Annotated in this window: 50 protein-coding genes, 7 tRNA genes and 1 pseudogene (1 of these 58 running past the window's edge); 26 read left to right on the top strand and 32 right to left on the bottom strand. The window is 38.7% G+C overall.

The genetic code is table 11. The annotated features are described in order from the left end of the window. Window positions 1–5: 5 nt before the first annotated feature. A complete protein-coding gene (locus C3V42_RS03825) occupies window positions 6–770 on the top strand; it encodes a glycosyltransferase family 2 protein (protein WP_106013719.1) in 765 nt (254 codons plus the stop codon). Here the strand turns inward: C3V42_RS03825 and C3V42_RS03830 are convergent. The 5 genes from C3V42_RS03830 to C3V42_RS03850 all read right to left on the bottom strand — a co-directional run bounded on the left by C3V42_RS03830 (window position 767) and on the right by C3V42_RS03850 (window position 4,527). Beyond that, entirely contained in the window at window positions 767–1,324 is a 558-nt protein-coding gene (locus C3V42_RS03830) for a DNA-3-methyladenine glycosylase I (protein WP_106013721.1), read from the bottom strand. The two genes, C3V42_RS03825 and C3V42_RS03830, sit on opposite strands and share 4 nt — an antisense overlap. Beyond that, the gene (gene aroE, locus C3V42_RS03835; protein ID WP_106013723.1) at window positions 1,321–2,139 is read right to left on the bottom strand and encodes a shikimate dehydrogenase; all 819 of its coding nucleotides are present in this window, start codon (window positions 2,137–2,139) and stop codon (window positions 1,321–1,323) included. Before aroE ends, C3V42_RS03830 begins: the two co-directional genes overlap by 4 nt. A gap of 3 nt (window positions 2,140–2,142) precedes the next feature. Further along, window positions 2,143–2,694 carry a Sua5/YciO/YrdC/YwlC family protein gene (locus C3V42_RS03840; RefSeq protein ID WP_106013725.1) on the bottom strand — a complete coding sequence of 184 codons (552 nt, stop codon included), beginning with the start codon at window positions 2,692–2,694 and terminating at the stop codon, window positions 2,143–2,145. Window positions 2,695–2,709: 15 nt separating this feature from the next. Continuing rightward, on the bottom strand, window positions 2,710–3,258 hold the full coding sequence (locus C3V42_RS03845) for a type I DNA topoisomerase (protein WP_106013727.1): 549 nt from the start codon (window positions 3,256–3,258) through the stop codon (window positions 2,710–2,712). Window positions 3,259–3,381: 123 nt separating this feature from the next. Further along, the gene (locus C3V42_RS03850; RefSeq protein ID WP_106014308.1) at window positions 3,382–4,527 is read right to left on the bottom strand and encodes a porin; all 1,146 of its coding nucleotides are present in this window, start codon (window positions 4,525–4,527) and stop codon (window positions 3,382–3,384) included. A 282-nt stretch (window positions 4,528–4,809) separates the two neighbouring features. Between C3V42_RS03850 and tig the strand changes: the two genes are divergently transcribed. From tig to nusG, 5 genes are all read left to right on the top strand, one after another. Further along, the gene (gene tig, locus C3V42_RS03855) at window positions 4,810–6,108 is read left to right on the top strand and encodes a trigger factor (RefSeq protein ID WP_106013729.1); all 1,299 of its coding nucleotides are present in this window, start codon (window positions 4,810–4,812) and stop codon (window positions 6,106–6,108) included. Between the two features lie 126 nt (window positions 6,109–6,234). After that, window positions 6,235–6,816: an ATP-dependent Clp endopeptidase proteolytic subunit ClpP gene (clpP, locus tag C3V42_RS03860; RefSeq protein WP_005639290.1), complete on the top strand. Its 582-nt coding sequence runs from the start codon at window positions 6,235–6,237 to the stop codon at window positions 6,814–6,816. 8 nt (window positions 6,817–6,824) lie between these two features. After that, on the top strand, window positions 6,825–8,066 hold the full coding sequence (clpX, locus tag C3V42_RS03865) for an ATP-dependent protease ATP-binding subunit ClpX (protein WP_106013731.1): 1,242 nt from the start codon (window positions 6,825–6,827) through the stop codon (window positions 8,064–8,066). Between the two features lie 139 nt (window positions 8,067–8,205). After that, window positions 8,206–8,622, top strand: coding sequence for a preprotein translocase subunit SecE (secE, locus tag C3V42_RS03870; RefSeq protein WP_106013733.1), 417 nt, complete (start codon window positions 8,206–8,208; stop codon window positions 8,620–8,622). A 1-nt stretch (window position 8,623) separates the two neighbouring features. After that, window positions 8,624–9,181 (top strand): transcription termination/antitermination protein NusG, encoded by a 558-nt coding sequence (gene nusG, locus C3V42_RS03875; protein WP_048953309.1) that lies wholly within the window; start codon window positions 8,624–8,626, stop codon window positions 9,179–9,181. A gap of 57 nt (window positions 9,182–9,238) precedes the next feature. Here the strand turns inward: nusG and C3V42_RS03880 are convergent, their stop codons facing one another. From C3V42_RS03880 to C3V42_RS03905, 6 genes are all read right to left on the bottom strand, one after another. Next, entirely contained in the window at window positions 9,239–9,991 is a 753-nt protein-coding gene (locus tag C3V42_RS03880; protein WP_106013735.1) for a DeoR/GlpR family transcriptional regulator, read from the bottom strand. 29 nt (window positions 9,992–10,020) lie between these two features. Then, complete coding sequence (locus tag C3V42_RS03885) at window positions 10,021–10,599, bottom strand: rhomboid family intramembrane serine protease (RefSeq protein WP_106013737.1); 579 nt, start codon at window positions 10,597–10,599, stop codon at window positions 10,021–10,023. Between the two features lie 26 nt (window positions 10,600–10,625). Continuing rightward, complete coding sequence (gene rluA / locus C3V42_RS03890; RefSeq protein WP_106013739.1) at window positions 10,626–11,285, bottom strand: bifunctional tRNA pseudouridine(32) synthase/23S rRNA pseudouridine(746) synthase RluA; 660 nt, start codon at window positions 11,283–11,285, stop codon at window positions 10,626–10,628. Window positions 11,286–11,287: 2 nt separating this feature from the next. After that, window positions 11,288–14,059, bottom strand: coding sequence for an RNA polymerase-associated protein RapA (gene rapA / locus C3V42_RS03895; protein ID WP_106013741.1), 2,772 nt, complete (start codon window positions 14,057–14,059; stop codon window positions 11,288–11,290). A gap of 111 nt (window positions 14,060–14,170) precedes the next feature. Continuing rightward, window positions 14,171–14,247: transfer RNA gene (locus C3V42_RS03900), tRNA-Arg, on the bottom strand. 48 nt (window positions 14,248–14,295) lie between these two features. Then, window positions 14,296–14,372 (bottom strand) — tRNA-Pro (locus tag C3V42_RS03905). Window positions 14,373–14,549: 177 nt separating this feature from the next. Between C3V42_RS03905 and folD the strand changes: the two genes are divergently transcribed. From folD to purT, 5 genes are all read left to right on the top strand, one after another. Then, on the top strand, window positions 14,550–15,404 hold the full coding sequence (folD, locus tag C3V42_RS03910) for a bifunctional methylenetetrahydrofolate dehydrogenase/methenyltetrahydrofolate cyclohydrolase FolD (protein ID WP_106013743.1): 855 nt from the start codon (window positions 14,550–14,552) through the stop codon (window positions 15,402–15,404). Window positions 15,405–15,702: 298 nt separating this feature from the next. Further along, a complete protein-coding gene (locus C3V42_RS03915; RefSeq protein WP_106013745.1) occupies window positions 15,703–16,305 on the top strand; it encodes a beta-phosphoglucomutase family hydrolase in 603 nt (200 codons plus the stop codon). Further along, window positions 16,305–16,778, top strand: coding sequence for a YqaA family protein (locus C3V42_RS03920; protein ID WP_106013747.1), 474 nt, complete (start codon window positions 16,305–16,307; stop codon window positions 16,776–16,778). The genes C3V42_RS03915 and C3V42_RS03920 overlap by 1 nt, the downstream gene beginning before the upstream one ends. 340 nt (window positions 16,779–17,118) lie before the next feature. Next, window positions 17,119–17,622, top strand: a complete 504-nt coding sequence (gene luxS, locus C3V42_RS03925) for an S-ribosylhomocysteine lyase (RefSeq protein WP_106013749.1) — start codon at window positions 17,119–17,121, stop codon at window positions 17,620–17,622. A gap of 8 nt (window positions 17,623–17,630) precedes the next feature. Beyond that, entirely contained in the window at window positions 17,631–18,812 is a 1,182-nt protein-coding gene (purT, locus tag C3V42_RS03930) for a formate-dependent phosphoribosylglycinamide formyltransferase (protein WP_106013751.1), read from the top strand. Between the two features lie 57 nt (window positions 18,813–18,869). On the opposite strand, the gene dtd is transcribed toward purT, so the two are convergent. From dtd to zapB, 3 genes are all read right to left on the bottom strand, one after another. Further along, window positions 18,870–19,304: a D-aminoacyl-tRNA deacylase gene (gene dtd / locus C3V42_RS03935; RefSeq protein ID WP_106013753.1), complete on the bottom strand. Its 435-nt coding sequence runs from the start codon at window positions 19,302–19,304 to the stop codon at window positions 18,870–18,872. Next, window positions 19,301–19,741, bottom strand: coding sequence for an FMN-binding protein MioC (mioC, locus tag C3V42_RS03940; protein WP_106013755.1), 441 nt, complete (start codon window positions 19,739–19,741; stop codon window positions 19,301–19,303). The genes dtd and mioC overlap by 4 nt, the downstream gene beginning before the upstream one ends. A gap of 109 nt (window positions 19,742–19,850) precedes the next feature. Then, the gene (gene zapB, locus C3V42_RS03945; RefSeq protein ID WP_106013757.1) at window positions 19,851–20,069 is read right to left on the bottom strand and encodes a cell division protein ZapB; all 219 of its coding nucleotides are present in this window, start codon (window positions 20,067–20,069) and stop codon (window positions 19,851–19,853) included. A gap of 150 nt (window positions 20,070–20,219) precedes the next feature. Between zapB and glpX the strand changes: the two genes are divergently transcribed. Continuing rightward, the gene (gene glpX, locus C3V42_RS03950) at window positions 20,220–21,233 is read left to right on the top strand and encodes a class II fructose-bisphosphatase (protein WP_106013758.1); all 1,014 of its coding nucleotides are present in this window, start codon (window positions 20,220–20,222) and stop codon (window positions 21,231–21,233) included. Window positions 21,234–21,284: 51 nt separating this feature from the next. On the opposite strand, the gene C3V42_RS03955 is transcribed toward glpX, so the two are convergent. From C3V42_RS03955 to ilvC, 3 genes are all read right to left on the bottom strand, one after another. Then, window positions 21,285–23,966 (bottom strand): YadA-like family protein, encoded by a 2,682-nt coding sequence (locus tag C3V42_RS03955; RefSeq protein ID WP_106013759.1) that lies wholly within the window; start codon window positions 23,964–23,966, stop codon window positions 21,285–21,287. Between the two features lie 318 nt (window positions 23,967–24,284). Then, window positions 24,285–26,906, bottom strand: a complete 2,622-nt coding sequence (locus C3V42_RS03960) for an autotransporter outer membrane beta-barrel domain-containing protein (RefSeq protein WP_106013760.1) — start codon at window positions 26,904–26,906, stop codon at window positions 24,285–24,287. 71 nt (window positions 26,907–26,977) lie between these two features. Continuing rightward, on the bottom strand, window positions 26,978–28,456 hold the full coding sequence (gene ilvC / locus C3V42_RS03965) for a ketol-acid reductoisomerase (RefSeq protein WP_065249283.1): 1,479 nt from the start codon (window positions 28,454–28,456) through the stop codon (window positions 26,978–26,980). A 557-nt stretch (window positions 28,457–29,013) separates the two neighbouring features. On the opposite strand from ilvC, the gene ilvY reads away from it, so the two are divergent. The 6 genes and pseudogenes from ilvY to ppx all read left to right on the top strand — a co-directional run bounded on the left by ilvY (window position 29,014) and on the right by ppx (window position 38,421). Next, on the top strand, window positions 29,014–29,892 hold the full coding sequence (ilvY, locus tag C3V42_RS03970; RefSeq protein WP_106013761.1) for an HTH-type transcriptional activator IlvY: 879 nt from the start codon (window positions 29,014–29,016) through the stop codon (window positions 29,890–29,892). A gap of 31 nt (window positions 29,893–29,923) precedes the next feature. Continuing rightward, on the top strand, window positions 29,924–30,802 hold the full coding sequence (gene rarD, locus C3V42_RS03975; RefSeq protein ID WP_106013762.1) for an EamA family transporter RarD: 879 nt from the start codon (window positions 29,924–29,926) through the stop codon (window positions 30,800–30,802). Beyond that, on the top strand, window positions 30,803–31,120 hold the full coding sequence (glpE, locus tag C3V42_RS03980) for a thiosulfate sulfurtransferase GlpE (protein WP_106013763.1): 318 nt from the start codon (window positions 30,803–30,805) through the stop codon (window positions 31,118–31,120). It begins immediately after the preceding gene. A 122-nt stretch (window positions 31,121–31,242) separates the two neighbouring features. Then, a pseudogene (locus C3V42_RS03985) lies at window positions 31,243–32,978 on the top strand (autotransporter assembly complex family protein). Window positions 32,979–32,987: 9 nt separating this feature from the next. Then, the gene (locus tag C3V42_RS03990) at window positions 32,988–36,884 is read left to right on the top strand and encodes a translocation/assembly module TamB domain-containing protein (protein WP_106013764.1); all 3,897 of its coding nucleotides are present in this window, start codon (window positions 32,988–32,990) and stop codon (window positions 36,882–36,884) included. A 7-nt stretch (window positions 36,885–36,891) separates the two neighbouring features. Next, window positions 36,892–38,421, top strand: coding sequence for an exopolyphosphatase (gene ppx / locus C3V42_RS03995; protein WP_106013765.1), 1,530 nt, complete (start codon window positions 36,892–36,894; stop codon window positions 38,419–38,421). Between the two features lie 163 nt (window positions 38,422–38,584). Here ppx and tuf read toward each other — a convergent pair whose 3' ends face one another. The 5 genes from tuf to C3V42_RS04020 form a co-directional block, all read right to left on the bottom strand. Further along, a complete protein-coding gene (gene tuf / locus C3V42_RS04000; RefSeq protein WP_005636071.1) occupies window positions 38,585–39,769 on the bottom strand; it encodes an elongation factor Tu in 1,185 nt (394 codons plus the stop codon). Between the two features lie 102 nt (window positions 39,770–39,871). Then, a tRNA-Thr gene (locus C3V42_RS04005) sits at window positions 39,872–39,947 on the bottom strand. A 3-nt stretch (window positions 39,948–39,950) separates the two neighbouring features. Beyond that, window positions 39,951–40,025 (bottom strand) — tRNA-Gly (locus C3V42_RS04010). A gap of 42 nt (window positions 40,026–40,067) precedes the next feature. Then, window positions 40,068–40,152 (bottom strand) — tRNA-Tyr (locus tag C3V42_RS04015). 29 nt (window positions 40,153–40,181) lie between these two features. Beyond that, window positions 40,182–40,257, bottom strand: a tRNA-Thr gene (locus tag C3V42_RS04020). A gap of 214 nt (window positions 40,258–40,471) precedes the next feature. Here C3V42_RS04020 and coaA point away from each other — a divergent pair. After that, window positions 40,472–41,407, top strand: a complete 936-nt coding sequence (coaA, locus tag C3V42_RS04025; RefSeq protein ID WP_106013766.1) for a type I pantothenate kinase — start codon at window positions 40,472–40,474, stop codon at window positions 41,405–41,407. 76 nt (window positions 41,408–41,483) lie between these two features. Here the strand turns inward: coaA and C3V42_RS04030 are convergent, their stop codons facing one another. Next, window positions 41,484–46,118, bottom strand: coding sequence for a YadA-like family protein (locus C3V42_RS04030; protein ID WP_106013767.1), 4,635 nt, complete (start codon window positions 46,116–46,118; stop codon window positions 41,484–41,486). Between the two features lie 285 nt (window positions 46,119–46,403). Between C3V42_RS04030 and C3V42_RS04035 the strand changes: the two genes are divergently transcribed. Then, window positions 46,404–46,727 carry a DUF4298 domain-containing protein gene (locus tag C3V42_RS04035; RefSeq protein WP_106013768.1) on the top strand — a complete coding sequence of 108 codons (324 nt, stop codon included), beginning with the start codon at window positions 46,404–46,406 and terminating at the stop codon, window positions 46,725–46,727. 84 nt (window positions 46,728–46,811) lie between these two features. On the opposite strand, the gene tpiA is transcribed toward C3V42_RS04035, so the two are convergent. Further along, complete coding sequence (tpiA, locus tag C3V42_RS04040; protein ID WP_106013769.1) at window positions 46,812–47,603, bottom strand: triose-phosphate isomerase; 792 nt, start codon at window positions 47,601–47,603, stop codon at window positions 46,812–46,814. A 165-nt stretch (window positions 47,604–47,768) separates the two neighbouring features. On the opposite strand from tpiA, the gene C3V42_RS04045 reads away from it, so the two are divergent. Then, complete coding sequence (locus tag C3V42_RS04045) at window positions 47,769–48,203, top strand: GNAT family N-acetyltransferase (protein WP_106013770.1); 435 nt, start codon at window positions 47,769–47,771, stop codon at window positions 48,201–48,203. Next, window positions 48,203–49,090 (top strand): tyrosine recombinase XerC, encoded by an 888-nt coding sequence (xerC, locus tag C3V42_RS04050; RefSeq protein ID WP_005635253.1) that lies wholly within the window; start codon window positions 48,203–48,205, stop codon window positions 49,088–49,090. The genes C3V42_RS04045 and xerC overlap by 1 nt, the downstream gene beginning before the upstream one ends. A gap of 119 nt (window positions 49,091–49,209) precedes the next feature. Here the strand turns inward: xerC and C3V42_RS04055 are convergent, their stop codons facing one another. The 5 genes from C3V42_RS04055 to fkpA form a co-directional block, all read right to left on the bottom strand. Continuing rightward, a complete protein-coding gene (locus C3V42_RS04055; protein WP_106013771.1) occupies window positions 49,210–49,497 on the bottom strand; it encodes a DsrH/TusB family sulfur metabolism protein in 288 nt (95 codons plus the stop codon). A gap of 8 nt (window positions 49,498–49,505) precedes the next feature. Continuing rightward, window positions 49,506–49,865 carry a sulfurtransferase complex subunit TusC gene (tusC, locus tag C3V42_RS04060; protein WP_065265681.1) on the bottom strand — a complete coding sequence of 120 codons (360 nt, stop codon included), beginning with the start codon at window positions 49,863–49,865 and terminating at the stop codon, window positions 49,506–49,508. Next, window positions 49,862–50,242, bottom strand: a complete 381-nt coding sequence (tusD, locus tag C3V42_RS04065) for a sulfurtransferase complex subunit TusD (RefSeq protein WP_065265680.1) — start codon at window positions 50,240–50,242, stop codon at window positions 49,862–49,864. Before tusD ends, tusC begins: the two co-directional genes overlap by 4 nt. Continuing rightward, entirely contained in the window at window positions 50,242–50,907 is a 666-nt protein-coding gene (locus C3V42_RS04070) for a transcriptional regulator (protein WP_065265679.1), read from the bottom strand. Before C3V42_RS04070 ends, tusD begins: the two co-directional genes overlap by 1 nt. A gap of 87 nt (window positions 50,908–50,994) precedes the next feature. Continuing rightward, complete coding sequence (gene fkpA / locus C3V42_RS04075) at window positions 50,995–51,720, bottom strand: FKBP-type peptidyl-prolyl cis-trans isomerase (RefSeq protein WP_106013772.1); 726 nt, start codon at window positions 51,718–51,720, stop codon at window positions 50,995–50,997. A 97-nt stretch (window positions 51,721–51,817) separates the two neighbouring features. Here fkpA and C3V42_RS04080 point away from each other — a divergent pair, with 97 nt between their 5' ends. Beyond that, window positions 51,818–52,039, top strand: coding sequence for a SlyX family protein (locus C3V42_RS04080; RefSeq protein ID WP_048953360.1), 222 nt, complete (start codon window positions 51,818–51,820; stop codon window positions 52,037–52,039). Between the two features lie 91 nt (window positions 52,040–52,130). Here C3V42_RS04080 and pgdx read toward each other — a convergent pair whose 3' ends face one another. Then, complete coding sequence (pgdx, locus tag C3V42_RS04085; RefSeq protein ID WP_106014309.1) at window positions 52,131–52,856, bottom strand: hybrid peroxiredoxin PGdx; 726 nt, start codon at window positions 52,854–52,856, stop codon at window positions 52,131–52,133. A gap of 124 nt (window positions 52,857–52,980) precedes the next feature. On the opposite strand from pgdx, the gene oxyR reads away from it, so the two are divergent. Together oxyR and fabR are read left to right on the top strand one after the other, a co-directional pair. Further along, complete coding sequence (gene oxyR / locus C3V42_RS04090) at window positions 52,981–53,886, top strand: DNA-binding transcriptional regulator OxyR (protein WP_106013773.1); 906 nt, start codon at window positions 52,981–52,983, stop codon at window positions 53,884–53,886. Further along, window positions 53,886–54,509, top strand: a complete 624-nt coding sequence (fabR, locus tag C3V42_RS04095; protein ID WP_065265674.1) for an HTH-type transcriptional repressor FabR — start codon at window positions 53,886–53,888, stop codon at window positions 54,507–54,509. The genes oxyR and fabR overlap by 1 nt, the downstream gene beginning before the upstream one ends. Before the next feature lie 125 nt (window positions 54,510–54,634). Here the strand turns inward: fabR and mutS are convergent, their stop codons facing one another. Next, on the bottom strand, window positions 54,635–57,220 hold the full coding sequence (gene mutS, locus C3V42_RS04100) for a DNA mismatch repair protein MutS (RefSeq protein WP_106013774.1): 2,586 nt from the start codon (window positions 57,218–57,220) through the stop codon (window positions 54,635–54,637). Window positions 57,221–57,278: 58 nt separating this feature from the next. Beyond that, window positions 57,279–57,373, bottom strand: a tRNA-Sec gene (locus C3V42_RS04105). Window positions 57,374–57,443: 70 nt separating this feature from the next. Here C3V42_RS04105 and selA point away from each other — a divergent pair. Beyond that, a protein-coding gene (gene selA / locus C3V42_RS04110) for an L-seryl-tRNA(Sec) selenium transferase (RefSeq protein ID WP_106013775.1) crosses the window boundary here: on the top strand, window positions 57,444–57,671 show its start. 1,158 nt of this gene lie beyond the right edge of the window; only the first 228 of its 1,386 coding nucleotides appear in the window; the start codon lies at window positions 57,444–57,446; the stop codon falls past the right edge of the window.

Genomic DNA, 57,671 nt, shown 5'->3' on the forward strand with positions numbered 1-57,671 from the left:
AAAATATGCCTACAATTAGCGTAGCGATGATTGTAAAAAATGAAGCACAAGACCTCGCCAATTGCTTAGATACCGTAAAAGATTGGGTGGATGAAATTATCATTCTAGATTCTGGCAGCACAGATAACACTAAAGAAATTGCGCTTAATTATGGGGCGAAATTCTATGAAAATAGCCAGTGGCCGGGCTTTGGTAAACAACGCCAATTAGCCCAACAATATGTAACCAGTGATTATGTACTTTGGCTAGATGCAGATGAACGCGTTACGTCCAAGCTACAAAAGGCTATCTTAAGTGCAGTTAAAAATGATCGAGAAAATACCGTTTATGAAATTCCACGAGTGAGTGAAGTATTTGGACGTGAAATTCGTCATTCAGGCTGGTATCCTGATTATGTGGTTCGTCTCTATCGAACAAATTATGCGCAACATAACGACTCACTTGTACATGAAAAAGTGGAATTTCCTGCTGGGACAAAAGTAGAAAAATTGACAGGTGATTTAGAGCATTTCACTTATAAAAGCATTCATCATTATCTAGTGAAATCCGCGGGTTATGCAAAAGCCTGGGCAGACCAAGGACAAGCTAAGGGAAAAAAAGCGACACTTTGGCAAGGAATCACTCACGCACTCGGTTGTTTTGTGAAGATGTATTTGTTAAAAGCGGGTTTTTTAGATGGTAAACAAGGATTTTTATTAGCAGTGTTATCAGCGCATTCAACCTTTGTAAAATACGCCGATTTATGGGAGCGAGATCAACATAAACACTAGCGCGTTTTGCAAGGACAATTATTTAAATGATCGTCCACTAACCCCATAGACTGCATAAAAGCATAGCACGTGGTTTCGCCAACAAAGACGAAACCACGTTTTTTTAAGGCTTTAGAAAGTACTTTCGATGCTTCTGTTTTAGCTGGCACAGATCGCAAATCAGGCACATCATTGACAATCGGTTTATAATTCACAAATGACCAAATAAAATCACTGAAATTTTCACCGCACTTTTCCATCTCTAAATAAGCTTTCGCATTTTTGACAATGGCCTCTAACTTGGCTCGATGGCGAATTAATCCTGTATTTTGCATGTAAGCATCAATATCAAGTGCGGTCATTTTTGCGATTTTTTTCGGATCAAATTGATGAAAGGCTACACGGTAAGATTCACGTTTTTTCAAAACCGTAATCCACGAAAGCCCCGCTTGCTGCCCTTCCAAACAAATTTTTTCAAATAGCTTTTGGCTGTCGAATTCAGGCTTACCCCATTCATTGTCATGATAATCAATATAAATAAGTTGTTCACCAACCCAAGGGCATCGAGTACTCATAACATCGCCTTTTTAAGCTGTTCATAAACCACCACAAAATCTGGCATTACACCTCGCCATAAATGAAAAGAATGTGTAGCTTGTGCGACCAACATTCCAAAGCCATCGCTAACGTTGGTTAAACCTAAACTTTTGCATAATGCAATAAATGGCGTGTCTACGCCTTTGGCATATTGCATATCGTAAAAAGCTGAGCCTAATTTTAAAATTTCAGTATCAACTGGAGCCGTTCCACCACTTAATCCAGCTGAAGTTGCATTAATCACTACATCATAAGTTTGTAGTGGAATAGAATCCATTGAGGCGGCTTGAATATCGCCATAAGGCTGAAATCTTTCAGCTAATTCTTTGACTTTCGAAAAAGTGCGGTTAGCAAGAACAATATTTTGTTGAGCTTGTAAAAGTGGCAATAATACGCCTTTTGTTGCTCCGCCTGCTCCCAGAATTAATACGCGCTGATTTGGATGAAGCCAATTTAAACGTTGTAAATCCGTCACCAAACCAATCCCATCAGTGTTATCCGCATAAAGTTTTCCATCATCGAGTTTTTTTAGCGTATTGCAGGCTTCCGCCAATTTTGCTCGTTGGCTATATTCGTCTGCCAGCTGGTAGGCTCGTTCTTTAAAAGGCGAAGTAATATTGCAACCTTTCGCCCCCTCCTCAAAAAATGCCAAAAGCTGTTGTTCAAAAGCATCAAGATCGCCTAATTTTGCGATGTACTCTATGGTTTGATGCGTTTGCTCTGCTAACTTACTTTGAATTAACGGGGATTTACTTTGCGCAATCGGATTACCCCACACAGCATAAAGATCCATAAATTATCCCTGTCTAAAAAGTTGATTTGTGCGCAAGTCTCGAATTTCGGATGGATTGAGTGCGCCGCCCACAGTTTCATCTAATACAGGAAAATCAGCACCGAATTGTAACCGCACTTCATCAGCGATGCGGCAAGGTGGCTCACTAGTCAGATTTGCGCTAGTCGAAGTTAATGCAAACCCTGTGATTTCACACAAAGCTTTCACAGATGGGTGATCGCACAAACGTACCGCAATGCTATCAAATTTGCCTGTGAGAAAATGCGGGATTGTTGATTTTGCTGGCACAATCCAAGTTGTTGGGCGTTCATATTTGCCTTGCAGGCGAGAAAGCTGTTCATCGTTAATCAGCTCAAAATCAACAAAAGGACGGAAAAAATCCAAGCTAGGCGCCACTAAAATTAACCCTTTTTCTACTGGACGTTGCTTTAAATCAAGTAATTTTTTTACCGCACTTTCACTTTGCGGATTACAGCCCAAACCAAATACAGCTTCAGTGGGATAAGCGACCACTTGATTTTGTCGAAGGGCCTCGGCAATTTGTTCTCTATTCATTTAACTCTTTTACTTTTATTGCTCAAAAATATGACGGCAAGTTTTATTTGCACACTGGAAGACTTGTTTCTCTCCATTTTTCTCTACATTGTCGCTTTTTAACAAGGAAAGTGGAAAATGGCAGGTTGGGCAAGGCACGGTATAAGGTTTGGTAGGCAAAGAAAATTTACATTTAGGGAAATTATCGCAACCGTAAAAAATTTTTCCTTGACGACCACGACGAGAAATCAAATGCCCCGTTTTACATTCAGGACAAGCCATTTTTTCCTCAGATTCAGATTCTTCCCGCACCACAAAATCGCATTCAGGATAATGGCTACAACCAATAAACATCCCAAAACTGCCTTGTTTCAACTGCAATAAATTACCGCACTTCGGGCAAATTTCATCAAGTGTTTTTAATACTTTATGTTCCGCCCGTTGCAAAGGCCGCAAATAATCACATTCAGGATAAGCAGAGCAACCTAAAAACAGCCCTTTTTTGCCTTGTTTAATTTGCAAAGGCGCACCACATTGAGGACAAAGCTCTTCATGCTTTATGCGTTGAAAAAGTGTTTCTACCATAAACTGATCACTTTATTTACCAATATGATTGATTCTACAAGCTTCGGTTTTCTCGTCAATATTCAATAAAATAAAAGCGGGATATTTTACAATATCCCGCTCACACGCAATTACAGTCCTAGATTACCAATAAGCACGTAAACCTACAACAGTTTTGTAATCATGTGCTTTGCTAGTTTCTACACCATTTTCTTGAGTTTTGGTTCGTGTTGCTTGCCATTCAACAAATGGTTTAACCTTAATAGAACCTTGTTTATATACGTAGTACTCTGTTCCCACCATAAATTGATTTTTAGTTTTTTCTGTACGAGAACCAGTATGATCCTTATCTGTTTTATATGCATACATCGCATATACATTTAAATCATTATTATAGGTCCATGGGTTATTGAATTTTTGAAGAACAATTGTACGAATTTCATTCTTGGTATTTTTGTTATCATAACCACCTTTATGGTTAGTAACTTGACGTTCAAGATCAATACCATAAGTTGTATTTACAAATGTGTAAGATGCACCTAAAGAATAAGCATTTGTTGCAAATGAATTATTAGCGTTTGTATTCGCAGAAATTTCACGCGTAAAGCCTGCACCAAAACTTACACTTTGAATATCATTAATTTTGTGCTCGTAAATAGAACCTACACCCCAAACATTTTTACGAGGATTTTTTAAATCTAGATTAGTATCACCACGTTTGCTAGCACCACCGTAGTAAATACCTGCTCTTACTTTATCACCATTTTCATATTCTGAAGTATAAGTATATTGAGTTGCACGACGAGCAGCGCTATCTAATAAACCATCAGATAAGCTATAAGTATTAGCTAAATCTGTACGTTTTACTTCATCAGTGATAGTTGGCATATTACCATAAGTTAATTCACTAAATTGTTTCTCCGTATGCTTATAACCAAAACCTGCATAAAGGATACGCGTATACAGATGATCAAAATCATGTTGAGAATCAGCTTCTCCACGTAAACGCCACTCAACACGACCTAAAGCATAGAAATCATCAGTTAATTTTTGTTTCACTTTGAAACCAAAACGTGAACCATTATTAGAAACAGCATGATTAATATGATCTTTTTTCTGACTAGGTGTACTACCATAAGTATCTGTGGTATTAGAGGTACTTTCCCATTTCACACGTAAAGAGCCATTGAAATCAATATCAGTACCAGTTTCTTGAATTTGGAATTTGTAAGCTTGTGCAGAACTTGCAGCCAATGCCGCTACTGTTAAAGCGAGAAATGTTTTTTTCATCATTTGCTTTCCTTTTTATTAAACGTTAAGAAATAAATATATTTAAAATATATTGAACTTTTTCAAGTTTACTCACCACATTAGAAATAATCAAGCAAATTTGTAAATTCACGATCAAATTATCACGTAAAACATATATATAAAAAAGCCATTAAAATACAACTTTTCATCTGTCTCATATCGACTGCTTAGATTTCTTTCGTTATAATTGAGCGTCCTATTTTATTTAACAAACGTGTTCGGTGTGGATTTTTACCGAGTGCAAATTAATTGAGGTAACAAATGTCATTAAATATTGAAACAACTCAAGGTTTAGAACGCCGTGTAGCGATCACCGTTCCAGCTGAAACTGTATCTAAAGCAGTTCGTGAAGAATTTAAACGTGCATCAAAAAATGTGCGTGTAGATGGTTTCCGTAAAGGCCATGTTCCTGCTCATATTATCGAACAACGTTTCGGTGCATCAATCCGTCAAGATGTATTAAACGATTTATTACCACGTCATTTTTTTGATGCCGTGATTGCAGAAAAGATTAATATTGCAGGTCGTCCAACTTTTGGTATTGAAACTTTTGAAGAAGGTAAAGATCTAGTTTTCACCGCAACTTTTGAAGTTTATCCAGAAGTTAAATTACAAGGTTTAGAGAATATTAAAGTTGAAAAACCAACTGTTGAAATCACAGAAGCTGATATTGACAAAATGGTTGATGTGTTACGTAAACAACAAGCAACTTGGGCAGAAACCAACTCTGCAGCAAAAGCAGATGATCGCGTAACTATTGATTTTGTTGGTTCTGTAGATGGCGAAGAGTTTGAAGGTGGTAAAGCATCTGACTTCGTATTATTTATGGGACAAGGTCGTATGATTCCTGGTTTTGAAGATGGTATCGTAGGCCATAAAACAGGTGAGCAATTTGATATTAATGTAACTTTCCCTGCTGAATACCATGCAGAAAACTTAAAAGGTAAAGCGGCAAAATTTGCAATTACCTTGAAAAAAGTAGAAAACATGGTGTTACCTGAGTTAACAGATGAGTTTGTTGCTAAGTTTGGTCCGAATACTAAATCTGTTGCGGATTTACGTGTAGAAATTCGTAAGAATATGGAACGTGAATTGAAAAATGCATTAGTTTCACGCGTTAAACAACAAGTAATCAATGGGTTAATTGAACAAAATCCAATTGAAGTTCCAGCTTCTGCTGTAGAAGAAGAAATTAATGTATTACGCAATCAAGCGGCTCAACGTTTTGGTGGCAATGCACAACAAGCTGCACAGTTACCACGTGAATTATTTGAAGCGGAAGCAACTCGTCGTGTTCAAGTAGGTTTATTATTCTCTGAGGTGATTAAATCTAATGAATTAAAAGCTGATGAAGAACGCGCTAAAGCCATGATTGCAGATATTGCATCAGCTTATGAGCAACCAGCTGAGGTTGTTGAATACTATAGTAAAAACGAAGAGTTAATGAACAATATTCGTAACGTAGTATTAGAAGAACAAGCGGTGGATGCAGTACTTGCTAAAGCACAAGTTACTGAAAAAGTTTCTTCATTTGATGAAATTATGAATCCACAGGCATAATGATGAATTAATATCGTTATGATTGAATAAAAGTGCGGTCGCTCTCTTTCACAAAAGCGACCGCATTTTTATTTGTAGGTTATTTAGAGTAAAATAATCAGCAATTTTAGAGAAAAAGGTAAGAAAATGAGTGTAATTCCTATGGTTGTTGAACAGACTTCGCGTGGCGAACGTTCATACGACATTTATTCCCGTTTATTAAAAGAGCGTGTGATCTTCCTTAGTGGTGAAGTGGAAGATCGCATGGCAAATCTCATTGTAGCTCAGCTGCTTTTTTTAGAGTCTGAAGATCCAACTAAAGATATCAATATCTATATCAACTCTCCCGGTGGTTCTGTGACTGCAGGTATGGCTATTTACGACACAATGCAATTTATTAAGCCAGATATTCGTACACTTTGTATCGGTCAGGCATGCTCAATGGGCGCATTCTTGCTTGCTGGCGGAACCGCAGGAAAACGAGCTGCGTTACCAAATGCGCGTGTGATGATTCACCAACCGTTGGGCGGTTTCCGTGGTCAAGCATCGGATATTCAAATTCATGCACAAGAAATTTTGAAAATTAAACACACCTTAAACGATCGTCTAGCATTCCATACTGGGCAAAGTATCGAACGAATTGAGAAAGATACAGATCGCGATAACTTTATGTCAGCTGAAGAAGCAAAAGCGTATGGTTTAGTTGATGAAGTTTTAATTAAACGTTAAGGAAACACATGTCAGACAAAGATAAAGATTTACATTGCTCTTTTTGCGGAAAAGAAAAAGGCGAAGTAGATAAATTAATTGCTGGTACAGACGGCTATATTTGTAATGAGTGTATTGAACTTTGTCATTCAATGCTTGAAGAAAGTAATGATGAAAGTGTAGACGAAAGTGCGGCAGACAATGAGGAGAAATTACCTACTCCTCACGAAATTCGTGCTCATCTAGATGATTATGTTATTGGCCAAGATTATGCGAAAAAAGTGCTTTCTGTCGCAGTTTACAATCATTATAAACGCTTACGAACTAATTATGAAAATAACGATGTTGAGCTCGGTAAAAGTAATATCTTGCTTATTGGACCAACGGGTAGTGGTAAAACATTGCTTGCTCAAACATTAGCTCGTCGCTTAAATGTGCCGTTTGCGATGGCTGACGCGACAACATTGACTGAGGCTGGCTACGTCGGTGAAGATGTAGAAAATGTCCTACAAAAGCTTTTACAAAACTGTGAGTATAATACTGAAAAAGCGGAGCAAGGCATTATCTATATTGATGAAATTGATAAAATTAGCCGTAAATCGGAAGGTGCATCAATTACTCGAGATGTATCTGGCGAAGGTGTACAACAAGCATTGTTAAAACTCATTGAAGGTACTGTAGCGTCTATTCCACCTCAAGGCGGGCGTAAACATCCGCAGCAAGAAATGGTGAAATTGGATACGTCAAAAATTCTCTTTATCTGCGGCGGCGCATTTGCGGGATTAGATAAAATTATCAGTAAACGTACACAAACAAGTACAAGTATCGGTTTTAGTGCGAAAGTAGAAAAGGATGAAGAAGAAAAGTCTCTTTCTGAATTATTCCGTCAAGTAGAACCAGATGATTTAATGAAGTTTGGTTTGATTCCGGAATTTATTGGGCGTTTACCCATGATTTCTCCACTAAGTGAATTAGATGAAGAAGCTCTTGTGCAAATTCTTACACAGCCTAAAAATGCCTTAACTAAACAATATCAAGCTTTATTTGGACTTGAAAATGTGGAGTTAGAATTCACTCCAGAAGCTTTAAAAGCAATGGCGAAGAAAGCACTTGAAAGAAAAACAGGCGCGCGTGGGTTACGTTCTATTGTCGAGGCTGTATTGCTTGATACGATGTATGATTTACCATCTATCGAAAATTTACGTAAAGTAGTCGTGGATGAAAGTACCATTGTAGATAATACTGCTCCAAAATTAGAATATCATTCTTAATAGAAAAGTGCGGTTGTTTTTCCTTATGTTTTCTATTTTGCTTGATGATTTTCAATAGGCAAGGCGAAAAGAAAATGCTACAATCGCACGTCCTTATAACTTTATTCTTATTTTCCTAAGTAAATAACGGATTCAATTTATGGCAACTGAAATTGTTGATAAAAAGAAAAATGCACCAGAGACGGTGGTAGAAGGTAAATCTAAAGGATTAAATACCCTTCTTTGGATTTTAGTCGCAGTCTTTTTTACGGCAGCTGCAATTGGTAATGTTTATTTCCAAAAAGTATATTCATTACCTATTCGTGTAGTGGGTGTAGTCATTGCGTTAGTGATTGCTTTTGCATTTGCAGCAATTACTAATCAAGGTACAAAAGCTCGTACATTCTTTAAAGATTCAAAAATAGAAGCGCAAAAAGTGGTATGGCCAAGTCGCCAAGAAGCGCGTCAAACTACATTAATCGTAATTGGGGTAACAATCATTGCATCCTTATTTTTCTGGGCGACAGATTCGATTATTGTCACAGTAATTAATTTCTTAACTGATTTGAGATTCTAAAATGACTGAAGAAACAACTGTATCAAAAAAACGTTGGTATGTATTACAGGCGTTTTCTGGTTTTGAAAGCCGAGTGGCTTTAACTTTGCGTGAATACATTAAACAGCAACAAATGGAAGACCAATTTGGTGAAGTGTTAGTTCCAACTGAAGAAGTCGTTGAGAATGTTGCAGGTAAACGTCGTAAAAGCGAACGTAAATTTTTCCCAGGCTATGTCCTTGTTGAAATGGAAATGAATGATGATACTTGGCACTTAGTAAAAAGTGTGCCCCGTGTCATGGGATTCATTGGCGGTACACCTGATAAACCTGCGCCAATTTCTAAACGTGAAGCAGATGCTATTCTAAATCGATTAGAACAAAGCTCAGATAAACCACGCCATCGTAATGAGTATCACCCTGGTGAAGAAGTTCGAGTCACTGAAGGTCCATTCGCAGACTTTAACGGAACAGTAGAAGAAGTAGATTATGAAAAAGGTCGCTTAAAAGTCTCAGTATCTATCTTTGGTCGCGCAACACCTGTTGAACTTGAATTTAGTCAAGTAGAAAAAATACATTAATTACATATAAAAAAACCCCTGCTAATTAAGCGGGGTTTTTCTTCATATCTGATAAAACTAACATAAAACTAATTTTGTTTTCTTATCGTGTAAATAATCGGTAATACTATTAGGGACCTTATCTGTAAACAAATATTCTACATCACTTAATTCGCCCAATCGAACAATCGCTTGGCGAGTAAATTTAGAGTGATCGGTCACCAATAAGGTCTGACGTGAACTTTCAATAATCGCTCGCTTGACTTGTACTTCATGGTAATCATAATCCAATAATGAACCATCAGCATCGATCGCACTAATCCCTAAAATCCCGAAATCTAGGCGAAATTGAGAAATAAAATTCACTGTAGCTTCACCGATAATTCCACCATCCATTCGTAACGAACCGCCCGCCATGACAATATCAAAACTTTCATTTTGGCGTAAAAGATGAGCGGCATTTAGATTGTTCGTCACAATTCGGAGTTTTTCATGGCCAAGCAATGCATTAGCAACAGCCTCAGGCGTGGTACCAATATCAATAAACAAAGATGCACCGTTAGGAATCAACTTTGCAACTTCCTGTGCAATATTATTTTTTTGTAATGAAAAGAATTGCTTACGATCCACGTAATCAGAATTTTCTGCAGAAGATGGCGATGCCGCACCACCGTGATGGCGACGAATTAAATCTAACTCTGCCAAAATATTCAAATCACGGCGAATCGTTTGAGGGCTAACATCTAAGGCAGCAACCAGTTCTTCCGTGCTTAAATAGCCGGATTGTTCCACCAGTTTAATAATTTGTTGATGCCGTAACGACTGCTTCATAGAGAATCCTTTATCCAAATTGAACACACCTACTGTAGCGAATTTTTACGTAATTTGCTATCGATAAATCCCCAAATCAAGCCGACAATCAAGCCTGAAATATGCGCTGCATTTCCCATTTCAACACCAAATAAGGGGCTAATAAAACCTAATGCGATCCCCACCAATAACATGGTGAAAAAACCTTCTGGCAGATCAAATAAATGATGATTCAATTTATCACGTATAAATACATAACCTAGAACCGCATAGACAACACCAGAAAGTCCAAAGAAAGCGGGGCCCGACACATAATTTTGCACATACCCTGTTATGGCAGATGCTACAACATACAACATCAATAATTTAACCGAGCCAAAAGTGCGCTCAATCATTCCACCAAAAATAAAAAACCAAGACAAATTAAACAAAATATGCAAATTAGATAAATGTACCAATGTATGTGAGATATAACGCCAAGCTTCGCTATCTTGCTCTTCGTAAGCGGGGTAATGCATCAAATACATAATATCGTCTTCAAAACCCAGCTGTTGGGCAATATAAATAAGTGCACAAAGTGCGGTGAGAATTAGCGTGATTTTTCCTTGTTGAGCTAAAAAGTTTTTCATTCGTGATCTCGTGCTTCTGCGCAAATTTAAAAATTGGATTTCGCATTAAAAGTCATTGTTTCCCCTGTAATAGGATGGGTAATCGTCAATTCTTCTGCGTGCAAGCATAATCTTGGCGACATAGCTTTAGCCTGTGGATGAGAATAAAATTTATCGCCTAGAATTGGATGCCCCAATGCTAACATGTGCAAGCGTAATTGATGAGATCGGCCTGTCACGGGCGTCAGTTTCACGCGAGTACTATTATTGGACAAACGTGCTAAAACTTCGAATTTTGTGACCGCTCTTTTTCCTAAAACAAAATCCAAACGTTGGCGAGGTCGATTTTCCCAATCACAAATCATCGGCAAATTTACCTCGCCATAATCTTTCTCCAAATGCCCCCAAACAATCGCTTGATAATGTTTTTTCGGTTCACGTTGGCGAAATTGACGTTTTAATTCACGATCCGCCGCCTTACTTAAAGCAAACACAATGATGCCGCTCGTGGCCATATCCAAACGATGAGCTGGCTCACAAAAGCCGAATTTTTCTTTTACTCGACTCATTGCACTATCGTAATATTGTGGTTGATTGCCCGGCACAGAAAGCAAACCGCTAGGTTTGTTCACCACGCACAAATGATTATCTTGATAAATAATCTCTAAATAAGGTTCAAGAGGCGGATTATATTCAATCAATGCCATTTTTATTCCTTGTTCGTCACAATAACACGCAGGCAATCCAAACGCCAATTTGCTTTAGAAAGCTCGTCCAGTGATTGTGTTCGTTGTTGTTCCAAAATATCAATTTCGCTTTGACGAATATTTTTATTTACCGCTCGCAAAGCCTGTAAACGGTTAATTTCTGCGCTTAATTGTTGATCTGCTTGATTTTTAGCTTCAGCAATAATCGGTTCTGCCAAGGATTTTACCAGTTGATCGCCTCGTGTAATCAAGGCTTCAATGTTGCTCCGTGCCATTTTCACCATTTGATTGGCAATATTTTTACCAAGTGGTTTCAATTTGCTATGCAATGTTTCAAAGGCAACCTGCTCACCAATGTTATTTCCTTTGTTATCAAGCAGCAGACGAATAGGCGTTGGCGGCAAGAAACGATTGAGCTGTAACCCTTTTGGCGATTGGCTTTCCACCACGTAAATTAATTCAATTAATAAGGTTCCAGCGGGCAGTTGTTTATTTACAAGCAATGCCATTGCAGCTTTGCCAATATCACCTGAAGCAACAAGATCAATACCTTGACGAATCATAGGATGATCCCAAGTCAAGAATTCCATTTCTTCGCGAGCAAGGGCAAGTTCTCGATCAAAGGTGACCGTCACACCTTCTTCTTTTAAACCCGGAAAATCGGGCACAAGCATTGTCCCAGTTGGACTAATTACAATACTATTAGCCCCAAGATCTTCTTGCTCTACGCCAATAATATCAAATAATTTTAAAGCAAAATTCACAAGCTCAGGCGAATTATCTTCATCAGCAATTTGATCCGCTAACGCTTGAGCCTGCTCACCGCCATGAGAATTTAGCTCTAATAAACGATCACGACCTTTTTCTAACTCAATCTTGAGTTTTTCTCGCGCGGTTTTAGTTTGTTTTAATAATTCAGAAAATTCATTCTCTGAAAGTGCGGTAGAATTTGACCGCACTTTTTCCAACTCATCAGAAAACTGGGCAAATAATGCCATTCCCATTGGACAAGTTTGTTCAAAAGCATTCAGCCCCTCATTGTACCAACGCGCTAAACAACTTTGAGGCGAATCTTTCACACAAGGCACATAAATTTGCACATCACGTTTTTGTCCAATACGGTCTAATCGGCCAATACATTGTTCCAATAAATCAGGATTTGTCGGTAAATCAAATAACACTAAATTTGCCGCAAATTGAAAATTACGCCCTTCCGAGCCAATACTCGAGCTCAGTAAAACCTGTGCGCCGTTTTCTAAATCCGCAAAATAAGCCGCGGCTCTATCCCGTTCAATAATCGACATTTTTTCGTGGAACACTGCGGCACGAATCGCCTCACGTTCACGTAAAATTTGTTCTAACTGAATCGCCGTGGCCGCAGTCTGACAAATCACAAAAATTTTTTCATCGCGATGGAGTTTGAGGAAATCAATCAGCCAATCAATTTTATCATTCTCTTCCGAGAGTGTAATTTGGTGGTAAACACGGTGCGGAAAACCTTTCACGCCTTGACGTGTATTGCGGAACAGCATTCGCCCAGTGCCGTGACGATCAATTAAGGCTTGAATCAGTTCCTGACGGGCACGATGTTGTTCCTCATCATTATTTGATGCAATCGCTCTAAAAAGAGGCTCGACATCTTGTTCAAGCAACAAATCAGAAATATGATTTTTTTCTACCGCACTTAATGCCTTATTTGCCACCAAAGATTCAACAGCATTAACCACAGGTTGGTAGCGTTCCTGCTCTTTCACAAAGGTTTGATAATCAAAAAAACGTTCTGGATCCAGTAAGCGCAAACGAGCAAAATGACTTTCTTGCCCAAGTTGTTCTGGGGTTGCCGTGAGTAACAAGACGGATGGAATGATGCGAGCAAGCTGTTCAACTAATAAATAAGCCGCACTTTGTGAAGATTCTGACCACACGAGGTGATGTGCCTCATCCACAATTAAACAGTCAAATTGAGCATCAAGCGCCTGCTCTACTCGATTAGGATGAGTTTCTAACCAATTCAGCGAACAAATAATTAAGCTTTCCGTTGTAAATGGATTAACGGCATCAAGATCAAAATCGTTGCAACGTTCTTCATCAAAAAGTGAAAAATGCAAATTAAAACGACGAAGCATTTCTACCAGCCATTGATGTTGCAACGTTTCTGGCACGATAATAAGAACACGTTGCACTTTCTCAGCAAAAAGTTGATTCTGCAAAATCATTCCAGCTTCAATGGTTTTCCCTAAACCAACCTCATCCGCCAATAACACACGAGGATTAACTCGATTACCGACTTCAGCTGCAATATGAAGCTGATGAGGAATTAAACCCGCACGCGTTCCACGCAAACCACGCAATGGCGATTTAAATTGTGCTTGCTGATGACAAAGCGTGCGATAACGCAATGCAAAATGACTGCTGCGATCAATTTGCGCTGAAAACAAACGATCTTTCGCTTGGCTAAAAGAAATAATCGGTGAAATATCACGTTCTTGCACAATGACATCTTCACCTTGTGGATTTTTAACTAAATAAAAGAGTAAACCGTTCATATTTTGAACGTTTAAAATCTCACCTTGCCAACCAGCTTGATGAGATAATGTTTCACCTTTGCTAAATACAATTCGGCTTAAAGGCGCTTGTGCAGCAGCATATATACGCGTTTCATCTGCAGCTGGGAAATAAATCGTGACAGTTCGTTGATCTAATGCGGTAATGATACCTAATCCTAAAGCGTTTTCACTTTCACTCAACCAGCGCTGACCAATAGCAAAGGGCATAATAATTCTCTTTCTTGTTTTTATTGATAAAATTTGGGGGCGTATTGTAGCTTGCTTAAATAGCAAAGGAAATTAATAAAAGAGAATAAAAAAATAGATTGAAGAAATAAATGGCACGCCCTAAAGGATTCGAACCTTTGACCCACGCCTTAGAAGGGCGTTGCTCTATCCAGCTGAGCTAAGGGCGCATTCAAAGGATTTCTTTTGTACAGAATTTCAAGACAATATAAAAGAAGTGGTCGGCGAGATAGGATTTGAACCTACGACCCACTGGTCCCAAACCAGTTGCGCTACCAAGCTGCGCTACTCGCCGATAAGCCGAACCAATTATAGATTTGTTTTGATACCAGTCAATGACTTTTTTTATTTTTTAAGCTAATTGCTCAAAATTATTTCAATTTAGGAAATGTCACTATTTCCCGTTGTAAAAAATTCATTGTCCGTTAGAATAGCAAACGTTTTCTCTCTTTTCATATAAAAGGACAACTAAATGACGGCACAAATCATCTCTGGTACTACCCTTTCAAAAAAAATCAAATCTGATGTTGCCTCTGAGATTGAACATTATATTGCTCAAGGTAAACGTGCACCAGGGCTTGCAGTCATTCTCGTTGGGGCAGATCCTGCATCACAAATTTATGTAGGAAGTAAACGTAAAAGCTGTGAAGAAATCGGCATACTTTCCCAATCTTATGATTTACCAGAAACAACTACACAAGCCGAATTATTAGCCCTCATCGATAAACTCAATAACGACAAAACAATTGATGGTATCTTAGTACAACTCCCCTTACCTCAACAAATCAATGCAGAAGCTATTATTGAACATATTGATCCGAAAAAAGACGTGGATGGCTTCCATCCTTATAATGTAGGAAGATTGTGTCAACGTATTCCAACTTTACGTGCCTGCACACCTTATGGTGTAATGAAACTATTAGAAACAACAGACATTGATTTACATGGCAAACACGCGGTAATAGTAGGCGCATCCAATATTGTCGGTCGCCCAATGTCTTTAGAATTATTATTAGCAGGCGCAACTGTCACAGTAACTCATCGATTCACCAAAGATTTGGAAAGTCATGTTCGCCAAGCAGATATACTTGTCGTTGCGGTGGGTAAGCCGAATTTAATTCCTGGCGATTGGATCAAAGAAAGTGCGGTCGTCATTGATGTCGGAATTAATCGTGTAGATGGAAAATTAGTAGGCGATGTAGAGTTTGACAAATCAGCCGAAAAAGCGGCTTATATTACCCCTGTTCCTGGCGGTGTTGGGCCAATGACCGTTGCAATGTTAATGAGCAATACACTTTATGCCTATAAACAAACATTAACGCAATAAAATTCAAAAGCAAGGTTAGCTTTAACCTTGCTCACCAATGTGAATGAAATCATTTCTTATCATTCAGGGACAATATTATTCCATTGCAATCTAAAACAAGCGTATGAATATTCAATAATCGATTAATTAATTCGCCTAGGAACTTTCCAACATTCTAATTGCTGAAGCAATCGTATTTGAATTCTATTTGTTCAAAATTCGTGCTTTAATTTACCGCTCTTTATAAAAATAAAACAATGCAGAGATCGCAATTTTATAGCAAAATGATAAAAATTTAAAAATAAGTAAGGATGTAAAAATGTTTAATTATGCAATGTTCGATCGATATGAAGGATTAATTTTTGATATGGATGGAACCCTCATTGATACTATGCCTGTTCACGCAAAAGCATGGGGAATGGTGGGAAAACAATTTGGTTACGAATTTGACAGTCAAATCATGTATAACCTAGGTGGGGCAACCGTAAGAACCATTGCAGAGGAAATGATGAAATTGGCTAATATGCCACTTGAGCGCCTTGATGAAGTTATTACAGCAAAACGTGCTTTATCTTATCAGCTCATTCCATCACAATCCACCTTGCTTCCTACATTTGATATTGTAAAACATTTCTATCAGAAAAAACCGATTGCACTAGGCTCGGGCTCTCATCGAAAAATTATTGATATGTTGATAGATAAACTTGATATTGCCTCTTATTTTAATGCCATTGTCAGTGCAGACGATGTAAAAGCGCATAAACCTCATCCAGAAACTTTTTTACGTTGTGCAGAGCTGATCAAGATTAATCCTACAAACTGTATTGTTTTTGAAGATGCAGACTTGGGTGTAAAAGCAGGTTTAAGTGCCGGAATAGATGTTTTTGATATTCGTACTCAACAAATTATAACCACAAAATGATGGAATGGTTATTAGGATTACTCACCGATTTTTGGCAAACTCATGCCTTATGGTTAATGTTTGCAAGTGCATTTCTAAGTGCGACGGTATTACCAGGTAATTCAGAGATAATATTTATTGTATTAGCTATCCCCAAATTAGCATTAGGAACTTGGCTAAGTACGGATATTTTTTTACTTCTTTTTATGGCAACACTAGGTAATGGGCTAGGTAGCCTAACTACTTATGGAATAGGATGGTGGCTTCCTCAATTTAGGCCCAAAAATCACCGCACTTTATGGGTTATGAAGCAACTTCAACGTTATGGTTCACTCACCTTACTATTAAGTTGGCTACCTATAGTAGGCGATTTATTTTGCGCCCTAGCGGGCTGGCTTAGATTGAACTTTATCGCGAGCTGTTTTTTTATTTTTCTTGGAAAACTGGTACGTTATGTAGCGTTATTGTTTCTCAGTGTACCTTTCTTATTATAAAATGGACAAAAGAAAAGCCCCGCAAGAATACGGGGCAAATAACCTAAGGAACCAATTTTATTAAAACAACTGCAAGTTGCTTGTTCTATCAGACAAGCCCATCTGGAAAAAGTTCACATAAATTAAAAAAATTCCAAAAAATAAAATCTAACAAAAAATACAAAGAAAAAAGCCCCGCAAGAATACGGGGCAAATAACCTAAGGAACCAATTTTATTAAAACAACTGCAAGTTGCTCGTCTTATAGGACAAAGACCTTGCTATAAAGTTCATAAAAAAATTGTAAAAAAATGAACATTCATTCAAATAATTCTTAATCAACTGATTTATAAGGAAAATTTATGCCATTACTTGATAGTTTTAAAGTAGACCACACTAAAATGAATGCCCCTGCCGTGCGTGTGGCTAAAACAATGCGTACACCTAAAGGTGATGATATTACTATTTTTGACTTACGTTTCTGCATTCCCAATAAAGAAATCCTCTCTCCAAAAGGAATCCACACTCTAGAACACTTATTTGCAGGTTTTATGCGTGATCACTTAAATAACGAAGATGTTGAAATTATTGATATTTCACCTATGGGATGTCGAACCGGTTTTTATATGTCTCTCATCGGCACACCAGATGAACAACAAGTCGCTAAAGCTTGGTTAGCATCAATGCACGATATTTTAAATGTACAAGATCAAACCAAAATTCCGGAATTAAACATTTATCAATGTGGCACATATACAGAGCACTCTTTAGAAGAAGCACATGAAATCGCAAAAAATGTGATTGCTCGTCGTGTTGGTATTAATAAAAACGAAAATTTAACATTAGATAATGCATTATTAAAATAGGAGAAATAATGACAACGCTTGGTACCGCATTAACACCTAATGCAACAAAAGTGATGCTATTGGGATCGGGGGAACTTGGTAAAGAAGTAGTAATTGAACTACAACGATTAGGCGTAGAAGTAATTGCAGTGGATCGCTATGAAAATGCCCCAGCACAACAAGTTGCACACCGTGCCTATACACTCTCAATGTTGGATGGTGAAGCATTAAAAACACTTGTAAAACAAGAAAAACCTGACTACATCGTGCCAGAAGTAGAAGCGATTGCAACGGCAACACTGGTAGAATTAGAGCAAGAGGGTTTTAACGTGGTACCTACAGCCAAAGCCACACAACTTACTATGAATCGTGAGGGGATTCGCCGACTGGCCTCGGAAGAACTTAAGTTACCCACTTCGCCTTACCAATTTGTAGATAATTTTACTGATTTCCAAAATGCGGTAGAAAAAATTGGTATTCCCTGTGTAGTGAAACCAATCATGTCATCCTCTGGTCATGGGCAAAGTATTTTAAGATCTAAAGACGATATTCAAAAAGCATGGGATTATGCACAAGAAGGTGGTCGTGCTGGTGCAGGAAGAATAATTGTAGAAGGGTTTGTAAAATTCGATTATGAAATTACGCTTTTAACCGTTCGTCATATCAATGGTACAAGCTTCTTAGCACCAATTGGCCATCGCCAAGAAGAAGGTGATTATCGGGAATCATGGCAACCACAAGTCATGTCAGATATTGCATTGGAAAAAGCGCAATCGATTGCGGATAAAATTACAAGTGCACTAGGTGGACGAGGCATCTTTGGTGTAGAAATGTTTGTGTGTGGAGATAATGTCATTTTCAACGAAGTTTCACCACGCCCACATGATACAGGCATGGTCACGCTTATTTCTCAAGAGCTTTCAGAATTTGCCTTACACGCAAGAGCCATTTTAGGTTTACCTATTCCAGAGATTACCTTAATTAGTCCATCCGCATCTAAAGCTATTGTTGTCGAAGGGAAATCAAAGAATGTAAAATTTGGTGCGATTGATAAAGTGCTTACTGAGCCCCATACGAATATTCGTTTATTTGGTAAAAGTGAGGTTAATGGCCACCGACGTTTAGGTGTGTTATTAGCACGAGACGTTTCCGTAGAAAAAGCGCTAGAAAAAGTAAATCAAGCTTATCAAAAATTAGAAATTACACTCTAATATTTCCCACACTCACTGACGCAAGCCTTTCAGCTTGCGTCGATCTTATAGAAGATTTTATATATTAAGCCAAAATGTTACTGGGCCATCGTTTGTTAAACTCACTTGCATATCCGCTGCAAATTGCCCCGTTGAAACAGGTAATTTCTCACCGCACTTTTGGATAAAGTATTCATATAATTCATTAGCCAATGCTGGGGAGGCACCTCTTGAAAAGCTTGGACGCAAACCTTTTTGTGTATCTGCAGCTAATGTAAATTGTGAAACAATAAGCAATTCACCTTGTGCTTGTTGAACATTTAAGTTCATTTTGTCATTTTCATCACTGAAAATTCGATAATTAAGTACTTTTTCAGCAAGTTTATCCGCTTTCTCTTGATTATCTTCTTTTTCTACACCAAGTAAAACCAGTAAACCTTTGCTAATTTGTCCTATTGTTTCACCGTTTACATCAACTTTCGCTTGGGTTACACGCTGGATTAAGGCAATCATTTTAATCCCTCGATAAAGCTCGGTAACCATGCTTCAGCATAACCTTCTTGATCATCCACGTTTAAAACATCAATTTTTAAAGTCTCGCAAATTTTTACCGCACTTTTTTCTTGGAGAGTTTGCTCCACTTTGTCCGCAGCATAGCAAAACGTATCATAATCAGAATTACCTAATCCAACGACCGCAAAGCGAATATCTGAAAAATCGCTTTGATTTTTAGCTAATTCATCAAATAGCGGTTTTAAATTATCTGGCAACTCGCCTGCACCATGAGTTGAAGTCACAACAAGCCAAATTTTTTCATTTTCGATGTCAGATAAACTTGGTCCGTGAAAAAGAGCGGTGGAAAAACCTTGAGTTTCTAAAACATCGTTTAAATGTTCGGCAACATATTCTGCACCACCTAAAGTGCTGCCAGAGAGAATGCAAATGTGCATTTGATTATCCTGTATTTATTTTCTTCCCTCATTCGAGGAAAAAGCAAAAAGAATATTTTTGAAATGATTAAAATAAAAAGGCTTAGATTTTCTAAGCCTTTTGTTATGATTAAACGTTATCGAATTTGCCAAGCAATGAACGAATATGTTCTTGCCAGTTGCGGTGTTCGTTTTTCAGTTGCTCATTTTCAGTTTGTAAACTTGCGATATTTCTTTGAGATTCTGCGTTTTTCTCTTTTAATTCTTCAACTTCTAATTGAAGCAATTGGATGGTTTCTACCGCTTGTTTAATTTTTTCTTCAAGCTGGTCTAAAATTTCTAAAGACATAATGATTTCCTTTTAAATACGAGTAAATTTGATCGTATTTTACCTAGTTCACACCTCTTTTTAAAGCCTTGTATAAAAAATTATTATGCGTTCAATAACGTAATGATAAAATCACACCGTTTTTATGGCTAAAAGTCAAAGGAGAATAAAATGAACGCTGCCCTAGCAATTGAATTTTCACGTGTAACAGAAATGGCCGCATTAGCTGCTCATACATGGTTTGGGCGGGGAGATAAAAATGCGGCTGATGATGCAGCAGTAAAAGCCATGCGTTATATGCTAAATTTAATCGATATGGATGCTGAAATTGTTATTGGTGAAGGGGAAATTGATGAAGCTCCAATGCTTTATATTGGCGAACAAGTCGGTTCAGGTATGGGAGAATTGGTTTCTATCGCCGTTGATCCTATTGATGGCACGCGTATGACCGCAATGGGGCAGTCTAATGCTATTTCTGTCTTGGCTGCTGGCGGCAGAAATACCTTTTTAAAAGCACCCGATATGTATATGGAAAAATTAGTGGTTGGCCCAAATGCTAAGGGCATGATTGATTTAACTTTACCACTAGAACAAAATCTTCGCCGTGTCGCATCTAAGCTAGGAAAATCCCTCTCAGATCTCACCGTAATGGTATTGGCAAAACCACGCCATGATGCGGTAATTAAACAAATGCATAACTTGGGCGTGAGAGTAATGGCAATTCCTGATGGTGATGTGGCAGGTTCCGTATTGTGCTGTTTGCCTGATGCCGAAGTCGATCTTCTTTACGGAATCGGTGGTGCGCCAGAAGGTGTGGCAGCTGCAGCGGCAATTCGTGCATTAGGTGGCGATATGCAAGCTCGTTTACTTCCTCGTAACGAAGTAAAAGGTGATACGGAAGAAAATAAAAAAATTGCTGCCGATGAAATTCAACGTTGTGAAGCATTAAGCGTAAAAATCAATGAAGTGTTAAAACTTGAAGATCTTGTGCGTAATAATAACCTTGTATTTACCGCAACGGGTATCACCCATGGTGATTTGCTTAAAGGTATCTCTCGCAAGGGGAATTTGGCTTTTACAGAAACCCTCTTACTTTGTGGTCAATCAGGTGCAATCCGAAAAATACAATCAATTCATGACTTAGCTCGTAAAGATTCTGAAATTTATAAGATTTTGAATATTTAGTTGTCTACAACAAGTGCGGTGAAATTTCACCGCACTTTTGTGTTTCTTCGCTTACCATTCGTAGCCTACACCAACGGAGCTCACCACATCACCTTGCGTATTTGTACTTCCGCTTAAACGGAATAAGACTTTACCGTTGTCACTAGAGCGGCTATATCCCACAGCAATAGCATTTTGTCCTTTGAAGTTTCCTGCGCCGGCAGAAACCATAGATTTACCATTACCTCGTACTTGTGGTAATCCAGCTATTGCAGCTGAACCGGCAATCCCCGCTTTCAGCATTTTATTATGTTGGGTAACTTTTTGATTAATAGCCTCGACAACAGAATAAAGTTGAGAGCCGTTAACCGCATCCGTTGATGTACTGGTAATACGACCTGCTGCAACGTGCGTAATTTGACGCTCTTTACCTTCGGCACCTACGCTGACTGTTGATGTTGGATTTGTACCAGCAAATCGATAAGTGGTGCCTTGAATAGTGATACTTTCTACAGGCATTGGTTTACTTGGCGCAGATTCATTACCTAATACTACAGCACCATCAAATCCTGCATCAACAGTGACATTATTGCCTAATACCATAACATTATGTGATGCAACTTTATTCCATGCACCAATCGCTACAGAATTATTACCTGTTACCTCATTTTTGGTGCCGATAGCAATTGAATTTGTACCGCTCGCAAAGGATTCTTTCCCTGCGGCAATTGAGTTTTCACCAATGTTAGAAAAATGACGTGTTAGTTTTTCCTCTAACTCTTTTAATGCTTTTTCTTTTTTGGCTCGCTCTTTTTCAAGCTCTTCTTTTTCTGCTTGTTTTTTTGTAAGTTCTTCTTGTTTTTGTTTTAACTCATTTGAATTTTCAGAATCGGATGGTGATTTTAAATTATCAATCTGAGATGTAAGATTTTTGATTTCTTCTTCCATCTTCTCAAATTTTATTTGAGCGTCATCTAAGGCTTTTTGGGCTTTTTCAGATTCTTCAGTTATCCCCTTAACAACATCATTGTATGGGTCATAAAGTTTCAATTTTTTAGCCCAATCAGTTAATTCTTTTGCTGTCTCGTCAGCATATTTATTCCATAATTTCTTGGTAGATTCCTTAAATTTAAATTTAATATTTTCATAATAATTTTTAGGATCGTCTTTCAGCTTAGCGATTTCTTTATATAAATTGTCTCGTTTACCTCTATTTTCTAGAGTTGGGTCTGCGATTGACTTATCATAAACAGCTATATAATCTGAAATTTTCTTAGCAAAACGTTCCACATCTTTAAGTTGATTAAGAAAGTCCTGTTTATCAAAAAGCCATTTTTCCTCAGGTGCTTCACGATCAATTAGATTATCAAAGTCATTATAAAATCTATCTACCCATTCACTTAAACGCTTCACATCCTGAGGAGTGTTAGTTTTTACTCCGTCAAAAAATTCATCAAAAAATCTTTGCGTTTGACCATAGTAAAGGTAGTGTTTTGCCTTATCTTTATCCTCAAAGCGAAATTCGACTTTCTTATTATTCTCATCATAACCCAGGTAATCGAAATCGCCTGAATGGTACTTGTGACTAGTTAATAAAAAATCACTGTGATTTATTTGATCATCACTAGCTTTTATTGGCGGAAGATAAAATACAGTATTTGCTACGTAATTTGGTTTGTAATAATTCTGAGAATTTATTTTATCAAGCTTATAAGCTTTACTTAAATCACTTATGACATTATTTTCACTTATCATTTTCAGTAGGGTAGAAAATTGCACATAACGCTCTTGTTTTTGGGATGAAAAAAAGTCATCTGTAATTCGGCTTGGTATGTTATCGATGCTTGTAATTTTTACAGGAGCTACAGAAGTTACATTTTTTAGTAAATCTGTAATGCCATCATGATCAGATGCGTATGAACTTAGATCTCTTCCAGCTCCTGTGTAAAATAAGTATTGTTTATTTCTAGATCTAATAGTATCTTTTATCTTTTCTTCGTTATATTCAAATGATCCTCTAGCGTTATCATATCCATTAACTATAATTTCATATTTATCTATACCAAATTTTTTAATTTCAGAAACATTAGGGTAATCAGCCTCAACTCGCTCTTTTAGGTCTTTTGCTAGTTTTTGTACTCCAGTTGTTCCTGCAGAATTGTCCGAAAGTTTATTCCAATCAAGTTCTTTAAGTTGTTTCAGGAATTTTATCGAAACACTTTCATCCTCTGAATAGATTGAAGGATAATGACTAGCGTATTCTTTAGCCTCTTCCCGCTCTTTGTCTAATTTGGCTAATTCTTTTTGTTTATTAGCCAAATCATTATTCAGTGAAGTAACAACTTGATTTTTTTTATCGTTAGATTGTTTGATTAAATTTGTTATTTCATTAATTCTTTTGTTCAGATCTTCAGCAGTTTTATTGCTGGCTTCAATTTTTTTATTTATATCGGAAAGTTCATTTTCTGCTTTGTTTTTATCAGCAACCGTTTGCTTTCTTTCGTTTGATTTTTCATCAAATTCTTTACGAGAAATATTGCCACCTGTTGCAACTGAATTATTACCTTGAGCCAAACCATATTTAGCTGTTACAGCATTGTTATAGCCAGTTGCAACGCCATGATCGCCTGTGACAATATTCCCTTCACCCGTTGTGGACGGGGCAGAATAGGCAAGGTTAGAAGATAAAGGCAATGTAAAGAGCAATAAGGCTACTGAGCTTTTTGCTGTAGTAAGAATTGTATGTTTTTTCAAAATATTCTCCTCAATCCTTGAACTATTTAAAATTGATAATCGACTTAATTATACATTTGTAGGGTTCTACATACTTATAAAAAGTATTCATTTTGTGATCTCGCTCATATTTTTTATTTTATTTTGAGTGAAATATAATCATGAATCATCGATTTGACAGCACGTGGTATCCTTGATACACAACAGAGTAATCGAATTCATTTCTCTCTTAATAGCTAAAAGAGTCTAGAATTTATAAGATATTTGAATATTTAGTTAGGGCAAACAAAAGTGCGGTGAAAATTCACCGCACTTTTAAGAGGTATGTTTAGTAAGATACTACCAGCTATAATGATAAATCGCTTGAATTGCATAAGGTTTGTCAAAGTTTTTACCGTCAGCACGGCTTACTTCTAAACCAAAGCGATGATTGGCAAATCCAGCATTTAAACCGACCGCACTTTCAAAACGTCCACGGCTGCTTGCGACATCAAGCGCACTGTTTGTGTAATGAATTTTGCTGCTACGGTTTTTGCTAGTAATCGCATTCACTTCTGCATAAGGCTGTAAATTCCAACCATTACTTAATGCAAAGCCTTTGGCTACACGTAAACCAATTCGAGAATACACAGAAAATAAGCTATCTTCATTCTCTTGTGATGAAATATGTGTCCACGCTAATTGTGCTTGCGGTGTGATTGTCCAATCGTTTGCAAGACTAAAGCGTTTACCTAATTCACTCGAAATCGTATAAGCATTGTAATGACGTTTTTCAGTGTGATCTGAATTAGCGTGTAAACGGCTGTATTTCATGATGTTATCTACATAAATACCGTCATCTGCAAGGTAAGCTGCATATAAGCCCACGCTATTGCTTCTTACTTTGCCATCACCGTAATAACCATTAAAATCAACGTTAGCTTGGCTGCGGCCAACAAATCCACCAACACGGAGGTTATAAGTTACAGCAGCATCAGCGCCCACTTGTACGCGATGTACGTTTTGTTTAAAGCCAGAAGTTTCACTGTCACCAGTCGAAAGTGCGGCTAATTTTTGGCGAGAATTCACATTACGAACCCATACATTACCTTTTTCACCGTTTTTCACTTCACCTAGACGCTGATGAATGCCGCTTAAATCATCTTCCACTAAAAGCAATTGTGCTTGGCGAAGAGAAACTTGTGCATTCGCTAAGTCTGAGAGTAATGGTGTACTTGGTAGAACTGGAGCTGCCACAGGATTGCTTGGCGTCACCACAGGATTGCTTGGCGTCACCACAGGATTGCTTGGAGTTACCACAGGGTTGCTTGGAGTTACCACTGGGTTGCTTGGAGTTACCATTGGATTACTTGGCGTCACCACTGGATTGCTTGGACTCACTACAGGGTTACTTGGGGTAACGGGTGCAACAGGAGGAGTTGGAGTAACCACATTTTTAGAGTTAGCTAATACCCAATTATTTCCTTCTTTTGTTAGGAAGTATTGGTAAGCACCTAAATCTACACGATTGTTGGCATTGGTTAAGCTAAATGCTGCATTACCACCATTGGTTTCTACAAGTGTCACTTTTCCGTTAGCAACATTTGCCCCTTGGTTAGTTACACCAATTTTATGATTACCTTCAGCAGTGCCTTTAACAACGATTTTATCGCTTTTGTTTTCAGCAATATTAGTATTGAGGTTAAATGTGCTGGAACCAGTGAGGTTATCTTTAATAGTTAATGTTTTATACTCAGAAGTCGGGGTAAATGTGATTTCAGAATTGTTTGCATATAAATTATTCAATGAGCTTGATTTATTGAAGCTCCATTGGCTATTAGACATAGACAAATTAATTTCATTTTTTACGGGCCAATCTGGATTTTCAAGAATTGCGCCAGTTAGTTTGGAGTTTTTACTTGCAGTAAGGTTTAGATGATAGACTCCAGCTGGTGTAGAATTAGATGCATCATCCTCATCTTCTGCTTCAAGAGGGAAGTTTTTATCATTAAGCGAGATTAATGCTTGAGTAGCATTTAATGTTGTATTTTCTAAATTAATTTTAACTAACTGCTCATCGCCCAATGGGAATGCGAGTAAACCATAACCTGCGTTACTTTCCGAATTTGTTAGTGTTATTGTTTGCGATCCGCTATCTGATGTGGTGAATAAGCCACTTTTATTGTTAAGGGTTACATTTAAACCATTAGCTATAATCGTCTGAAGCGCATTCTCTTCATCTGTACCAATGTCAAAAGCAAATTGCATATCTTGATTTCCAGTAATTTGTACATTACTGATATTTGCTATATCTTCTGCACCATATAATGCGTAGGCAATATCACCCTTTCCATTCATCTTGATACTATGATTGGATGAATTGATAACAGAGGTCTTTTGAGATTCAATTGCGCTAGAACCATCGTTATTTATTTCAATATCAGCTTCTGTATTAATTTTGCCACCACGAGATTCAATCGCTGAGTTGCCACTTGAATCACCATAAGCATCAGTTATATTGTGAATTTGTGCGTAATTTTTCTCAACAATGAGTTTTGAGCCTTTTTCTAAAGTAGCAACTGCCCCCGATATATCTAAAAGTGAACTTGAAGGGTAGTCTTCTTTAAGTGTGGCATTTACACCAGATTTAATAGTAAGTTGATTATTTCTATCAGTAAGGTCAAAAATACCAAATAGTGAATCACTAGAGGCTAGTGGTTGTCCTCCATGCGTGCTAGTTCCGATATCAGTTTTAGCGATATTTTGGTAGTTTCCTGGTGTAATAGTTACATTAATTGCATCACTAATTGATGTTTGTTGGTTTTTGTTGAAAGTCCAATTAGGTGATGCACCCCAAGAATACTGACATCCTGTTGAGTTTGAGCAAGTTAGATCTGTTGCCCATGCCGAATTAACTAATCCTAACGCCACAGCCACCAAACTCACTTTAAAAGTGCGGTTAAAAATTTTATTATTTTTCATATGAATTCCTTTGGATTATAAAAAAAGCCAACTTATTGAATAAGTTGGCTTGAATTTTACTGGTTTAATAATTAACCCGCAACTGCGATACGTTTCATATCGGTCATATAACCACGTAATTCTTGACCGATTAATTCAACAGGATGGTTACGAATTGCATCGTTTACATCGCGCAAGGTGATGTTATCGATTTCCGCTGCTGGAGTAGGCTCGCCCAAGTCACCTTTTTGAAGGTTAGGGATAATTTCTTTTGCAAGAATTGGGGTCGCTACGTTAGAGAATAAGTAGTTACCATATTCTGCAGTATCTGAAATTACCACGTTCATTTCATATAAGCGTTTACGCGCGATGGTGTTCGCAATTAATGGTAATTCGTGAAGTGATTCGTAGTAAGCTGATTCTTCATAAATACCGCTTGCAACCATCGCTTCAAAAGCTAATTCCACGCCAGCTTTTACCATTGCGATCATTAATACGCCGTTATCAAAGTATTCTTGTTCACTAATTTTGCCATCATATTTTGGTGCATTTTCAAAGGCGGTTTTACCTGTAGCTTCACGCCATGCGAATAAGTCTTTATCGCCATTTGCCCAGTCAGCCATCATTGTTGCGGAGAAGTGGCCGCTAATAATGTCATCCATGTGTTTGTAATATAAGAAACCAAGGCTTTCTTTGATTTGTTCAGCAAGTTCAAATGCACGTAATTTTGCGCTGTTTGATAGGCGATCCATCATTAATGTGATACCGCCTTGTTTTAACGCTTCGGTAATCGTTTCCCAACCGTATTGGATTAATTTACCTGCGTATGCTGGATCTTTACCGTCTGCCACTAATTTGTCATAACATACGATAGAACCTGCTTGTAACATACCGCAAAGGATAGTTTGCTCACCCATTAAGTCAGATTTTACTTCTGCCACGAAGGAAGATTCTAAAACACCCGCTTTATGACCGCCAGTTGCAGCAGCCCATGCTTTTGCGATCGCCATGCCTTCGCCTTTCGGGTCATTTTCAGGGTGAACTGCGATTAATGTTGGCACACCGAAACCACGTTTGTATTCTTCACGTACTTCAGTACCTGGACATTTTGGTGCAACCATCACAACCGTAATGTCTTTACGGATTTCTTCGCCAACTTCAACAATGTTGAAACCGTGTGAATAACCAAATGCAGAGTCTTTTTTCATTAAAGGCATCACATCGGCAACCACTTTAGAGTGTTGTTTGTCTGGCGTTAAGTTTACGACTAAATCTGCAGTTGGGATTAATTCTTCATAAGTACCTACTTTAAAACCATTTTCAGTTGCACGTTGGAATGATGCACGTTTTTCAGCAATTGCTTCAGGACGTAAGGCATAGCTAATATCTAAGCCAGAATCACGCATATTCAAACCTTGGTTTAAACCTTGCGCACCACAGCCCACGATAACGATTTTTTTGCCTTTTAAGAAGTTTGCTTCATCTGCAAATTCTTCGCGATCCATAAAACGACAACGACCTAATTGGTCTAATTTTTGACGTAAATTTAATGTGTTGAAATAGTTAGCCATTTTTTGTCCTTAATTGTGTAAGGTGAATAATTGTATGATGTTGTGTTTGCATATTTTTTGTTGTGGGTTGGATTATAAAGTTTTTTGTGGTTGCGTAAAGTGATATTATAGGAATGTAATGTTGCGATTTTTGCAATTATCAGGAGCCGAAATAGAGATTAGGCCTTTATTAATCAATTTCTTCGTTTTTAGTAGTGCCAAATCTCCCCTACCCCTCTTTGCTAAAGAGGGAGTAGTTCTTTGCAAAACACAAAGACGGACGTTTTATCTTTACAGTAATTAACATCAAATATGCTAATGGGTGTGATGAATAATCTAACTGAATCAGTTATAACTCATTAACTAAAGTTTTTTATGTTGAAGAAACATTTGATTCTTTGCTTGATTTTTACGGTAATCCAAATGAAATATATAAATAAGTAATTATGATATAAAAATATAAATGAGCCAGTTTCTAGTAATTGACTAAAGAATTCCCCTCTTAAGCAAAGAGGGGTAGGGGAGATTTGGCACTACTAAAAACGAAGAAATTAATTTTTACTATAGATAAAAAAGTTATGGAATTTAACGACCTACAAATATTCATTCACCTTACTGACACAAAAAACTTCGCCAAAACCGCCACCCAACACCACATGTCCCCCTCTACGCTTTCCCGTCAAATTCAACGGTTGGAAGACGAGTTAGGGAAAACACTTTTTATTCGTGATAACCGTCAAGTTAAACTCACTGAATATGGCGAGAAGTTTTTGCAATTTGCTAAAACAGAATGGCAAAGCTGGCAACAATTTAAACAACAGCTCAAAGATGAATCTGATGAACTTTGCGGTGAAATTAAACTTTTTTGCTCTGTAACCGCATCTTATAGCCATCTTCCGCACGTACTTAAAGAATTTCGCCAACGTTATCCTAAAGTGGAAATTCAGCTGACGACGGGTGATCCGGCGCTTGCATTAGAGTTGATTCAAACACAACAAGTTGATCTCGCTATTGCGGGTAAGCCTAATAATCTGCCATCCAGTGTGGTATTTCATAAAATTGATGATATTAGCTTGTCTTTAATTGCACCGCGTGTGGCTTGTTTGGCAACACAATTACTGCAAGAAAAACCCATTAATTGGCAGCAAATGCCTTTTATTTTCCCTGTTGAAGGGCATGCTCGGCAACGGATTGAACAATGGCTGAGGGAGAAACATATTAAACATCCGAAAATTTATGCTACCGTTGCAGGGCATGAAGGGATTGTTCCAATGGTTGGATTGGGATTCGGATTAGCTATGTTGCCTGATGTAGTCATTGACAATAGTCCAATGAATAATCAAATTTCCAGACTTAATCTTGATAAGCCTGTTGAGCCTTTTGAATTGGTTATTTGTACCCAAAAAAGGAATCTCGAACAGCCCTTAATCCGTGCATTTTGGGCGATGTTAGAATAGAATGATTAGCTGTTTAGAATAAGGATTTCTTATGTTTAAAGGTGTTCTCGTTTCATTACTTGCCTCATTTCTATTTGGCTATATGTATTATTTTTCTACGCTGTTGAAACCTTTGAGTGGCACGGATATTTTCGGTTATCGGATGATTTTTACGTTTCCCTTTGTTGTCCTTTCCGTGTTTATGTTTAAGCAGAAAAATGCGTTGATTCATCGCTTAAAACTCATTAAAAAACAACCGCACTTGGCATTGCCCTATCTATTTTGCGGCTTATTAATGGGTTTTCAAATGTGGCTTTTTCTTTGGGCGCCGAATAATGACAGTTCATTGAGTGTGTCTTTTGGTTATTTACTTTTGCCTATTGTGATGGTGGCGGCAGGTCGCTTAATTTTTAAAGAACGTATTTCAACATTCAAATTTATTGCAGTCGTGATTGCCGCATTGGGGGTGATTTCTAATATCGTGCTAAAAGGAGGGCTTTCTTGGGAAGCCATTGTGATTTGTGTTGGCTATACCACCTATTTTTCCGTTCGAAAAGCATTAAAAAATAGTGATCTAGCCTCTTTTTGTTTAGAGATGTTGAGCCTAATCCCAATTAGCATTTATTTTGCTTTGCAAACAGATTTCGCAGTGGTTGAACAAAGTAATCCTAATATTTGGGGACTTCTTGTATTGCTTGGATTAATTAGTGGCACTGCATTGATAGCTTATGTCATTGCCAGCAACATGTTACCGATGAATTTGCTTGGCTTACTTGGTTATGTGGAAACCATAATGATGGTTTTCGTGTCGTTTTTTATCGGTGAACAAATTGACGCCGAAAGTTACCCTCTTTTTATTTGTTTAGTGCTCGCTATGATTCTTGTTGTGATTGATGGTTTGTACAAACAGCACGCAAAAGGAAGTTTATAAATGTCATTTAAAGAAATTACGCCACAACAAGCGTGGGAAATGGTTCAGCAAGGGGCAGTGTTAGCCGATATTCGCGATGATGCCCGCTTTACCTACTCGCATCCTAAAGGTGCTTTTCATTTAACGAACCAAAGTTTTTTACAATTCGAAGAATTAGTAGATTTTGACTCCCCCATTATTGTGAGTTGCTATCATGGAGTAAGTAGTAAAAATGTGGCGACCTTTCTAGTGGAACAAGGCTATGAAAATGTGTTTAGTATTATTGGTGGATTTGATGGCTGGTGTCGAGCAGAATTACCTATTGAAACCGCTTATTAATGTTTACCCACATTCAAGCATAAAAATTATGACAAGAAATGATAAATAGCATTGATCATCTTTTACATATCCGTAGACTATAGCCACTAATGTGCAACGATAATACCTAGTAGCATTTAAGCATGAATAAAAAACCTCTAAAACTCACCGCACTTTTTCTTTTTTTTCCTAGCCTAGCTGCTTTAGCTGAACAAACGGTGGATATTGAAATTCAAGGTATCCGTGGATTTCGTGCTATTCGTAATACCGATCTTAATGTTCAACTCATCAATAAAGAAGAAATGGATGGCTCAGAACGTTATCAACACCTAGTAAGTAAAGCCGTAGATCGCGGCTTGCGGGTATTCGGCTATTATGAATCTTCCGTGCGTTTTGAACGAAAACAGCGTCAAGGCAAACGTGATTTATTGATTGCTCATGTTACACCTGGCGAGCCAACAAAAATTGCGGGCACTGATGTGCAAATTGAAGGGGAAGCCGCACAAGATGAAAATTTTGATGCGTTACGTAAAAACTTGCCAAAAGAAGGCGTTTTGGTTGAACATCAAACTTACGATGATTACAAAACAGCGATCTCACGTTTAGCATTAAATCGTGGATATTTTGATGGGGAATTTAAGATTTCACGTTTAGAAATCAGCCCTGAAACCCACCAAGCATGGTGGCGAATGTTATTTGATAGCGGTGTTCGTTATCATTATGGCAATATTACTTTTAGTCATTCACAAATTCGGGATGATTACTTAAATAATATTCTTAATATTAAATCTGGTGATCCGTATTTAATGAATAACTTATCGGATTTAACCAGCGATTTTTCATCTTCAAATTGGTTTAGTTCAGTATTAGTTCAACCTAATGTTAATCATAAAAACAAAACTGTGGATGTGGAGATTATTCTTTATCCACGTAAAAAAATGCGATGGAACTCGGTGTGGGCTTTGCAACTGATGGTGGCGTGCACACCCAAATTGGTTGGACAAAACCTTGGATTAATAGCCGTGGACATAGTTTCCGAACTAATCTTTATCTCTCTGCCCCAAAACAAACTTTAGAGGCAACTTATCGAATGCCTCTACTTAAAAATCCATTAAATTATTACTATGATTACTCTGTCGGTTGGGAAGGTGAAAAAGAGAATGATACCAATACGAGAGCGCTTACATTGTCCGCGTTACGTTATTGGAACAACGCGCATGGCTGGCAATATTTTGGCGGACTTCGTGCGCGATACGACAGTTTTACACAAGCCGATATAACCGATAAAACTTTCCTCCTTTATCCAACGGTCGGATTTACTCGCACCCGATTACGTGGCGGTTCTTTTGCAACTTGGGGCGACGTACAAAAAATCACGTTTGATGTGGGTAACAAAGTTTGGTTATCGGAAGCGTCTTTCGTAAAAGTGCAAGCCTCTAGTGCATGGATTCGTACTTATGCGGAAAATCACCGTATCGTTGCTCGTGCTGAAGTTGGGTATTTACATACAAAGGATATTGAAAAAATTCCGCCCGCACTTCGTTTCTTTGCTGGTGGCGATCGCAGTGTGCGCGGTTACGGCTATAAAAAAATTGCGCCTAAAAATAAAAACGGAAAATTGGTTGGTGGCTCGCGATTACTTGCGGGTTCTTTAGAATATCAATATCAAGTTTATCCGAATTGGTGGGCGGCGACCTTCGCAGATAGCGGATTAGCAGCTAATGATTACACGACTAAAGAATTGCGTTATGGCGCAGGCGTTGGTGTCCGTTGGGCATCACCAGTGGGCGCAATTAAATTTGATATTGCCACCCCGATTCGTGATAAAGATAACAGCAAAAATATTCAATTTTACATCGGACTTGGTACAGAAATTTAAGGTGAATTTATGACAGAACAAATACAACCATCAGAAACTTCACCAAAATCACCTGAGCAACCTAACAAAAAACATTGGGTACGCAAGGCTGTTTGTATCGGAAGTGCGGTCATTTTGGTGCCCGTTTTAGGTGTTGCAGGGGCACTTTCTTTCGATGCGGGGCAAAGAGGTTTAATTCAACTTGCCGATAAAATGCTTGATAGTTTTTCCGTCGAGCAAATTGAAGGCGGACTACAAAATGGCTTGGTACTAAATAATGTTCGTTATCAAACCGCTGGGATTGATACTCATATTGCACAAGCGCGTTTACAGCTTGATTTCGGTTGTTTGCTTTCACGTGAGGTTTGTTTACGTGATTTCACCTTAAATAAACCGACGATTGCGATTAATACAGCATTACTGCCTCCATCTACGCCTGATGATTCAAAATCTGGCCCAATGAAACGCATTTCCTTGCCAATTAGTATCAATGCAGAAAATTTGGCAGTGCAAGATTTATCTGTAAATATTGATCAGACTAATCTTACTCTCAGTCATTTTAAAAGTGCGGTAAGTTTAAATAATGAAAAAGGCTTCACTATTGCGCCGACTGAAATTAACGATATTTCAGTTATTTCAAAAAAATTGCCCGAAGTTAAACCTGAGCCGCAAGCCGAACAGCCGAATAAGCCTGTAGATTGGGATGCGATTGAGCAATCTTTAACGCCTGCTTTTTTAGGCAATGTATCAGAAATAATTCTTCCTTTTGATTTACACATCCCCGCAATTAAAGGCCAAAACTGGCATTATCAAGCGGTGAATGAAAAAGGTGAAACACTTCAATCTATTGAAATCCCAAGCCTGATTGCACAGGCGGATACCGTCGATAACCAACTGCAATTACAAAAATTAGCGGTAGAAAGCTCGTTGGGTAATCTTTATTCACAAGGTAAATTACAACTTGATGGCGATATGCCACTAGATTTAACTTTAAAATCCCATTTGGAGCCGTTGAAATCCTCTGGAAAAGAAATTCTGCCAGCGAGTGATATCGATCTTACGCTTTCGGGATCATTGAAAAAATCCACCGCACTTTCTTTGAAAACAAAAGGCATATTAGATGCTGAACTGAATGGCGAAGTGCAATTAGCACAAGACAAAATGCCCTTAAACCTCACATTAAATGTAGCAAAAGGACAATACGCTTTTGTAAACACAATGGCGCCACTTAAAATTAATGATGTGACGCTTAAGCTCACAGGGGATTTACTGAATTATCACGCTGAACTTAAGGGGGGTGTAGATGGAATGAATTATATTCCCGCATCTCAAGTGGACCTTAATGCCGATGGCAAACTTTATGAAGTAACCGTAAATAAATTGGGGATAGCTTCGTTAGACGGTAAAAGTGAATTTGTGGGGGCTGCAAACTGGAAAGAGGGGGCAAACTGGGATGTACAAGCCGATTTAGAAAAAATGAATATCGGTTTTTATGTACCTGTAATGCCTGCAACACTATCTGGCAAATTACATTCGCGTGGTTTTGCTGGCTCTCAAGGCTGGCAAGTGGAACTGCCAGTAGCTGATTTAAATGGAACACTGTCTTCAAAACCCATTAGTTTAAAAGGCTCTGCAATACTTAATCAAAATGTACTTCTAACAGTACCTGATTTGCAGGTTGGATATGGTGAAAATCATCTTAACGCAAGAGGGGTATTAGATGACCATTCTGATTTTGTATTAGATGTTGATGCACCGAATTTGCGTGGTTTATGGTCTGATTTAAGCGGTAATGTGAAAGGGCATGCGGCTATTTCTGGTCAGTTCACCAATCCAAACCTTGATCTTGATTTAGTCTCGTCTAATTTACACTTGCAAGGTTTCCAATTATCTAAAGCGAGCGCGAAAGGGAATATCAAAAGCGATCCTTTAGCTAAAGGACAATTCAATATTAAGGCTGAGCAACTTCATTATGGTGAAAGTGTTAAACTCCGTTTACTTGATCTTGCCTTATCTGGTGATGAACAAAATCATCTGTTAACGCTTAAATCCCAAGGTGAACCCGTCGCCGCTAATTTACAAATTACTGGCCATTTTGACCGCACTTTAGAACAATGGAAGGGTGCCATTTCACAGGTAAAATTCCATACCCCTATTGGTGAGATAAAAACAAATCAATCCGTTGCAATAACTTACGATAATAAACAAATACAAACCGATATAAGCGCACATTGCTGGCTGAATTCAGATATTGATTTATGTTTTCCACAAAATTTTCATGCGGGAAAACAAGGAAATATTCCTTTCCAATTTAAACGTATTAATTTAAATTTAGTTAACAAGCTAATTGAACAAGAAAATCTACAAGGTCAATTACAGGCTCAAGGTAATCTAGCATGGTTTAGTGACAAACCCTTTCAATTTAATGTCAAAATCGATGGCAATCATTTAGCATTCGCTCATAAACTTGATTACCGTACTTTCAAACTGGATATTCCTAAAGCCACTCTAAATGCAGATATTCAGAATAACAATTTAGTACTAAAAACAGATATGAACGTGCATAACCAAGGCCGTCTTATCGGTAATATTTCTCTAAATGATCTTAGCAAAAATCGTCAACTTGGTGGCAATATTACAGTTGAGCGATTAAATTTAGCAATCGCAAATCAATTACTGAGTAATGGCGAATCCGTGAATGGCGAAATCGTATCAAAGCTCACTCTTGGCGGTCATTTAGAAAATCCCTTATTAAACGGTGATTTTACTCTCCACAATATACGAACCCAATTAAAGTCGGCCCCAGTCAATATTACTAATGGTGACATAGCCTTACATTTTAATGGTAATCGCTCTACTTTACAGGGGAAAATTGAAACTACAGATAGTCGATTAAACTTAACAGGTCATGCTAACTGGGCAAATCTTGAACGTTGGACAACAGAAATTAACGCTCAAGCCGATAACTTTAACGTTGATATTCCATCGATGGCAAAATTACGCGTAAGTCCAAATATTACAGTAAAAGCTACCCCACAAGAATTAGATCTAAGTGGTACTGTCGATATACCTTGGGCTCGTATAAGAATTGATAGCCTACCAGATACTGCGGAGCCTGTAAGTGAAGATGAGGTCATTCTAAACGGCCCAAATAAGAGCAAAGAAGAACTCATTAAACGTGAGTTTGCTGCAAAAACAAAATCAGGGATGGATATTCGCTCTAATTTACGAATTAATATCGGAAAAGATGTGCATTTAGATGCTTACGGACTAAAAACCAATCTTGATGGCTTACTTTCAGTAAAACAAGAAAAAGGTCGATTAGGGCTATTCGGGCAAATTAACTTAAATAAAGGACGCTATGCCTCTTTCGGACAAGATCTATTAATTAGAAAAGGACAAATTAGTTTTTCTGGGCAACCTTCTCAACCTATGTTAAATATTGAAGCAATCCGTAATCCTGAGGCCATGGAAGACAGCAAAGTCACGGCAGGCGTAAAAGTAATTGGTGTTGCAGATAGCCCAGAGGTCACCATTTTTAGTGAACCAAGTAAATCACAAGATCAAGCGCTTTCCTATTTGTTAACAGGACGTTCTCTTGAAAATAGTGGTGAAGCCGGTTCCAGTGGTTCAGTTGGTGCAGCATTACTCGGCTTAGGATTATCCAAGAGCGGTAAATTAGTTGGCAGTATTGGCGAAGCCTTCGGTATCCAAGATCTCAATCTTGGCACATCGGGGATAGGAGATAAATCTAAAGTTACAATAAGTGGAAATTTAACAAACCGCCTACAAATAAAATACGGCGTAGGATTATTTGATGGACTCGCTGAAGTAACCCTACGTTATCGGTTAATGCCACAACTTTATTTTCAATCTGTTTCCAGCACCAATCAGGTTTTTGATTTACTTTATCAATTTGAATTTTAGGAATTTTATGAATAACGCAATATTACCCTCACAACATCGTGGTAATGTCCGTGAAATTGCAGCAATTGATCTTGGCTCAAACAGCTTTCATATGATTATTGCACGTATTGTGAATGGTTCTATTCAAGTCCTTTCTCGCTTAAAACAAAAAGTGAGACTAGCAGAAGGATTAGATGAAAATGCCGTACTCAATCAAGAAGCAATTACTCGAGGAATAAACTGTTTGGCATTATTTGCAGAACGTTTACAAGGTTTTCCGATGGAAAATGTTAACGTCGTCGGTACCTATACATTAAGACGCGCAGTCAATAATGATGAATTCTTACGTCAGGCGGCCCGCGTTTTCCCATATCCAATAAATATTATCAGTGGGCAAACAGAAGCCAAAACAATCTATGCCGGCGTATGTCATACCCAGCCAGAAAAAGGCCGTAAACTGGTAATTGATATCGGTGGTGGCTCAACAGAAATGATCATAGGTGATGACTTTACCCCGCTTATTGCAGAAAGTCGCCATATGGGTTGTGTCAGCTTTGCCACTCAATTTTTCAAAGATGGAATTATTTCAGTAGAAAATTTCCAACGAGCCCGTCAAAGTGCGGTAAATAAAATCGAAGATTTAGGTTTTGAATATCGTAAACTTGGCTGGCAATCTGTACTGGGCTCCTCAGGAACCATCAAAACTGTTTCTCAGGTTATTTCCTCAACTATCGATCCTAATGGTATTATCACCACAGAACGATTAAATACCCTTATCGCTCAAACGCTACGAGCTAATCATTTCACTTCACTGAATATCAATGGCTTAAATTCTGATCGCGTAGATGTGTTTGTACCCGGACTGGCTATTTTAAGTGCTGTATTTGAGGTATTAAATATTCAACAGATGCGTTATTCTGATGGGGCACTACGTGAAGGTGTTATCTATAGCTTAGAAAAAAACTTTCAAGTTGCTGACATTCGTGCACGCACAGCTTGGGGATTAAGTGAACAATTTAATATAGATCAAGCACAGGCTCACCGTGTTGCTGACAGTGCAAACTTATTAAGTGCTCAATATCAACATTGGCAATCTCAAGCATATATTGAAGAAATGCGAGAAATCCTGCTTTGGGCTGCTCGCCTGCATGAAGTGGGTATTGTCATCAATCACAAAAGTTTGCAAAAACATTCTGCTTATATTTTACAAAATATCGAACTACCTGGTTTTGACCGTGAACAGCAACGTTTACTCACCACCCTCGTTAATTGGCATATTGGTCACCTCAAGCCAAACGAATTTCTTCGCTCTTCTCGTTATCATGAACAAGATATCATCACGCTTATACGCATTCTCCGTCTTGCGGTAATTTTCAATAAATCACGTCAAGCCACGGAAAATCTAAAAACATTCACCTTTCAAACTCAACGAGCTGACAATAATTGGCTCTTAACGCTTGAAGAAGGTTACTTAGAACGAAACCCATTAATATGGAATGAATTAAGAATTGAAAGCAATCTTCTAAAAGATTTAGAAATGGGACTAATCTTTAATTAATCCTGTCTTACTAACTATATAAAGTAAGCTTTTTTGATTTTATCTCAAAAGCTTATTTTTTATCTTCACTATTCCCAGTGGCTCGATATAAATGCAAAAAAGTGCGATGAAAACTCACCGCACTTTTCTCTTACTTGTCTCTTAGACTATTTCGCTACATCTATTATTTGATGATTTTCGCTACAACGCCCGCACCAACTGTACGACCACCTTCACGGATTGCGAAACGTAAACCTTGGTCCATCGCGATTGGGTGGATTAAGCTTACTGTCATCTTGATGTTATCGCCTGGCATTACCATTTCCACGCCTTCTGGTAATTCGATAGTACCAGTTACGTCAGTTGTACGGAAATAGAATTGTGGACGGTAACCTTTGAAGAATGGAGTATGACGACCACCTTCATCTTTTGATAATACGTACACTTCTGATTCGAAGTCAGTGTGTGGCGTGATTGAACCTGGTTTCGCTAATACTTGACCACGTTCGATTTCTTCACGTTTTGTACCACGTAATAATGCACCGATGTTTTCACCTGCACGACCTTCGTCAAGTAATTTACGGAACATTTCAACACCCGTTACAGTAGTTTTCGCTGTTGGTTTGATACCTACGATTTCTACTTCATCACCAGTACGGATGATACCACGTTCTACACGACCTGTTACTACTGTACCACGACCTGAGATTGAGAACACGTCTTCGATTGGAAGAAGGAACGGTTGGTCAATCGCACGCTCTGGCTCTGGGATGTAAGTATCTAAATGGTTTGCTAACTCAAGGATTTTTTCTTCCCATTCTGCTACGCCATTTAATGCTTGTAATGCAGAACCACGTACGATTGGTGTATCGTCACCTGGGAAGTCATATTGAGATAGAAGTTCACGAACTTCCATTTCCACTAATTCTAATAACTCTTCATCATCTACCATGTCGCATTTGTTTAAGAATACGATGATGTATGGAACACCTACTTGGCGACCTAATAAGATGTGCTCACGAGTTTGTGGCATTGGACCATCAGTTGCTGCTACTACTAAGATAGCACCATCCATTTGTGCCGCACCAGTAATCATGTTTTTTACATAGTCAGCGTGTCCCGGACAGTCAACGTGTGCGTAGTGACGAGTTGCTGTATCATACTCAACGTGTGAAGTGTTGATGGTGATACCACGCGCTTTTTCTTCTGGCGCGTTATCGATTTGGTCAAATGCGCGAGCTGCACCACCGTAGTGTTTAGATAATACGGTTGTGATTGCTGCTGTTAAAGTTGTTTTACCGTGGTCAACGTGGCCGATTGTACCCACGTTTACGTGCGGTTTTGTACGTTCAAATTTTTCTTTAGACATTTAAAGAGTCCCTCTAAATAGACACGGTTATCGATGGGTAAATTAAACCACATTAACCAATAAAATTGTTTGCTATAATTGAAGGAAGAGAGAAATGAAGGATGGTGCTGATAGGCGGATTTGAACCGCCGACCTCACCCTTACCAAGGGTGCGCTCTACCAACTGAGCTATATCAGCGTTTGGAGCGGGCAGCGGGAATCGAACCCGCATCATTAGCTTGGAAGGCTAAGGTAATAGCCATTATACGATGCCCGCAAGTCCTAAATTCGTCTGTCCCATCAGGATTCATCTAAAAGATGGTGGAGGGAGAAGGATTCGAACCTTCGAAGGCTGAGCCAACAGATTTACAGTCTGCCCCCTTTGGCCGCTCGGGAACCCCTCCACGCTAAATGAATACTTGATACGAAGGAATGGTGCCGACTATCGGAATCGAACTGATGACCTACTGATTACAAGTCAGTTGCTCTACCTACTGAGCTAAGTCGGCGTGTCGTAAGCAAGTGAGGCGTATTATATGGAAAAAACTTTTCCTGACAAGTGTTTTTTCTAAAAAATTTATTTTTTTTGCCTATTCGTTTAAATCACAAGCAAAAATGTGATTTTTTAATCAGAAATCATGAAGTATGCTGAAAAATCAATGCGAAATTTCATCTTATAGAGTATATTTTCTCGCATTTATTTCACGATAAAATCACTACATCATGGAATTTTCAAATCAATTAACCCCGTTTTTAAGCTTCAATCGCGCACAATGGGCTGAATTACGTAAATCCGTTCCGTTAAAACTCACAGAGCAAGATCTTAAGCCTCTCCTAGGTTTTAACGAAGAACTTTCACTGGATGAAGTCAGTACAATTTATTTACCCCTGACGCGCTTAATTAATTATTACATCGATGAAAATTTACGTCGCCAAACAGTATTACATCGATTTCTCGGCAGAAACAATACTAAAATTCCCTATATTATCAGTATTGCTGGCAGTGTGGCTGTAGGGAAAAGCACATCCGCACGGATATTACAGTCGCTTCTTTCCCATTGGCCAACAGAGCGAAAAGTTGAACTCATCACTACTGATGGCTTTCTCTATCCACTTGAGAAACTCAAGCAAAATAATCTGTTACAAAAGAAAGGGTTTCCCATTTCCTATGACACGCCCAAACTCATTCGCTTTCTTGCTGATGTCAAATCGGGTAAAAGAAACGTTTACGCGCCAATTTATTCTCACCTGACATACGACATTATTCCCAATAAATTTGATGTTGTCGATCAACCGGATATTCTTATTTTAGAAGGATTAAATGTGCTACAAACAGGCAACAATAAAGCAAATCAAACCTTCGTGTCTGACTTTGTTGATTTCTCCATCTATGTTGATGCAGAAGAACATTTATTAAAAGAATGGTATATCAAACGATTTTTAAAATTCCGTGAAAGTGCCTTTACTGATCCTAATTCTTATTTCAAGCACTATGCGAAGTTATCAAAAGAAGAAGCCATTGCCACAGCAAGCAAAATTTGGGATGAAATTAATGGATTAAATCTTAATCAGAACATATTGCCAACACGAGAACGCGCCAATTTAATTCTAAAAAAAGGGGAAAATCACGAAGTGGAATTGGTGAAGCTAAGAAAATAAAAAAGTGCGGTGAATTTTCACCGCACTTTTGGGATTTATTCATGATGGGAAAATCCCATCATAAACGATTACGCTATTACCATTGGTAACCTACGCCCACTCCGGCACCGACATCACCACTGGTGTTTGCGTTACCTTGAAGTTTTAAGATCACCTTGCCATTGTCGCTTGCACGAGAATAGCCCACAGCTACCGCATTTTGGCCTTTGAAGGTACCAGCCGAAGCCGCAACCATTGATTTACCTGGTGTGTAAACCTGTGGTAATGCTGCTGCTGCATTTGCGCCAGCGATACCAGCACGAGCTTCTTTGCCATATTTATTGACTTTTCTGTCTAGGCGGTTAAGTTCACCTGCATGATTGTTAATAACCTGACTAAGATTATTAACTTTGCCTTCAACGCGATTAATATTCTGTGCATTTTTATTCACTTGAACATTAGTTGCGTGTAATTGACTACCATTTACTGCATCCGTTGAGGTTTCAGACACAACACCCGCTGCAACGTTTTGAATTTGAGCTTCGTTGCCTTTGCTACCTAAAGATACCACTCGAGTCGCTGCTGTTGGTGCTCCCGCAACATTTACTGAAGGCTCAACACTATAATTACCCGTATGTGCTTTACCCGCTTTTGCGCCAGATCCAATTGCAACAGAGCCTTTAGGGGCATCAGCCTCAACTTTCGCTTCTTCTCCATCAGCGTTTGTTTTGAAGTACTTATTCCCTACAGTAATAGTCGTTTTACCGCCATTTTGAGGAGCAGTTGTATTAACAGTTATACCTGTATTTTCTTCTGCTTTATACTCTGCAGCATTAGATAAATCTAATTTACTTGTATCAACATCCACAGAAACCGTTGTGGTATCCACGCCGTTAGCATCACGTTTAGTTACTGCTCTAATCGTAGTACCTTTACCATTTACAAAGTTAACCACATCATTAGGCGTTACTTTTTCAGATTTTGTCGGATTAGTTTCATCTTTGTTTGCAGCGTTTTCTACGGTTGTTTTACCGTTTTGTTGAACAAAGAAGCCTGATTTATTCACTGTTTGATCAAGTTGGTCTTTATTCACAGCTTGATCAGGATTTTCTGCCCAACCAACGTTATTTAATTGAACGCCCTCTTTACCTTTCACAATCGAATCTTTATTCTCAGGTTTTGCTGCATCATAACCTTTTGGTGTAGCTTTTACTTCACCTGTCTTAGGATCTGTTGTGTAAGTATAAACATCCTTATTTTTATATGGTTTAGTAGCGTCTGACTTGCCATCAGCTAAAGTTGCCCCTGTTTTCACAGGTGTTTGAGCTTCAGGTAATTTATCGCCGGTCGGTTTCAGCGTGCCGTTTTCATTAACATCGGCTGCTTTATACCACTTACCATCATTTGCTTGCGTTAAATTATCACCAGCTGCATTTTTCACATTTGCGTAATTAATAGGCAAATCAGTGTCAAATTTCACCACGGTTGTGGTTTGTTTTTCACCTTTGTCATTGATTGCGTCAACGGTCGCAGTTTTCACGGTGATACCTTTGCCATCGGCAAAACGAACTTCATCATTCGGATTAACTTTTTCATCCTTATCTTCGAATTTGTTGTTTGCAAGGGCATCTTTCGCTTTACCTACTGTCCAACCTGATTCTTGGATTGCTTTGTAAACGGTATTGCCGTTAACAAAGTTGTCACCTTTATCTACTGCTACTGTTTCCGTTGGTTTTTTGGTATTAGTCACATTACCGTTATCATCTACAGTATAGTCAGAAGGTTGTGCATTCGGTTTCTCTTTTCCTGTTTTCGGATCGATACTGTCTTTGTCGTAAAGCTTGCCGTCGACATTGACGTAAGTCTTATCGCCGATTTTATATTCGCCCGCTTTAACCACATCGCTCTTTTCCAACTCGATGTTGATGTTGCGGATGCCGGTCTCATCGTCGGTGTTACCCGTTACTTTAATACCGTTTTTGCCGTTGAAGCGAACTTGGCGTGCATTGGTTACGTTATCGGCATAATCGTTACCATTAGCAGAAACCACCCAGCCCATTTTATTCGCATCGGCAACGGTTAGGGCATTGCTGCCTTTGGAACCTTCCAAATTAGCCAAGCCTGTAGCTGCTTTTTCATACGGGTCTTTTTTGGCTTTTTCTGCTGGAGTTTTTGTCTCATCTGGTTTTTTAGGTACACCATTTTCAACGTTATCTTGAGCATAGTATTTATCCCCGATTTTAACTAACGGGTTGCCTTCTTCGTCGAAGTCGTAAGTATTCGCGCCCGGTGCCACGTTGGTCAAGGTTACGTTATCGCCAGCTTTGCCCGTTGCTTTGTTGGTTGGGTTGTTCATTGAAGCGATAACATTGGTTACAGCCGGACTGGACGGCTCGCCGTTTGCATCAAAAGTCGTACCTTCAGGGTAATATTGGTTGCCATATTTCACGACTTTATTGCCGTCTGCATCGGTATAAACCACAGGGAAGGCATCACGCAAGCCGGAAGCGACTGCATAAAGTTGCGAACCGTTAATCGCATCGGTTGAGGTTGAAGAAATCTCGCCCGCTGCAACGTGTTTGATTTGGCGTTCGCCGTAAACTTTTTTGCCATTTTCTTCTTTAGTTGCTGAACCAACAGAAACAAAACGGCCTTTTAAATCATTGTCAATCGTTTCTACTGTGCCATCTTTGCTAGTTCCACCAAAGTTTCCTTCAAAACCAGCATAAACAAGACCATTTACATTGGCAGAGTTAACTTTTTTCACTGTCGGTGTTCCATCGCTGCTTGCACCAAGCACTACAGCATTGTTATAACCTGGTCTTACCTCCACATGATTGCCCAGTACATAGGCATTTTGTGAATAAATTTTGTTATCCACACCAAATGCACCAGAGTTACCGCTATAAACAATATTTCTAGCCCCTAAGGCAATCGCGTTTTTTGCAGCAGCTTCAGAAGATGCGCCGATTGCGATGGCATCTTGTTTACCATCTTTGTATTTCTGATTTTCAGTGAAAGCCTTCTCTGCTTTCTCAAATACTGTCTTCCCAGTTTTTTGGGCTTCAGTAGCTTTATCTAAAGCAGTTTTCGCATCTTCTACCTTTGTAATTTTTTCTGCTAAGTTTTTTGCTAATGTTACAAGATGGGCTAGTTTTTCGTTTTTCTCACCAACTCCAGTTTCTCCTATACCAGCAATCTTTTTGATAAGTTCTTTATTAGCAATAGCAAGCTCAACACTTGAATCGCTAGGCTCTTTGGTTAATTTTTCTGTAAATTTAGTTAATTCACTATATTTAATGCCCGCATTAGCATCATTGAAGGCTTTTTCAAATTCTGCCCCGAGTCTTTGTAAAGAGCCATCATTTCCATATTTATGGGCGAATATTTTTAGATTAGTAGCATAGGTTGAAACAGCAGTTTTTTCTGCCTCGTAAGACGTTTTCTTATCAGATTGTGTTTTCTTCAAATTATGATAAGTATTATAGGCTGTACGATAAGTATTATAAGCTGTTTCTAAAGCATCCGCACTTTCTTTGGTTAAACCAGCGCTTGCATTATAACCTAATGCAATAGTTTGTACCCCAATAGCTCGGGCGTGTGTGCCAAATGCAGCTGAATTATTCTTAATAGCTATCGCGCCGAACCCATTCTGTTCTGAAGAACCTATAGCTAAAGCCTGATTACCATAACTGACGGCATTTCTACCCATTGATGTACTACGGATAGCACCAGCAAATGAATTAGCACCAAACGCATATGAATCTGTTGTGGCACCATGTGCATTTTCCCCAATAGCTATAGCTCTTTCTCCACCTCGTGGTACATCACGCACATTATGCCATTCTCCCGTCCAACCAGTGCTCGCTCCTTGACCTAAAGCAACAGAGGACTGACCACCTGTATAAGTATTTGAGCCAATAGCAGTACTTCCCTCACCATTAGCAAATGACTGGTTACCTATTGCAGATGAGTTCTTGGCTCCAGATTTTGTATAACGACCAACAGCTAATGATTCTGAGCCAATAGAAGATGCCCCTGGACCAATGGCTACAGAAGCCAGTTTAAGGTTGTTAGCAAAGCCATGTTTAGTTAGAGCAATTGCATTAGACCCAATTGCAATCGAATCCCCTACGTTGGTTTTAGCATTCAAACCAATAGCAATACTATTATTCCAATCTGCGCTTGCATTTTTTCCTATTGCAACAGTATTTTCACCACTTTGATAGTTGGCAGCGGCTTGCTGATTGCGCACACTACTTGCGTCTTGACCGATAACAATAGAGTTTGGTCCCGTTGCCAGGGCTCGTGTACCGATTGCCATGGCATCGTTAACAGATGTGGTTACAATTGTGCCATCGGGTTTCGGTTCAACTCGTGCTTGAGTACCGATAGCAATACCATTTGCGTTACGTAAACCATTTTGAGCTTTAAGAACAACTGCTCTTGAACCAATAGCAACAGAATTATTGGTTTCTGACTCAGCTTCTCTTCCAACAGCAATAGCATTTTCTCCAGATGCATTGGCTACAGTTGAAGCATCCCCACTATTCGATATTGAGATTAAACCTCCTGCAGCTTGTTGCGCAGCATATACTCCAGTAGAAAAAAGTGCGGTAGAAATTGCTACTAGTTTTACTGATTTTGATTTGCCTTTGGCTGACGCCAATTCACCTACAGCAGTCCAAGTTTGGGTGGCATGATTCCAAATTACTTTGAAAATGTTGTTCATTTAGTTTTTCTCCTAAAATTGAATAGATAAATGTCAGTCCATTGCTCGACTTGTGAAAAATAATAGATAAACAACTAAATATTATCTATACCTTGTTTAAATTGTCGCCGGCATTTTACAGGCTATCAAATTAAATAGAAAGTATCTTTACCAAACTTTACAAAGGTTTACATTAAATTTTTAATCTATTTAACCCCATTTTCCTGAAATATAGATAAAATACCTCAATGATGAAAGTGGGATACAATCTGCTCCGACCAGATTACTATTTAATAAGGAAAAAATATGCTACCAAAAGAACGTTTATCCCAACTTGCCGAAATGGAAAGTATTTTAGATGAAGCAAATGGCTTTCTTGCCGAGGCAGAACAGTTTTTGGAAAAATGGCAGGCGTTTTTGCCCAAAATGAAATGCCTAGAACATTATTACTTCGAGGGCGATTGGCGAGAGGATTTCGAGGCTTATGAAAATGGCGAAGTACCCAAAGACCAACCTTGCGGCGTACTTTCTGAAGACTTAGTTTTTAACACCAGTGTTGCACAACAGGGTTTGGCGATTGAGTATTTGAAAGTGGTGACTAAAATTCTTGATCAAGCGAATGGAAAGTAATTGGCAATATAGTTTGCTTGAATTCATAAACAAAGTGCGGTGAAAATTCACCGCACTTTTTTTGTTATTCTAATTAACTAAAAATTAATTTTTCGCTGCTGCCGCTGCTTTTACAATTACTGCAAATGCAGGGGCTTTTAATGATGCGCCACCTACTAATGCGCCATCGATGTCTGGCTGAGTAAATAATTCAGCGGCATTTGCATCATTTACAGAACCGCCGTATTGGATAATCACTTGGTCTGCCACGGCTTGTGATTTGGCAGCGATGTGACCGCGGATAAATGCGTGAACTGCTTGTGCTTGTGCTGGGGTCGCAGATTTACCCGTACCAATCGCCCAGATTGGTTCATAAGCGATTACTGCACCATTGAATGCCTCTACGCCTAATGCGTTGATCACCGCATCAATTTGACGTGCGCACACTTCTTCTGTTTTGCCTGCTTCGTTTTCAGCTTCAGTTTCACCGATACATAATACTGGCACTAAGCCTGCTTCTTTAAGTGCGGCGAATTTTTTCGCGATAAATTCGTCGCTTTCTTTGTGGTAAGTACGACGCTCAGAGTGACCGATAATGATGTATTTTGCACCAAAATCTTTTAACATTTCGCTAGAAATATCACCAGTAAATGCACCTTTCACATTGATATCTACGTTTTGTGCACCTAATTGAATTATATTTTTACCGCCACAGCTGCAACCACAACCAGAAAGTGCTGCTTCAGCCGTACCTAAATACATAACGGGGGGGGCAATTGCTACATCACAACCTGTTACATCATGTAATTCTGCTTTTAATCCCTCGATTAATTCTTTGGTGAACGCTTTGGAACCGTTTAATTTCCAGTTACCCATAACTAAAGGACGACGTGCCATTTTTGTTTCTCCATAATTGATAAAATTAACTTGCTTACTATACCAAAATTTCGCCACGATTCTTTGCAGAAGATCATAAAATTAAAAAAATTCTCATAGAAAGATGATTATCTTGTGCTAAAAAGCTACAATTACCTGTATGGAACCAATAAAAAATAACCAATTATGAAACTTTTCAAAGCTGAACAATGGAATATTGACGTGCTTCTTCCTCTTTTTGAAGCCTATCGCCAAGCCTATGGACAAGCAGAGAATCCAGAACGCACCTTGGCTTTTTTAACTAATCGTATGCGTTTTAATGAAAGTCTGTTTTTTATTGCGGTGGATGAGAATGAAAAGGCTATTGGCTTTGTGCAGCTTTTCCCTCGTCTTTCTTCTTTACAATTACAACGCTATTGGCAAATCACCGATATTTTTGTGTTGGAACATGTTCAACAAACAGAAATTTATGCGGCGCTGATTTCTAAAGCAAAAGACTTTGTGCATTTCACGCAATCCAATCGTTTAGTGGCGGAATTAGCGCAAAATCAATATTCAATGTTGGAATCGGAAGGGTTTAAATTGAACCCGAAAGAACGTTTATTTGAATTGAGTTTGTAATGCTAACTGCGTTAAATCGTTATTGGGATTATTTGCGGATTGAACGCCAAATGAGCCCTCACACGCTTACCAATTATCAACATCAACTCGATGCCATCATCAAAATCTTAGCGCAACAAGATATTCACGCTTGGACACAAGTGACTCCCAGTGTGGTGCGCTTTATTTTGGCGGAAAGTAAAAAACAGGGCTTAAAAGAAAAAAGCTTGGCTTTGCGTTTATCGGCACTACGGCGATTTCTCAGTTTTTTGGTGCAACAAGGCGAATTGAAAGTGAATCCCGCCACAGGTATTTCCGCACCGAAACAAGGCAAGCATTTACCGAAAAATATGGATGGCGAGCAAGTTCAACAGTTGCTTGCCAACGATAGCAAAGAGCCGATTGATATTCGTGATCGTGCTATTTTGGAATTAATGTATAGTTCAGGTTTACGTTTATCTGAATTACAAGGCTTAGATTTAAACAGCATTAATACCCGTGTGCGGGAAGTGCGTGTTATCGGGAAAGGCAACAAAGAGCGTGTAGTGCCGTTTGGGCGTTATGCTTCGCATGCCATTCAAGAATGGTTAAAAGTGCGGGCATTATTTAACCCAAAAGATGAGGCATTATTTGTTAGCCAACTTGGAAATCGCATTTCTCATCGAGCCATTCAAAAACGTTTGGAAACTTGGGGCATTCGTCAAGGCTTAAATAGCCATCTTAATCCACACAAACTACGTCATTCCTTTGCGACACATATGTTGGAAGCGAGTTCTGATTTGCGTGCGGTACAAGAATTGCTTGGGCATAGCAACCTTTCCACCACACAAATTTATACTCACTTAAATTTTCAACATCTGGCAGAAGTGTACGATCAGGCTCATCCAAGAGCGAAACGTAAAAAATAAACGCCCGCTAAACCGATTATAATAAAAAGAGGTAAGGCATGATTCTGGCTAGAAGGGAATGGGGAACAAATGAGAAAAAACTTTACCTGCTTAATACACTGTGACAAATTTAGTTTAATTCAAAGTGCTAATTGCGGGTAAAACTTCTGCGTTATCGCCACAAAATCCAGCGTAGTAATAGACCGCACTTTACTTTCTCTAGGTAAAAGTGAGGTGAGATTTCTTGCCAGAATATCTTGCTCTAACAACAGACATTCAGCTGGGCATTGTTCAAAACAATGCGGATATTTAATTGCGAGCAAGACGCCATCTTGCCATAACACTACCGCATCATTCTCAGTAATATTCGCAAAATACCCCTCAAGTTCTCTTTGCGCATAATCTGCTTGTGAAAAAGTATAAAGCATGATTTTCCTTAAAAAGTCAGCAATTTTTCAGCTTGATTCAGTCTGGACATAAAAGAAGCACGATCCATTTTTTCAGCTGAAATAATACATTGCTCTGACGAAATACCGAATTTTTCCAAACTTTCTGAACAAATGAAACGTTGTGTTATTTCATATAAATCTAACAATTTAAAGGTGCGAATAAAATCTTTTTGGAGAATATGTTCTGGTTGTTGATAAGAAACAAGATTCAGCACGCCGTCATCTATAAAGAATACGCCAATATCCTCTTCATCACAAAAAGCCGTTGCGGCAAGTAATGCATCTAATCCCTCACGGGAAAGTGCGGTGCCATGGGGAGCGGTTTTAAACAAAAAAGCAATTTTCATAATGTGATGACTCGCTCAGCCTTTAATGTTGCCGATATAAATTCACCTAGCCCCGCAATCGTGAAGCCCTCAGCAAGATTGATGTTTTCTGGGTTTTCTGCCATTAAAGTATCCACGATACCACGACGTTGTGAAGCGGCAACACAAAGGTGCAATGGGATTTGATGCATCATAGCAAGATCTTGCCAACACTTTTGCAAATTGACTTCATCACTAGCAGGATAAACTAATGCGTTTCCATTCGTCACACCATCTTGGAAAAAGAAAATTTGGGCGATCTCATGTTTTTTTTCAATCAATGCTTTGGCAAATTGGTAAGCTAAAAAAGCCCCTTGCTGACCATAAATAGGGCTTTTAACTGCAAGTACATAGCGCATTATTCTTGCTCGTGTTTTATTTGACGAATATACAGATAGACCGTATGGCGGGAAATATCCAAACGCTCTGCCACTAAATTGATTGCATCTTTAATGTCAAAAATGCCTTTTTCATACAGAGATAAGACAATTTGGCGGTTTTTAGTGTTATTGGCCACCATACGATCAGTATTTACTTCCTCTATGGTTTTCTCAATAGTTTGATTGACTAAATCCTCAACAGAGCTTGCAAAATTGACAGCCGATGTTTCTTCTGTTTTTTCTGTTGGCATAAAAGCCTGTACAAATTGTGAAATTGGTACATCTAAATTAATATTAATACAAAGTAAACCAATAATACGTTGGGCTTTATTACGAATCGCAATCGTGACAGATTTCATCAACACACTGCCTTTAGTGCGAGTAAAATAAGGCTTAGAAACACTTTCACTTTGCATATTACGGAGTGAACGTAATGCCAAATCAGTAATTGGTGAGCCCACTTGACGATTCGTGTTATGGCCATTTGCAATACAAATAGCAGAATGCTCAATATCTTCTAAAGAATGTAAAACGATTTCACAGTGTTCGCCAATCAGCGCGCTAACGCCATCAACAACCGCTATATAAGAATTAATAATAGTGCGATCTTCATCCGTGAAAGGTTGTTTATCGTTTAATGTCATGGTTCGAGGTTAAAAGTGCGGTCAAAATTCACTGAGTTTTATAACAAGTGGCACGCATTAAAAAAACACGTGCCATGACTAGAAGTATTATTTTTCTGATTTAGGATTTACATCTAAAACTTCTACATCAAAAATGAGGGTTGAATTAGGTGGAATAGAAGCACCGGCACCCTGTTTACCATAACCTAACTCTGGTGGAATCACTAACTGAATTTTTCCACCTTTTTTCACCAATTGAAGGCCTTCTGTCCATCCAGGAATAACTTGATTTAATTGGAATTCAACCGGTTGACCACGCTCCACAGAACTATCAAATACTTTTCCATTTGGTAATTTACCAGTGTAATGTACTTTTACAGTATCGGTAGCCTTAATTGCCTCACCTTTACCTGCATTTTCAATTTTGTAAAGTAAACCTGATTTAGTCGTTTTAACATCTTTGCCTTTAGCAAAATCAGCGCGATATTTATCTCCCTCTTCCTGAGCACTTTTCGCAATGGCTTCTGCTTTTGCTTTTGATGCAGATACTAATTTCGCTTCAATAGCTTCTAAAGTTTTTTGTACATTTTCATCTTTACGCACATCAACTTTACCCTCTAAAGCATCTTTTAAACCATCTAAGATACGAGCATTATCATAAGTAATCACTTCTTTGTGCGCATCGACCAAATCTTTCATTTGCCCACCCATTAATGCGCCCACGGCATAAGAGGCAGCTTTTTCATCAAGCGCTTTTTCTTCCGCAAAAACTTGGCCAGAAATCACCGCACTTACCATTAATGCTGCGATAGATAATTTTTGAATTTTTAACATATGCGTTAATCCTTTATAATAAATGAAATAATTCTGAGGCTAGATTAAATCGCTTTTAACCTATTCTCAACTTTTTTTTAAAATTTAGAGAAATTTTATGCACATTGAACAAATATTAGAAAATCGTATTGCTGAACTTGAAACCAAAATCGCGTTTCAAGAGCAACTATTAGACGAACTGAATCATGCATTAGTTCAACAACAATTTGCGCTTGATAAAATGCAAGTTCAGCTACGCTATGTGGCAAGTAAATTAAAAGATTTTCATCCCACAAATATTGCAAGCCAAGCGGAAGAAACGCCACCACCGCATTATTAATTTCTGCAATAAATTCGTACAAATAAAAAGGGCGCATTATGCGCCCTTTAAATTACATTCCCAAATAATAATCAGCTAAATACTTGCCTGCTTATGAAAAGTATTTTTCCAAATCGTCGCTACCGCCAATATGCTTACCACCAATAAACACTTGTGGAACAGTAGTACGACCAGAAACCGCGCGTACACTCACGATAGTAGCATCATGGCCTAATACAATTTCTTCAAAACTTAATCCTTTATCATGTAAAAGTTGTTTTGCTTTTGTGCAATACGGACAACCTGGTTTAGTGAAGATTGAAATAGATTCTTGAATTTGATGCTGTGGCGCAAGATATTTTAACATTGTGTCTGCATCAGAAACTTTGAACGGATCACCCGGTTCATTTGGTTCAACAAACATTTTTTCTACTACGCCATTTTTCACCAACATAGAATAGCGCCAAGAACGTTTACCAAAACCTAAATCTTCTTTACCAACAAGCATTCCCATGCCTTCTGTAAACTCACCATTACCATCTGGAATGAAAGTGATGTTTTCAGATTTTTCGTCTTCTTTCCACGCATTCATCACGAAAGTATCATTTACAGATACAACGAGAATATCGTCTACACCGTATTTTTTGAATACTGGTGCTAATTCGTTATAACGTGGTAAGTGTGATGATGAGCAAGTTGGAGTGAATGCGCCCGGTAATGAGAACACGATCACTGTTTTGTTATCAAATAATTCAGAGGTAGTTACATCAACCCATTTATCACCCTGACGAGTGCGAAATGTCACTTGAGGGACTTTTTTGCCTTCCATATTAGACATCATCATTATTCTCCTATTGGTTGTTGATTTAATTTGAATGCGCTGGATTATAGGGAAATTTATGGTATAGTTACAATCAATTAATTCTATTTTTTTAATTGAAGTTTTCTATAGGAAGAATCAAATGAATATCCGAGATTTAGAATACCTTGTAGCCTTATCAGAATATAAACATTTCCGCCGCGCTGCCGATTCTTGCAATGTCAGCCAACCAACTTTAAGTGGTCAAATTCGCAAGCTTGAAGATGAACTTGGCATTATTTTATTAGAACGAACCAGCCGTAAAGTATTATTCACACAATCAGGTATGTTACTTGTAGAACAAGCGCGTACCGTGTTGCGTGAAGTAAAATTATTGAAAGAAATGGCAAGTAATCAAGGTAAGGAAATGACAGGCCCATTGCATATAGGCTTAATCCCAACTGTTGGTCCTTACTTATTACCTTATATTGTCCCAACGCTAAAAGTTGCCTTTCCAGATCTAGAAGTCTTTCTCTACGAAGCACAAACACATCAATTGCTAGAACAACTTGAAACTGGTCGTTTAGATTGTGCAATTGTAGCTACCGTGCCAGAAACAGAAGCCTTTATTGAAGTGCCTATTTTTAACGAAAAAATGTTACTGGCCGTATCAGATGAACATCCTTGGGCAAAGGAAAAGAAAATGTCTATGAATCAGCTGAAAGGGCAAGAAATGCTAATGTTAGACGATGGTCATTGCTTACGTAATCAGACTTTAGATTATTGCTTCACGGCAGGCGCAAAAGAAAATGCCCACTTCCAAGCCACAAGCCTAGAAACTTTGCGCAATATGGTCTCTGCAAATGCAGGTATCACATTTATGCCTGAACTTGCTGTATTAAATGAAGGTGCTCGTAAAGGTGTAAAATATATTCCTTGCCACTCACCTGAACCATCACGCACTATTGCTTTAGTCTATCGACCTGGTTCACCTTTACGTAACCGCTACGAACGCGTAGCTGGTGCAATCAGCAGTGAAGTAAAATTAATTTTAGCCGGAGAAAAATAATGGCCGGGGTTCGTGCAATTCAAAAAGAGAAAACACGTCGAGCCTTAGTAAATGCTGCGTTTAATCAGCTCAGTGCGGAAAAAAGCTTTTCCAACTTAAGTTTACGCGAAGTCGCTCGTGAAGCGGGTATTGCGCCAACTTCGTTTTATCGTCATTTTAGCGACATGGATGAATTAGGCTTAGAAATGGTAGATGAAGCTGGTTTAATTTTGCGTCAATTAATGCGACAAGCGCGAAAACGTATCGATGCTGGTGGTAGTGTAATTTCTGTTTCTGTTGATACATTTTTTGAATTTATTACCAACAGCACAAATGTTTTCCGCTTATTATTACGTGAAAGCTCTGGTACCTCCCAAGCATTTCGCACTGCAGCCGCACGCGAAATCAAACATTTTGTTGATGAACTCGCAGAGTATATTTCATCTAAGCATCAGTATTCTCAATATATTGCATATGTTCAAGCTGAAGGCATTGTGACTATTGTCTTCACCGCTGGAGCAAATGCTTTAGATATGAATAAAGCTGAAAGAGAACAACTCAAAACACGCGTGATTTTACAATTAAGAATGTTAGCAAAAGGTGCAGATTTCGCAGCTCAAAAAGAAAAAGGAAAACACACATAAACTTAACCGCACTTTTTGGCTTACAACTAAATCCCCAAAACTGGATTAGTTATCCTATTATTCATTTATAACATAACAAATGACCACATTTTGCTTTATGAAATGTGGCCATTCTTCTCTATATTTTAACTTACCATTTTCTTTAACTGATACAAATATGCTAATGCTTGTTTAGGGCTTAAATCATCGGGATCCAGTTTTTCAATAGCCTCTCTTAGTGCATCTGTTTCTTGTTCAAATAATAATTCACCTTGAGTGTGATTGGCTTCACGTAATGCCTGAATTTGTTGATCAACTGAATGGCCTGATGTTTTTTCCAATTGTGTCAATTTCTGTTTTGCCAGTTTAATAACAGATTGTGGCACGCCCGCCAAAGCCGCTACTGCCAAACCATAACTTTTACTTGCGGCGCCATCTTGTACGGCGTGCATAAAGGCGATGGTGTTGTTATGCTCAAGGGCATCTAAATGAATGTTGGCGATGCCTTCTAGCTGTTCTGGCAACGCGGTTAATTCAAAATAATGGGTGGCAAATAATGTAAGCGAGCGGATTTTTTTGGCTAACCATTCAGCACAAGCCCACGCTAAAGATAAGCCATCATAAGTGGATGTTCCGCGACCGATTTCATCAATAAGAACGAGACTTTGCGCAGTAGCTTGATGAAGAATATTTGCCATTTCGGTCATTTCCACCATAAAGGTTGAACGCCCTGAGGCTAAATCATCAGACGCACCAATTCGAGTGAAAATACGATCAATCGGTCCAATTCGCGCGCTGTCAGCCGGCACAAAGCTGCCGATATACGCCAGCAATGTAATTAATGCGGTTTGGCGCATATAAGTACTTTTACCGCCCATATTTGGCCCAGTGATAATTAACAAATGACGATGGTGATTTAACTCCACAGGGTTGGCGATGAAAGGATCTTTCAATACTTGTTCCACGACAGGATGACGACCATTTTCAATTTTCACACTCACTTCATCACAGAATGTTGGCATCACGTAATTGAGGGTGTCTGCGCGCTCCGCAAAATTGACTAAAACATCCAATTCAGAAAGTGCAAGGCTCGCCAGCTGTAACGCGCCTAGGTGTGGTAATAATAAATCAAATAATTCATCGTAAAGTTGCTTTTCTAATGCTAACGCTGCGCCTTTTGATTTAAGCACTTTGTCTTCATACTCTTTGAGCTCAGGAATAATGTAACGCTCTGCATTTTTCAAGGTTTGACGGCGAACATAATGAATCGGCGCTTTATGCGCTTGGCCTTGGCTAATTTGGATATAATAACCATGCACTGCATTAAAACCGATTTTTAACGTATCAATACCCGTGCTTTCACGCTCCCGTTTTTCGAGGTTTTCCAAATATTGCGTTGCGCCATCAGACAACATACGCCATTCGTCTAACTCCGCATTGTATCCTTCTGCAATCACGCCACCATCCCGAATTAAAAGCGGAGGCGTTTCAATCAATGCTCGTTGCAATAAATCGCACTGCTCGCTGAAATCGGCAATTTGGCTGAAAAGTGCAGTTAAAAATGGCGGTGTTTTTTGTTGAACAATCACGCGCAATGCTGGAATTTGTTCTAATGCCGTGCGCAAGCGCGTCAGATCTCGAGGACGTGCTGAACGCAGCGCCACACGCGCTAAAATACGCTCCATATCGCCGACTAATTGCAAATAAGGTTGGAGCTCATCGACCAAATCAAAATTCAGAATTTCCGCAATCGCTTGTTGGCGTTGTTTTAATTTTTCCACATTACGAACAGGCTGGTGAATCCAACGTTTCAGCAAGCGACTGCCCATTGGCGTAACGCATTTATCCAAGACAGATGCTAGTGTATTTTCTGTGCCACCCGCAAGATTTTGTGTCAATTCAAGATTTCTGCGCGTGGCGGCATCTAACTGAATGCAGTCTTGATTTTGAATTAAGCTAATGCTTTGAATATGTGGCAATGCGGTACGTTGCGTTTCTTTTGCATACTGCAATAAACAACCTGCCGCACTTAAGCCAAGAGGGGATTTTTCCACACCAAAGGCGCGTAAATCTTTTGTACCAAATTGGCGATTCAGTAAGGTTATGGCAGTGCGAAGTTCAAACTCCCAAATTGGGCGACGACGTAATCCCTTGCAATGTTCAATCGCAGCCATTTCATTAAATTCTTCACAATACAGCAATTCAACTGGGGCAATACGTTGCAATTCAGCACGTAATGTTGCTTTATCTGCAGGTTCACAAAGCTGAAAACGGCCAGAGGTCATATCTAAAGTGGCTAATCCAAATTTTTCTTTTTCTTGATATACCGCAGCAATCAGATTGTCTTGGCGCTCTGGTAAAAGCGCTTCATCACTTACCGTACCGGGTGTAACAATTCGCACAATTTGACGCTCTACAGGCCCTTTGCTTGTGGCAGGATCACCAATCTGTTCACAAATCGCTACAGATTCCCCTAACTGAACTAATTTTGCTAAATAACCTTCCACCGCATGATAGGGCACTCCTGCCATTGGAATTGGTTGCCCTGCAGATTGACCTCGTTTCGTCAAAGAAATATCCAACAATGCCGCCGCTTTTTTGGCATCGTCATAAAACAACTCGTAAAAATCCCCCATGCGATAAAACAACAAAATATCTGGATTCTCTGCTTTGAGTTTTAGATATTGTTGCATCATTGGCGTATGTTGTTGAAATGTTTCTCCGGAAAACATGGGGCTACCTACTTGTAAGATGAGATATTTAAGTGAATCTATGCGGATTTATATAGATTGGCGGAAGGTCATGGGAGTTGAACCCACCCGGGAACGCTGGCGTCCCCAACAGGATTTGAAGTCCTGCCACCTCACCGGAGATGACGACCTTCCGTGGTTGAAATTGAGGTTACTTTAGCGTAAATTAATCGGCAATTCAACGTTATTTTAAACGGATTCAAAAATGACCGCACTTTTTCAACAACTTCCTTCCGTTGATAAGATTCTCAAAACCTCTCAAGGGTTACAACTCATTACTGAATTTGGCCACTCTGCAGTCGTGGAAACATGTCGAGAATTATTAACACAGGCTCGTCAATTTATTCAAAAAAATAATCAACTTCCTGAATATTTTTCTAATTTTGACCGCACTTTTGTAGAAATTCATTCTCACCTACAAAAACAAAACCAA

The organism is Haemophilus sp. oral taxon 036 (assembly GCF_002998595.1).
Classification (GTDB): domain Bacteria; phylum Pseudomonadota; class Gammaproteobacteria; order Enterobacterales; family Pasteurellaceae; genus Haemophilus; species Haemophilus haemolyticus_K.

Bases quoted from the DNA above. Each gene is read 5' to 3' on its own strand.
- C3V42_RS03825 (WP_106013719.1), top strand. From the start codon at position 6: ATGCCTACAATTAGCGTAGCGATGATTGTAAAAAATGAAGCACAAGAC.
- C3V42_RS03830 (WP_106013721.1), bottom strand. From the start codon at position 1,324: ATGAGTACTCGATGCCCTTGGGTTGGTGAACAACTTATTTATATTGAT.
- aroE (WP_106013723.1), bottom strand. From the start codon at position 2,139: ATGGATCTTTATGCTGTGTGGGGTAATCCGATTGCGCAAAGTAAATCC.
- C3V42_RS03840 (WP_106013725.1), bottom strand. From the start codon at position 2,694: ATGAATAGAGAACAAATTGCCGAGGCCCTTCGACAAAATCAAGTGGTC.
- C3V42_RS03845 (WP_106013727.1), bottom strand. From the start codon at position 3,258: ATGGTAGAAACACTTTTTCAACGCATAAAGCATGAAGAGCTTTGTCCT.
- C3V42_RS03850 (WP_106014308.1), bottom strand. From the start codon at position 4,527: ATGAAAAAAACATTTCTCGCTTTAACAGTAGCGGCATTGGCTGCAAGT.
- tig (WP_106013729.1), top strand. From the start codon at position 4,810: ATGTCATTAAATATTGAAACAACTCAAGGTTTAGAACGCCGTGTAGCG.
- clpP (WP_005639290.1), top strand. From the start codon at position 6,235: ATGAGTGTAATTCCTATGGTTGTTGAACAGACTTCGCGTGGCGAACGT.
- clpX (WP_106013731.1), top strand. From the start codon at position 6,825: ATGTCAGACAAAGATAAAGATTTACATTGCTCTTTTTGCGGAAAAGAA.
- secE (WP_106013733.1), top strand. From the start codon at position 8,206: ATGGCAACTGAAATTGTTGATAAAAAGAAAAATGCACCAGAGACGGTG.
- nusG (WP_048953309.1), top strand. From the start codon at position 8,624: ATGACTGAAGAAACAACTGTATCAAAAAAACGTTGGTATGTATTACAG.
- C3V42_RS03880 (WP_106013735.1), bottom strand. From the start codon at position 9,991: ATGAAGCAGTCGTTACGGCATCAACAAATTATTAAACTGGTGGAACAA.
- C3V42_RS03885 (WP_106013737.1), bottom strand. From the start codon at position 10,599: ATGAAAAACTTTTTAGCTCAACAAGGAAAAATCACGCTAATTCTCACC.
- rluA (WP_106013739.1), bottom strand. From the start codon at position 11,285: ATGGCATTGATTGAATATAATCCGCCTCTTGAACCTTATTTAGAGATT.
- rapA (WP_106013741.1), bottom strand. From the start codon at position 14,059: ATGCCCTTTGCTATTGGTCAGCGCTGGTTGAGTGAAAGTGAAAACGCT.
- folD (WP_106013743.1), top strand. From the start codon at position 14,550: ATGACGGCACAAATCATCTCTGGTACTACCCTTTCAAAAAAAATCAAA.
- C3V42_RS03915 (WP_106013745.1), top strand. From the start codon at position 15,703: ATGTTTAATTATGCAATGTTCGATCGATATGAAGGATTAATTTTTGAT.
- C3V42_RS03920 (WP_106013747.1), top strand. From the start codon at position 16,305: ATGGAATGGTTATTAGGATTACTCACCGATTTTTGGCAAACTCATGCC.
- luxS (WP_106013749.1), top strand. From the start codon at position 17,119: ATGCCATTACTTGATAGTTTTAAAGTAGACCACACTAAAATGAATGCC.
- purT (WP_106013751.1), top strand. From the start codon at position 17,631: ATGACAACGCTTGGTACCGCATTAACACCTAATGCAACAAAAGTGATG.
- dtd (WP_106013753.1), bottom strand. From the start codon at position 19,304: ATGATTGCCTTAATCCAGCGTGTAACCCAAGCGAAAGTTGATGTAAAC.
- mioC (WP_106013755.1), bottom strand. From the start codon at position 19,741: ATGCACATTTGCATTCTCTCTGGCAGCACTTTAGGTGGTGCAGAATAT.
- zapB (WP_106013757.1), bottom strand. From the start codon at position 20,069: ATGTCTTTAGAAATTTTAGACCAGCTTGAAGAAAAAATTAAACAAGCG.
- glpX (WP_106013758.1), top strand. From the start codon at position 20,220: ATGAACGCTGCCCTAGCAATTGAATTTTCACGTGTAACAGAAATGGCC.
- C3V42_RS03960 (WP_106013760.1), bottom strand. From the start codon at position 26,906: ATGAAAAATAATAAAATTTTTAACCGCACTTTTAAAGTGAGTTTGGTG.
- ilvC (WP_065249283.1), bottom strand. From the start codon at position 28,456: ATGGCTAACTATTTCAACACATTAAATTTACGTCAAAAATTAGACCAA.
- ilvY (WP_106013761.1), top strand. From the start codon at position 29,014: ATGGAATTTAACGACCTACAAATATTCATTCACCTTACTGACACAAAA.
- rarD (WP_106013762.1), top strand. From the start codon at position 29,924: ATGTTTAAAGGTGTTCTCGTTTCATTACTTGCCTCATTTCTATTTGGC.
- glpE (WP_106013763.1), top strand. From the start codon at position 30,803: ATGTCATTTAAAGAAATTACGCCACAACAAGCGTGGGAAATGGTTCAG.
- C3V42_RS03990 (WP_106013764.1), top strand. From the start codon at position 32,988: ATGACAGAACAAATACAACCATCAGAAACTTCACCAAAATCACCTGAG.
- ppx (WP_106013765.1), top strand. From the start codon at position 36,892: ATGAATAACGCAATATTACCCTCACAACATCGTGGTAATGTCCGTGAA.
- tuf (WP_005636071.1), bottom strand. From the start codon at position 39,769: ATGTCTAAAGAAAAATTTGAACGTACAAAACCGCACGTAAACGTGGGT.
- coaA (WP_106013766.1), top strand. From the start codon at position 40,472: ATGGAATTTTCAAATCAATTAACCCCGTTTTTAAGCTTCAATCGCGCA.
- C3V42_RS04030 (WP_106013767.1), bottom strand. From the start codon at position 46,118: ATGAACAACATTTTCAAAGTAATTTGGAATCATGCCACCCAAACTTGG.
- C3V42_RS04035 (WP_106013768.1), top strand. From the start codon at position 46,404: ATGCTACCAAAAGAACGTTTATCCCAACTTGCCGAAATGGAAAGTATT.
- tpiA (WP_106013769.1), bottom strand. From the start codon at position 47,603: ATGGCACGTCGTCCTTTAGTTATGGGTAACTGGAAATTAAACGGTTCC.
- C3V42_RS04045 (WP_106013770.1), top strand. From the start codon at position 47,769: ATGAAACTTTTCAAAGCTGAACAATGGAATATTGACGTGCTTCTTCCT.
- xerC (WP_005635253.1), top strand. From the start codon at position 48,203: ATGCTAACTGCGTTAAATCGTTATTGGGATTATTTGCGGATTGAACGC.
- C3V42_RS04055 (WP_106013771.1), bottom strand. From the start codon at position 49,497: ATGCTTTATACTTTTTCACAAGCAGATTATGCGCAAAGAGAACTTGAG.
- tusC (WP_065265681.1), bottom strand. From the start codon at position 49,865: ATGAAAATTGCTTTTTTGTTTAAAACCGCTCCCCATGGCACCGCACTT.
- tusD (WP_065265680.1), bottom strand. From the start codon at position 50,242: ATGCGCTATGTACTTGCAGTTAAAAGCCCTATTTATGGTCAGCAAGGG.
- C3V42_RS04070 (WP_065265679.1), bottom strand. From the start codon at position 50,907: ATGACATTAAACGATAAACAACCTTTCACGGATGAAGATCGCACTATT.
- fkpA (WP_106013772.1), bottom strand. From the start codon at position 51,720: ATGTTAAAAATTCAAAAATTATCTATCGCAGCATTAATGGTAAGTGCG.
- C3V42_RS04080 (WP_048953360.1), top strand. From the start codon at position 51,818: ATGCACATTGAACAAATATTAGAAAATCGTATTGCTGAACTTGAAACC.
- pgdx (WP_106014309.1), bottom strand. From the start codon at position 52,856: ATGTCTAATATGGAAGGCAAAAAAGTCCCTCAAGTGACATTTCGCACT.
- oxyR (WP_106013773.1), top strand. From the start codon at position 52,981: ATGAATATCCGAGATTTAGAATACCTTGTAGCCTTATCAGAATATAAA.
- fabR (WP_065265674.1), top strand. From the start codon at position 53,886: ATGGCCGGGGTTCGTGCAATTCAAAAAGAGAAAACACGTCGAGCCTTA.
- mutS (WP_106013774.1), bottom strand. From the start codon at position 57,220: ATGTTTTCCGGAGAAACATTTCAACAACATACGCCAATGATGCAACAA.